This is a genomic window from Streptomyces sp. NPDC088747 (genome assembly GCF_044751025.1).
Taxonomy (GTDB): Bacteria; Actinomycetota; Actinomycetes; order Streptomycetales; family Streptomycetaceae; genus Streptomyces.
This window is the reverse complement of sequence record NZ_JBIVKZ010000004.1, coordinates 516,782-574,452: the sequence shown is the minus strand read 5'-3', so window position 1 is coordinate 574,452 and position 57,671 is coordinate 516,782. Positions and strand designations below refer to the sequence as shown.

General features: G+C 71.4%; 35 protein-coding genes and 1 pseudogene (2 of these 36 running past the window's edge). 23 read left to right on the top strand and 13 right to left on the bottom strand.

Translation table 11 applies throughout. From position 1 onward, the window contains the following. Nucleotides 1-17,454: the 5' portion of a non-ribosomal peptide synthase/polyketide synthase gene (locus tag ACIP79_RS13240; RefSeq protein WP_401222663.1), read on the bottom strand. The gene continues 4,608 nt to the left of window position 1, outside the view; the window shows 17,454 of its 22,062 coding nt (coding positions 1-17,454); it begins with the start codon at nt 17,452-17,454; its stop codon lies off the left edge, out of view. Between the two features lie 204 nt (nt 17,455-17,658). Here ACIP79_RS13240 and ACIP79_RS13235 point away from each other — a divergent pair, with 204 nt between their 5' ends. The 3 genes from ACIP79_RS13235 to ACIP79_RS13225 are packed head-to-tail and all read left to right on the top strand — an operon-like array spanning nt 17,659 to nt 20,705. Beyond that, nucleotides 17,659-18,684, top strand: a complete 1,026-nt coding sequence (locus ACIP79_RS13235; protein WP_401222661.1) for a FecCD family ABC transporter permease — start codon at nt 17,659-17,661, stop codon at nt 18,682-18,684. A gap of 2 nt (nt 18,685-18,686) precedes the next feature. Next, the gene (locus ACIP79_RS13230) at nt 18,687-19,778 is read left to right on the top strand and encodes a FecCD family ABC transporter permease (RefSeq protein WP_401222660.1); all 1,092 of its coding nucleotides are present in this window, start codon (nt 18,687-18,689) and stop codon (nt 19,776-19,778) included. 3 nt (nt 19,779-19,781) lie between these two features. Further along, on the top strand, nt 19,782-20,705 hold the full coding sequence (locus ACIP79_RS13225) for an ABC transporter ATP-binding protein (RefSeq protein WP_401222658.1): 924 nt from the start codon (nt 19,782-19,784) through the stop codon (nt 20,703-20,705). A 55-nt stretch (nt 20,706-20,760) separates the two neighbouring features. Here the strand turns inward: ACIP79_RS13225 and ACIP79_RS13220 are convergent, their stop codons facing one another. Next, nucleotides 20,761-21,708, bottom strand: a complete 948-nt coding sequence (locus tag ACIP79_RS13220; protein WP_401222656.1) for a methionyl-tRNA formyltransferase — start codon at nt 21,706-21,708, stop codon at nt 20,761-20,763. A gap of 53 nt (nt 21,709-21,761) precedes the next feature. Here ACIP79_RS13220 and ACIP79_RS13215 point away from each other — a divergent pair, with 53 nt between their 5' ends. Then, nucleotides 21,762-23,114 carry a lysine N(6)-hydroxylase/L-ornithine N(5)-oxygenase family protein gene (locus ACIP79_RS13215; RefSeq protein WP_401222654.1) on the top strand — a complete coding sequence of 451 codons (1,353 nt, stop codon included), beginning with the start codon at nt 21,762-21,764 and terminating at the stop codon, nt 23,112-23,114. Nucleotides 23,115-23,402: 288 nt separating this feature from the next. Beyond that, nucleotides 23,403-23,786 (top strand): winged helix-turn-helix transcriptional regulator, encoded by a 384-nt coding sequence (locus ACIP79_RS13210; RefSeq protein ID WP_401222653.1) that lies wholly within the window; start codon nt 23,403-23,405, stop codon nt 23,784-23,786. A gap of 126 nt (nt 23,787-23,912) precedes the next feature. Here the strand turns inward: ACIP79_RS13210 and ACIP79_RS13205 are convergent, their stop codons facing one another. Beyond that, nucleotides 23,913-24,599 (bottom strand): TetR family transcriptional regulator, encoded by a 687-nt coding sequence (locus tag ACIP79_RS13205; protein ID WP_401222651.1) that lies wholly within the window; start codon nt 24,597-24,599, stop codon nt 23,913-23,915. A 346-nt stretch (nt 24,600-24,945) separates the two neighbouring features. On the opposite strand from ACIP79_RS13205, the gene ACIP79_RS13200 reads away from it, so the two are divergent. After that, nucleotides 24,946-26,352: a lipase family protein gene (locus ACIP79_RS13200; protein ID WP_401222752.1), complete on the top strand. Its 1,407-nt coding sequence runs from the start codon at nt 24,946-24,948 to the stop codon at nt 26,350-26,352. 68 nt (nt 26,353-26,420) lie between these two features. On the opposite strand, the gene ACIP79_RS13195 is transcribed toward ACIP79_RS13200, so the two are convergent. The 3 genes from ACIP79_RS13195 to ACIP79_RS13185 are packed head-to-tail and all read right to left on the bottom strand — an operon-like array spanning nt 26,421 to nt 29,223. Continuing rightward, nucleotides 26,421-27,398 carry a ThuA domain-containing protein gene (locus ACIP79_RS13195; RefSeq protein ID WP_401222649.1) on the bottom strand — a complete coding sequence of 326 codons (978 nt, stop codon included), beginning with the start codon at nt 27,396-27,398 and terminating at the stop codon, nt 26,421-26,423. Between the two features lie 41 nt (nt 27,399-27,439). Then, nucleotides 27,440-27,766, bottom strand: a complete 327-nt coding sequence (locus ACIP79_RS13190) for a hypothetical protein (RefSeq protein ID WP_401222647.1) — start codon at nt 27,764-27,766, stop codon at nt 27,440-27,442. After that, nucleotides 27,763-29,223, bottom strand: coding sequence for a PQQ-binding-like beta-propeller repeat protein (locus ACIP79_RS13185; RefSeq protein WP_401222645.1), 1,461 nt, complete (start codon nt 29,221-29,223; stop codon nt 27,763-27,765). The genes ACIP79_RS13190 and ACIP79_RS13185 overlap by 4 nt, the downstream gene beginning before the upstream one ends. A 45-nt stretch (nt 29,224-29,268) precedes the next feature. Here ACIP79_RS13185 and ACIP79_RS13180 point away from each other — a divergent pair, with 45 nt between their 5' ends. The 6 genes and pseudogenes from ACIP79_RS13180 (at nt 29,269) to ACIP79_RS13155 (ending at nt 34,988) form a co-directional block, all read left to right on the top strand. Continuing rightward, nucleotides 29,269-29,820: an ABC transporter ATP-binding protein gene (locus ACIP79_RS13180; RefSeq protein ID WP_401222644.1), complete on the top strand. Its 552-nt coding sequence runs from the start codon at nt 29,269-29,271 to the stop codon at nt 29,818-29,820. Continuing rightward, complete coding sequence (locus ACIP79_RS13175; RefSeq protein ID WP_401222642.1) at nt 29,817-30,563, top strand: ABC transporter ATP-binding protein; 747 nt, start codon at nt 29,817-29,819, stop codon at nt 30,561-30,563. The genes ACIP79_RS13180 and ACIP79_RS13175 overlap by 4 nt, the downstream gene beginning before the upstream one ends. Next, nucleotides 30,560-31,235 (top strand): annotated as a pseudogene (locus ACIP79_RS13170) (shikimate dehydrogenase); the annotation flags it as partial. The gene ACIP79_RS13175 and the pseudogene ACIP79_RS13170, both read left to right, overlap by 4 nt. Then, on the top strand, nt 31,175-32,095 hold the full coding sequence (locus ACIP79_RS13165; protein WP_401222750.1) for a carboxylesterase family protein: 921 nt from the start codon (nt 31,175-31,177) through the stop codon (nt 32,093-32,095). The pseudogene ACIP79_RS13170 and the gene ACIP79_RS13165, both read left to right, overlap by 61 nt. A gap of 98 nt (nt 32,096-32,193) precedes the next feature. Then, nucleotides 32,194-32,784 (top strand): sugar O-acetyltransferase, encoded by a 591-nt coding sequence (locus ACIP79_RS13160; RefSeq protein ID WP_401222641.1) that lies wholly within the window; start codon nt 32,194-32,196, stop codon nt 32,782-32,784. Between the two features lie 203 nt (nt 32,785-32,987). Then, the gene (locus tag ACIP79_RS13155; RefSeq protein ID WP_401222639.1) at nt 32,988-34,988 is read left to right on the top strand and encodes an NAD-binding lipoprotein; all 2,001 of its coding nucleotides are present in this window, start codon (nt 32,988-32,990) and stop codon (nt 34,986-34,988) included. Between the two features lie 111 nt (nt 34,989-35,099). Here ACIP79_RS13155 and ACIP79_RS13150 read toward each other — a convergent pair whose 3' ends face one another. The 3 genes from ACIP79_RS13150 to ACIP79_RS13140 are packed head-to-tail and all read right to left on the bottom strand — an operon-like array spanning nt 35,100 to nt 40,038. Beyond that, on the bottom strand, nt 35,100-36,839 hold the full coding sequence (locus ACIP79_RS13150; RefSeq protein WP_401222637.1) for a beta-galactosidase family protein: 1,740 nt from the start codon (nt 36,837-36,839) through the stop codon (nt 35,100-35,102). A 35-nt stretch (nt 36,840-36,874) separates the two neighbouring features. Next, nucleotides 36,875-37,597: a heparin lyase I family protein gene (locus ACIP79_RS13145; protein WP_401222636.1), complete on the bottom strand. Its 723-nt coding sequence runs from the start codon at nt 37,595-37,597 to the stop codon at nt 36,875-36,877. After that, nucleotides 37,594-40,038 carry a polysaccharide lyase 8 family protein gene (locus tag ACIP79_RS13140; protein WP_401222635.1) on the bottom strand — a complete coding sequence of 815 codons (2,445 nt, stop codon included), beginning with the start codon at nt 40,036-40,038 and terminating at the stop codon, nt 37,594-37,596. The genes ACIP79_RS13145 and ACIP79_RS13140 overlap by 4 nt, the downstream gene beginning before the upstream one ends. Nucleotides 40,039-40,236: 198 nt before the next feature. Between ACIP79_RS13140 and ACIP79_RS13135 the strand changes: the two genes are divergently transcribed. From ACIP79_RS13135 to ACIP79_RS13115, 5 genes are all read left to right on the top strand, one after another. Then, nucleotides 40,237-41,346: a substrate-binding domain-containing protein gene (locus ACIP79_RS13135; protein ID WP_401222633.1), complete on the top strand. Its 1,110-nt coding sequence runs from the start codon at nt 40,237-40,239 to the stop codon at nt 41,344-41,346. Nucleotides 41,347-41,511: 165 nt separating this feature from the next. After that, nucleotides 41,512-42,828: an ABC transporter substrate-binding protein gene (locus tag ACIP79_RS13130; protein WP_401222631.1), complete on the top strand. Its 1,317-nt coding sequence runs from the start codon at nt 41,512-41,514 to the stop codon at nt 42,826-42,828. 309 nt (nt 42,829-43,137) lie between these two features. Then, a complete protein-coding gene (locus tag ACIP79_RS13125; protein WP_401222629.1) occupies nt 43,138-44,058 on the top strand; it encodes a carbohydrate ABC transporter permease in 921 nt (306 codons plus the stop codon). Further along, nucleotides 44,055-45,011 (top strand): carbohydrate ABC transporter permease, encoded by a 957-nt coding sequence (locus ACIP79_RS13120; RefSeq protein ID WP_401222626.1) that lies wholly within the window; start codon nt 44,055-44,057, stop codon nt 45,009-45,011. The genes ACIP79_RS13125 and ACIP79_RS13120 overlap by 4 nt, the downstream gene beginning before the upstream one ends. 116 nt (nt 45,012-45,127) lie before the next feature. After that, nucleotides 45,128-46,108, top strand: coding sequence for a hydroxyacid dehydrogenase (locus tag ACIP79_RS13115; protein WP_401222748.1), 981 nt, complete (start codon nt 45,128-45,130; stop codon nt 46,106-46,108). A 201-nt stretch (nt 46,109-46,309) separates the two neighbouring features. On the opposite strand, the gene ACIP79_RS13110 is transcribed toward ACIP79_RS13115, so the two are convergent. The 4 genes from ACIP79_RS13110 to ACIP79_RS13095 form a co-directional block, all read right to left on the bottom strand. Continuing rightward, complete coding sequence (locus ACIP79_RS13110; RefSeq protein ID WP_401222625.1) at nt 46,310-47,524, bottom strand: helix-turn-helix domain-containing protein; 1,215 nt, start codon at nt 47,522-47,524, stop codon at nt 46,310-46,312. A gap of 222 nt (nt 47,525-47,746) precedes the next feature. Further along, nucleotides 47,747-48,697, bottom strand: a complete 951-nt coding sequence (locus ACIP79_RS13105) for a hypothetical protein (RefSeq protein WP_401222623.1) — start codon at nt 48,695-48,697, stop codon at nt 47,747-47,749. A gap of 86 nt (nt 48,698-48,783) precedes the next feature. Beyond that, nucleotides 48,784-50,343 carry a DUF6801 domain-containing protein gene (locus ACIP79_RS13100; RefSeq protein WP_401222622.1) on the bottom strand — a complete coding sequence of 520 codons (1,560 nt, stop codon included), beginning with the start codon at nt 50,341-50,343 and terminating at the stop codon, nt 48,784-48,786. A gap of 117 nt (nt 50,344-50,460) precedes the next feature. Next, nucleotides 50,461-51,093, bottom strand: a complete 633-nt coding sequence (locus tag ACIP79_RS13095; RefSeq protein ID WP_401222620.1) for a hypothetical protein — start codon at nt 51,091-51,093, stop codon at nt 50,461-50,463. A 736-nt stretch (nt 51,094-51,829) separates the two neighbouring features. On the opposite strand from ACIP79_RS13095, the gene ACIP79_RS13090 reads away from it, so the two are divergent. The 6 genes in view from ACIP79_RS13090 to ACIP79_RS13065 are tightly spaced (at most 26 nt apart) and all read left to right on the top strand, a layout consistent with a single transcriptional unit that may run on beyond the window. Then, the gene (locus tag ACIP79_RS13090) at nt 51,830-52,840 is read left to right on the top strand and encodes an ABC transporter ATP-binding protein (protein ID WP_387178243.1); all 1,011 of its coding nucleotides are present in this window, start codon (nt 51,830-51,832) and stop codon (nt 52,838-52,840) included. A 26-nt stretch (nt 52,841-52,866) separates the two neighbouring features. Further along, a complete protein-coding gene (locus ACIP79_RS13085; protein ID WP_081224556.1) occupies nt 52,867-53,598 on the top strand; it encodes an ABC transporter permease in 732 nt (243 codons plus the stop codon). A gap of 6 nt (nt 53,599-53,604) precedes the next feature. Next, entirely contained in the window at nt 53,605-54,411 is an 807-nt protein-coding gene (locus ACIP79_RS13080) for an ABC transporter permease (protein ID WP_081224135.1), read from the top strand. Nucleotide 54,412: 1 nt separating this feature from the next. After that, nucleotides 54,413-55,723 (top strand): MCE family protein, encoded by a 1,311-nt coding sequence (locus tag ACIP79_RS13075; protein ID WP_401222618.1) that lies wholly within the window; start codon nt 54,413-54,415, stop codon nt 55,721-55,723. Then, nucleotides 55,720-56,775 (top strand): MCE family protein, encoded by a 1,056-nt coding sequence (locus tag ACIP79_RS13070; RefSeq protein ID WP_401222617.1) that lies wholly within the window; start codon nt 55,720-55,722, stop codon nt 56,773-56,775. The genes ACIP79_RS13075 and ACIP79_RS13070 overlap by 4 nt, the downstream gene beginning before the upstream one ends. Next, nucleotides 56,772-57,671 carry the 5' portion of an MCE family protein gene (locus ACIP79_RS13065; RefSeq protein WP_401222615.1) on the top strand. 192 nt of this gene lie beyond the right edge of the window, so 900 of the gene's 1,092 nt are visible here — the first part of the coding sequence; it begins with the start codon at nt 56,772-56,774; the stop codon falls past the right edge of the window. Before ACIP79_RS13070 ends, ACIP79_RS13065 begins: the two co-directional genes overlap by 4 nt.

Sequence of the window (57,671 nt, the reverse complement as noted above, 5' to 3'; positions counted from 1 at the left end):
GACGGCGGCGAGTCCGGCGGCCGACTTGTGGCGGAAGACGTCCCGGGGCGTGATCGTCAGGCCGGCCGCGCGGAGGCGGCCGACCAGTTGCATGGCGACGATGCTGTCGCCGCCGAGGGTGAAGAAGTCGTCGTCGGGGCCCACCCGTTCGAGTCCGAGGACGGTCGCGATCAGCTCGCAGAGCAGTTCCTCGCGCGGGGTGCGCGGCAGGGTGGCGGTGACCTCGGCGGCGAAGTCGGGCGCGGGCAGCGCCCGGCGGTCCAGCTTCCCGTTGGGGGTGAGCGGGAGGGTGTCCAGGGCCACGAAGGCGGCCGGGACCATGTGGTCCGGCAGGCGGGCGGCGGTGTGGGCGCGCAACTCCGCCGTGTCGGGGGTGCGGCCGGTGGCCGGGACCACGTACGCGACCAGGTGCTCGTCGCGTACCAGCACGGTGGCGTGGGCGACGGTGGCGTGCCCGGCGAGCACGGTCTCGATCTCGCCGGGTTCGATCCGGAAGCCGCGCAGTTTCACCTGGTCGTCGACACGCCCCAGGTACTCCAGCTCGCCGTCCCGCGTCCAGCGCGCGAGGTCACCGGTGCGGTACATTCGACTGCCCGCCGGACCGTACGGATCGGCCGTGAAGCGCTCCGCCGTCAGGTCCGGGCGGCCGAGGTAGCCGTGGGCCAGTTGGTCCCCGGCGAGGTACAGCTCACCCGCGACGCCCGGCGGCACCGGACGGAGGGCGGCGTCCAGGACGTAGGTCCTGGTGTTCCACACCGGGCGGCCGATCGGTACGACGGCCGCACCTGGCAGAACCTCGTGCGCGGTGACGTCCACGGACGCCTCGGTGGGCCCGTAGAGGTTGTGCAGCCTTGTGCCGCCCAGCAGTTGGTGGAAGCGCGCGGCCAGCGGAGCGGGCAGCGCCTCGCCGCTGCACATCACCTGCCGCAGGCTGGTGCGGTCGGCCGCCGCCGGTTCGGCCAGGTACGCGCGGAGCATCGACGGCACGAAGTGCGCCGTGGTGATCCCCCGGCGCCGGATCAGGTCGGCCAGGTACGCGGGGTCCTTGTGTCCCTCGGGCCGTGCCACCACCAGGGCTGCGCCCGTGATCAGCGGCCAGAAGAACTCCCACACCGACACGTCGAAACTCGACGGCGTCTTCTGCAACACCCGGTCCCCGGACGTCAGTCCGTACTCCGCCTGCATCCACGACAACCGGTTCACGATCCCGGCCTGCGGAACGACCACACCCTTCGGACGACCCGTCGACCCCGACGTGTAGATCACGTACGCCGGATCGCGCGGGTCGTACACGGCGGGCAGCGGGGTCCGGGGGGCGGGCGGCGGAGTCGTCGCGTCGTCGACGAGCAGGCGCGGCACGTCGGACTCCGGCAGGGCGGTCCGGCCGTCGGTCACCACACAGACAGGGCGGGCGTCGGCCAGCATGAACGCGAGCCGCTCCGCCGGATAGTCGGTGTCCAGCGGCAGATAGGCGCCGCCCGCGCGGTGCACGGCCAGCAGGGCGACGACCAGGGCCACCGAGCGGGGCAGCGCGACGGCGACGGTGTTCCCGGGCCGTACGCCGGCCGCGACCAGCGTGTGCGCGAGCCGCTCGACGCGCAGGTCGAGCTCCGCGTAGGTGAGGGAGGTGTCCTCGAAGACGAGGGCCGTTCCGGCCGGGGTACGAGCCGCCTGGGCGCGGAAGAGTTCGGGCAGGGTCAGGTCCGGCACCGGGTGGGCGGTGTCGTTCCAGTCGGTGAGGACGAGGGCGCGCTCGTCCTCGGCCAGCACGTCGAGCAGGGCGAGCGGCCGTTCCGGGGCGGCGGCCACCTGTTCGAGGAGGTGCACCAGACGGCGGGCCAGCAGTTCGGCGGTGCCGGGGTCGAACAGGTCGGCGCTGTACTCGATCCAGCCCTGGATGCCGTTGCCTTCGCCCTGTTCGACGAAGTCGAAGCTGAGGTCGAACTTGACGGTCTCCTGACCGACCGGTTCGGGCCGGGCGGTGAGTCCCGGCAGGACGGGCGTGGAGCCGGGCCCGGCGAGGTGGACGACCATCACCTGGAACAGCGGGTGCCGGGCGAGCGAACGCGCCGGGTTGACCGCTTCCACCAGCCGCTCGAAGGGCAGGTCCTGGTGCTCGTAGGCGGCCAGGTCGGTCTCGCGGACCCGGCGCAGCAGCTCGGCGAAGTCCGGGTCGCCGGACAGGTCGGTGCGCAGGACCAGCGAGTTGACGAAGAAGCCGACGAGGTCCTCGAGTCCCTCGTCGCTGCGGCCGGAGACGGGGGCGCCGAGCGGGATGTCGTCGCCCGCGCCCAGCCGGTGCAGCAGGGCGGCCACGGCGGCCTGGGCGACCATGAACATGCTGGCGCCCTCGGCGCGGGCCAGTGCGCGCAGGGCGCGTTCCAGCTCGGGCGGGACGGTGAAGCCGACGGTGCCGCCGCCGTGGCCGGACTCCGCGGGGCGCGGCCGGTCGGTGGGCAGGACCAGTTCCTCGGGCAGGCCGCGCAGGTGCTCGGTCCAGTACGCGAGCAGGTCCTCGCCGCTGTCGTCGAGCAGCTCGCGCTGCCAGAGGGTGTAGTCGGTGTAACTCACGGGCAGCGGGGCCCAGTCGGGGGCGCGGCCTGCCGCGCGCGCGGCGTAGGCGGTGCCCAGGTCGGCGAGCAGCGGCCGGTCGGACCACTCGTCGGTGGCGATGTGGTGCAGCAGGAGCAGCAGGACGTGTTCGTCGGGTCCCGTCTCGAACAGGGTGGCGCGCAGCGGGAGTTCGCGCTCCAGGTCGAAGCTGTGGGCGGCGGCCCCGGCGAGTTGCCCGTAGGGCGCGGTGACCAGCTCGACCCGGGCCTCGGCGGGCTCCAGGACCCGCTGGTAGGGGAGCCCGTCCTCGGCGGGGAAGACCGTGCGCAGGGTGGCGTGCCGGGCGACGAGGTCGTTGACCGCCGACTCCAGGGTGGCACGGTCGAGTTGCCCGGTCAGCCGCCAGGCGGCCGGGATGTTGTACGCCGGGTTCGGGCCGTCGACCTGGTGCAGCAGCCACAGTCGCTGCTGGGCGGAGGAGAGCGGCAGCCGTTCCGGGTGCTCCCGGGGGGCGGTGAGGGCCGGGCGGGTGGTGGCGCGGATCGCGTCCAGCCGGGTGGCGAGCCGGGCCACGGTCGGGGCGTCGAAGAGTTCGCGCAGGGACACCTCGGCGCCCAGGACCGTCCGGATCCGGCTGACGAGTCGCATCGCCAGCAGCGAGTGGCCGCCGAGGGCGAAGAAGTCGTCGTCGGGGCCGACCTTTTCGAGCCCGAGGACGGTGGCGAACACGTCACACAGCAGTTCCTCCACCGGCGTGCGAGGGACGGTCGCGGTCGTCGCGGCGGCGAAGTCGGGCGCGGGCAGGGCCCTGCGGTCCAGCTTGCCGTTGGGGGTGAGCGGGAGGGTGTCCAGGACGAGGAAAGCGGCCGGGACCATGTGGCCGGGCAGCGCCGCCGCCAGGTGCGCGCGCAGCTCCGCGGGTACGGGCGTACGGCCGGGCGCGGGGACCACGTAGGCCACCAGGTGCTCGTCTCGTACCAGGACGGTGGCATGGGCCACGGCCTCGTGGCGTGCCAGCACGCTCTCGATCTCGCCGGGTTCGATCCGGAAGCCGCGCAGTTTCACCTGGTCGTCGACGCGGCCCTGGTACTCCAACTCGCCGTCCCGCTTCCAGCGCGCGAGGTCACCGGTGCGGTACATGCGACTGCCCGCCGGACCGTACGGATCGGCCGTGAAGCGCTCCGCCGTCAGTCCAGGGCGACCCAGATAGCCCCGGGCCAGCTGCACACCGGCGAGGTACAGCTCACCCGCGACGCCCGGCGGCACCGGACGGAGAGCGGCGTCCAGGACGTACACGCGGGTGTTCCACACCGGGCGGCCGATCGGAACTACGCCCGCGCCGGGGCCCACCTCGCGGGCGGTGACGTCCACGGACGCCTCGGTCGGGCCGTACAGGTTGTGCAACCGCGTGCCGTCCAGCACCTCGTGGAAGCGCGCGGCCAGCGGCGCGGGCAGCGCCTCGCCGCTGCACATCACCTGCCGCAGGCCGTCGCAGCCGGCCGCGTCCGGCGAGTCGAGGAACGCCTGGAGCATCGACGGCACGAAGTGGACTGTCGTCACTCGTCGGCGCCGGATCAGCCCGGCCAGGTACACCGGGTCCTTGTGCCCCTCGGGCCGGGCGACGACCAGCGTGGCGCCCGTGATCAGCGGCCAGAAGAACTCCCACACCGACACGTCGAAACTCGACGGAGTCTTCTGCAACACCCGGTCCTCGCAGGTCAGTCCGTACTCCGCCTGCATCCACAACAACCGGTTCACGATCCCGGCCTGCGGAACGACCACACCCTTCGGACGACCCGTCGAACCCGACGTGTAGATTACGTACGCCGGATCGCGCGGGTCGTACGACGTGGGCAGCGGCGACCCGGGGCCGGCCGCGGCCGGGGTACCGTCCTCGTCCACCAGCAGGCGTGGCACGTCCGAATCCGGCACCGCGACGCCTACGTCCGTCACCAGGCACACCGGCCGGGCGTCGGCCAGCATGAACGCGAGCCGCTCCGCCGGATAGTCGGTGTCCAGGGGCAGGTAGGCGCCACCGGCCCGGTGCACGGCGAGCAGGGCGACGACCAGGGCCACCGAGCGGGGCAGCGCGACCGCGACAATGCTCTCCGGGCCGACGCCCGCCCCGGCCAGCATCCGCGCCAGCCGCTCCACACGCAGGTCGAGCTCCGCGTAGGTGAGAGTGGTGTCCTCGAAGACCAGGGCGGTCGCGGAGGGCGTGCGGGCGGCCTGGCTCCGGAACAGCGCCGGCAGTGTCTCGCCGGCCGCGCCGTGAGCGGTGGTGTCGTTCCAGTCCTCCAGGACCAGCCGCCGTTCGCGGGCGTCCAGGAGGTCGGGTTCCGTGACCGGCTTGGCGGGGTCGTCGGCGAACCGCTCCAGGAGGCGTACCAGACGCTCTGCGAGGTGCTCCGCCGTGCCGTGGTCGAACAGGTCGCCGGCATAGTGGAGGAGCAGTTCCAGCCGGCCCGCCTCCGTCTCGTCCACGAAGGTGAAGTGGAGGTCGGCCTTGGCCTTGCCGGTGTCCATGTCGAACCACTCGGTGGGCATGCCGAGCACGTCGGGGTCACCGCCCGGACGGCGGTGGTAACCCAGCATCACCTGGAAGAGCGGGTTGCGGCCGGCCAGCCGCGTGGGATTGACCGCCTCCACCACCCGGTCGAACGGCATGTCCTGGTGCTCGAAGGCCGTGAGCGCGGACTCCCGCACGCGGGCGAGCAGTTCGGTGAAGGAGGGCGCGCCGGACAGATCGGTCCTGAGGACGAGGGTGTTGACGAAGAAGCCGACCAGGTCGTCCAGGGCGGCGTCCATGCGTCCGGCGACGGGGATCCCGAGCGGGATGTCGTCGCCCGCGCCGAGCCGGTGCAGCATGGCCGCCGTGGCGGCCTGGAGCACCATGTACATGCTGGTGCCCGTTTCGCCGGACAGCGTTCGCAGGGCCGCGCTCAGCTCCGGGGGCACTTCGCGGCGAACGGTGGCACCGTGGCCGGTGGGCTCGGCGGGACGCGGCCGGTCCACCGGGAGGGTGAGTTCCTCGGGGGCTCCGCTCAGTGCCTCGGTCCAGTAACGGAGTTGGGCTTCTCCGACCTGGGCGAGGAGGACGTCCTGCCAGAGGGTGTAGTCGGCGTACTGGACCGGCAGCGGCGCCCAAGTGGGTGCCTCGCCCGCCGTCCGGGCCGCGTAGGCGGTGTTCAGGTCGGCGAGGAAGGGCCGGTCGGACCATTCGTCGGTGGTGATGTGGTGCAGGACGACGGCCACCACGTGGTCGGCGGGGTCGATCCTGAACACCTCGGCGCGCAGCGGCAGTTCGGCCGTCAGGTCGAAGGGGCGGCGCTGTGCCGCCTCCACGAGTGCGGGCAGGTCGCCCTCGCCGCAGTCGCTCAGGGTGAACGCCGGTTCCGCCTCTTCGGCGGCCAGAACGCGCTGGTAGGGCTCGCCCTCGTGCTCGTCGACGACCGTACGCAGCACCTCGTGCCGCCCGGCGACGTCGCGCAGCGCCTGCCGCAGCGCGGCCGGGTCGAACTCCCCCCGCAGCCGGAACACCAGCGGGAAGTTGTACGCCACGCCGCCGGTGTCGCCGCCCGCGATCCGCTCGACCAGCCACAGCCGCCGCTGGGCGGCCGAAAGCGGGATCCGCTCGGGCCGCTCCGCCACCTTCGTGACGGCCGGACGGGCGGGCCTGCCGACGTCCGCACGGCCGGCTAGGAGCGCGGGCGTCGGGGCCTCGAAGAGGTCACGGATGGCGAGTTCGGCGCCCAGTTCGGTGCGGGCCCGGCTGACCAGCCGGGTGGCGAGCAGTGAATGGCCGCCCAGGTCGAAGAAGTTGTCCTCGGCGCCGACCGAGGGCAGACCGAGCACCTCGGCGAACAGCCGGCACAGCACCTCCTCCTGAGGGGTGCGCGGGCCGCGCCCGCCGCCCAGCGCGACGGCCGGTTCGGCGTCGGGCAGGGCGCGGACGTCGAGCTTGCCGTTGTCGTTCATGGGCAGCCGGTCGAGGGTGACGAAGGCGGCCGGGACCATGTAGTCGGGCAGGTGCTGCTTGAGGTCCTCGCGCAGCCGCCGTACGAGGGCGCTCGCGTCGCGCGCGGCGGTCGGGTTGTTGGCGTACGGGGCCTCCGCGCCGCTGGGCAGGTAGAGGCCGGCGGTCACGCGGAGGTCGCCCGCGGCGAGGAACACGGCGTCGTACAGGCCCGGTTCGCGGGACCAGGTGGTCAGCACGCGGTAGCCGAGGCGGGCGCCCAGCTCGTGCAGGGTTTCGGGATCGACGGCGTCGGGGGTGAGCCGGCCGTCGGGGACGCCGGTGATCCGGAGCCGCTCGGGGCGCGCGGAGCCCAGCCGGTCGGCCAGGTCCAGGTCCGCGTTCCAGGGCACGGCCGGCTCGTCGCCGAGGGATACGTCCGGCGCTCCCCGGTAGAGCACGGCGTCGTAGCGGTGCCGGGTCAGCTCGTTGTGGTGGTGGCCGCGCTTGGTGCGGAGGTCCACGCCGTAGCCGAGGCCGGTGAAGTAGTCGGGGTCGAGGAGGAGTTCCTTCTCCAGGCGCAGGCTTCGCTCCACCGCCTGGCCGAGGTCGGCCTCGGGGGTCGAGCGGGCCTGCTGGATCTCGGTGTGGAAGGTGCGGGCGAGCCGCAGGTTGCGTACGTCACCGACGAAGAGCGCGCCGCCGGGCACCAGCAGGTCCATCGCGCCGTCGATGACGGAGGTCAGGTACTCGGCGCTCGGGAAGTACTGGATGACGGAGTTGATGACGATCGTGTCGAAGTAGCCGTCGGGCAGGCCGCTGAGGTCGTCGGCCGGCCGGCAGCGCAGCTCGACCTTGGCGGCGAGGGAGGGGTCGCGGCGCAGTTCCTCGCCGATCTTGCGGATGACGGGGGCGGCGAAGTCGGTCGCCCAGTAGGCCTCCGCGTCGGGGGCGAGGCGGGAGAGCAGCAGGCCCGAGCCGACGCCGATCTCCAGGACGCGGCGCGGCCGGAGTTCACGGATCCGCGCGACGGTGGCCTCGCGCCACTCGTGCATGTGGTCGAAGGGGATGGGCTGTCCGTCGTACGAGCTGTCCCAGCCGGCGTACTCCTCGGTGAAGACGGCGGTGCTGATCTCCTCGTACTCGTCGGAGTAGATCTCCTGCCACTCGCCGACCTGGGCGCGCTCCGCCGACTCCCTCTCCTCTTCGGTGAGTTGTGCCGGGACGACGTAGCCGACCAGTCGTTCCTCGCGCACGATCACGGCGGCCTGGGAGACCGCGGGAAGGCGGCTGAGCGCGGTCTCGATCTCGCCCAGCTCGACCCGGTAGCCACGGATCTTCACCTGGTCGTCGGTGCGGCCCAGGAAGTCGAGGTTGCCGTCCTCGCGGCGGCGGACCAGGTCTCCGGTGCGGTACATGCGCTCGCCGGGGTCGCCGAAGGGGTCGGCGACGAAGCGTTCGGCGGTCAGCGCGGGCCGGTTCAGGTAACCGCGGGCGAGTCCGATGCCGGCGATGTAGAGCTCGCCGGGCACGCCGTGCGGGACGGGGCGCAGCCAGGCGTCCAGGATGTGGGCGCGGGTGCCGCGGATCGGGCGGCCGACGGTCGGGGTGGCGCTGTCGTGGGTGCCGCCGCCGAGGGTGTTGATGGTGTACTCCGTCGGGCCGTACAGGTTGTAGCCGTAGGTGCCCTCGGTGTCGCGCAGCCGGGACCACACCGTCTCCGAGACGGCCTCGCCGCCGAGCAGTACAAGCGGCGGGACGTGTCCCTCCAGCAGGCCTTCCTCGATCAGGAGACGGGCGTAGGTCGGGGTGACGTTGACGACGTCGATGCGGTGCCGCTCGCAGTACGCCACCAGGGCCTGGGCGTCACGGCGCAACTCCTCGTCGCAGACGTGCACTTCGTGGCCCTCGACCAGCCAGAGCAGTTCCTCCCAGGACATGTCGAAGGCGAAGGAGACGGTGTGCGCGATGCGCAGCCTGCGTCCGCCGGCCGCCGCGATGGCCGGTTCGAAGATCTCCTTCTGGTGGTTGAGCTGCATGTTCGTCAGTCCCCGGTAGGGGGTGACGACGCCCTTGGGGCGGCCCGTGGAGCCGGAGGTGTAGATGACGTACGCCGGGTGTTCCAGGCTGAAGCTCGCCTCGACCGGATCGGCGGGCAGGGCGGCCAGTTCGTCCGCCACCGCCGCGTCGTCCAGCAGGACGCGGGTCAGGTCGCCGTCCAGGGTCGCCGACACGGCCCCGTTCGTCAGCAGGAGCAGCGGGCGGGCGTCGGCCAGCATGAGCGAGAGGCGGTCGGCCGGATAGTCCAGTTCCAGCGGCAGATAGGCGGCGCCGGTGCGCAGCACCGCGAAGAGCGCGACGACCATGTCGATGGAGCGCGGCAGCCCGAGGGCGACGACCCTCTCGGGGCCCGCGCCCCTGGCGAGCAGCAGCCGGGCCATGCGGTTGACGTCGGCGTCGAGTTCGGCGTACGTGAGGGTGCGGTCGCCGAAGACCAGGGCGACGGAGTCCGGGGTGCGGGCGGCCTGCGTGGCGAGCAGGTCGGCGACGGTCTCCTCGGGGTCGGGCACCCTGCTGTCGGCCCATTCCCGTTCGAACGCGGCGCGCTCGGCGGGCAGCAGCGGGTCGAGGCCGCCGACGGGGGCGCTCAGGTCGTGGGCGAGCCGTTCCAGGAGCAGCGTGAAGCGGTCGAGCAGGGCGCGGGCCTGCTCGGGACCGACGAGGTCGGGACGGTGGGAGAGGGTGACCCTGATCCGGGGTCCTGGGGTCACGACAAGGTTCACGGGGTAGTGGGTCGCGTCCACGTTGTCGACGGCGGTCGCGCCGTGCCGCTCGCGCAGCCGGTCCAGGCGCTTGCCGGTGTCGTTGTCGCGCAATACGAAAAGGGTGTCGAAGAGCCGCCGGTGTCCGGTCTCGGCCTGGAGGACGCCGAGGCCGAGGTACTCGTACGGCATCAGTTCCAGTCGCTCGCCCTGGATGCGCCGCAGCAGGTCCAGGACGGGTTCGGCCGGGTCGTACGCGATCCGGGCGGGCACGGTGTTGAGGAACATGCCGATGACGTGTCCGACGTCCGGGACCTCGCTGGGGCGGCCGGCGACTGTGGTCCCGAACACGATGTCGTCGCGGCCGGTCGCGGACGCCAGGGTCAGGCCCCAGGCGGCGTTGAGCTGGGTGTTGAGCGTCAGGCCGTGAGTACGGCCGCTCTCCACCAGCCGGTCGCCGAGCTCGGCGGGCAGCAACACGTCCAACTGCGCCGGGATGACCGGTTCCAGGCCCCGGTCGGCCGCGGCCGGGGCCAGCAGCGTGGGCTCGTCGAGGCCGCCGAGTGCGGCCCGCCAGGCGGCGGTGGCGGCACTGTCGTCCTGGGCGTCAAGCCAGGTCAGGTAGTCGCGGTAGGAGCCGGGGCGGGCCAGCGAACCGGCGTCGCCGCCGGACTCGTACAGCGCGAACAGCTGGTCGAGGAAGAGCCAGGCGGACCAGCCGTCCCACAGGATCAGGTGGCGCCCGATCACCAGCCGGTCGCCGCGCTCGGCGCCCAGGCGGACGAGCAGCAGCCGGAACAGCGGGGGCGCGGCGAGATCGAACCGGCGGCTGCGTTCGGCGTCCGTCAACTCCCGCAGGCGTACGTCCCGTTCGGCGAGCGGAAGCTCGGACAGGTCCGCCACTTCGAGCGGGATCTCCGGGTCGCCGACGATGAACTGCACGGGCTGGCGCAGCCCGTCGCTGGTGAACCCGGCCCGCAGGCTGGGGTTACGGACCAGCAGGGCGCGGGCGGCGGCGCGCAGCCGGTCGGCGTCCATCCGCTCGGCGAAGTCGAAGGTCTCGTGGACGGTGTAGACGTCCAGGGCGCCGTCGTCGTAGGTGGAATGGAAGAACAGGCCCTCCTGGAGCGGGGCCAGCGGCCAGATCTCCGCGACCTCGCCAGGGGCGAGCCGGTGGACGTGCGCGGTCTCCTCGTCGGTGAGGGCCGGCGCTGACCGGTCGGCCGCCTGTGCGGCCGGGGCGGCGACGGCCGAGGCGGCGACGGCGAGCGCGGCGGGTGTGCGGTGCTCGAACACATCGCGCGGGCTCACCGCCAGGCCCGCCGCGCGGGCCCGGCCCGCGACACCGATGGAGCGGATGCTGTCGCCGCCGAGGAGGAAGAAGTCGTCGTCCGGTCCCGCCTCCGCGAGTTCGAGGACGGCGGCGAAGATCTCCGTCAGCAGGCGCTCACGCTCACCGCTCGGGGCCCGCCGGGTCGCGGCGCGCTCGGCCTCGGGTGCGGGCAGCGCCGCGCGGTCCAGCTTGCCGCTGGGTGTGAGCGGCAGCGCGTCGAGGACGACGTACGCGTCCGGCACCAGCTGCGCGGGGAGGCTCTCCGCCATCGCGGCGCGCAGGGCGGCCGTGTCGATACCGGGGGCGTCGTCCGGACCGGTGGCCGGGACCGGGACGACGTAGGCGACGAGCCGCTGCTCGCGGACGGTCACCGCGGCCTGGGCTACGGCGGCTCGGCGGACGAGCGCCGCCTCGATCTCGCCGGGCTCGATGCGGTTGCCGCGCAGTTTGACCTGCCGGTCGGTGCGGCCCAGGTACTCGACCGTGCCGTCCACGCGCCGCCGCACCAGGTCGCCGGTGCGGTACATGCGCTCGCCGGGGCCTCCGTAGGGGTCGGCGACGAACCGTTCGGCGGTCGGGGCGGGCCTTCCGTGGTAGCCGCGGGCCAGTTGGACCCCGGTGAGGTACAACTCGCCCGGTACACCGGCCGGTACGGGTCGCAGGCATCCGTCCAGGATCCGCAGCCCGGTGTTCCAGACCGGGCGGCCGATGGGCACGGTCGTGCCGGGCTCGCCGTCGTGGAGGTGGTGGGTGACGTCCACGGCGGCCTCGGTCGGGCCGTACAGGTTGTGCAGGGGTACGCCGGTCAGCTCCTGCCAGCGTCCGGCCGCCTCGCCCGCCAGCGCCTCGCCGCTGCTGAACACGCGGCGCAGGCCGGCGGCCCACGTGGGGTCCGCCGTCACCTCGTCCGCGGCGAGGAACGCCTCCAGCATCGACGGCACGAAGTGCATGGTGGTGACGCGCTGTTCGCGCACGAGCCCCGCGAGATACGCGGGGTCGCGGTGGCCGTCCGGCTCGGCGAGGACGACGGCGGCACCCTCGCACAGGGCCCAGAAGAACTCCCAGACACTCACGTCGAAGCTGGACGGCGTCTTCTGGAGCACCCGGTCGTCCGGCGTGAGCCCGTACGCGCCCTGCATCCACGCGAGGCGGTTCACGATGGCCCGGTGGGTGACGACCACGCCCTTGGGGCGGCCGGTGGAGCCGGAGGTGTAGATCAGGTAGGCGGGATCGTCCGGTCCTGCGGCGGTCCGCGCGGGCTCCTGACCGGCCGTCGGGAAGGTGTCCCGTTCGTCCAGGGTGACCAGCGTCAGCCCATCGGTCCGGGGGACGCGGGCGGCGGCTTCGGCCGTCGTGACCACCATCGCCGCGCCCGAGTCGGCCAGCATGTACGCCACGCGCTCGGCCGGGTAGTCGAGGTCGAGCGGCAGGTAGGCGGCGCCTGACTTGAGTACGCCGAGCAGGGCGACCATCAGTTCGGCGGAGCGCGGCACGGCGACGGCGACGAAGCTTTCCGGACCGGCGCCCTGGGCACGCAGACGGCGGGCCAGGGCTTCGGCGCGGGCGTCCAGCTCGGCGTAGGTCAGGGCCTCGCCGCGGAAGACGACGGCGGTGGCCGCCGGGGTGCGGGCGGCCTGCGCCTCGAAGGCGGCGGCCAGGGTCGTCGCCGGGACGTCGCGGGTCTCTCCGGCGAGGTGGGCACCGGCCCGCTCCTGGGGGGAGAGAAGGTCGAGGGAGGCCACGGTGCGGCCGGGATCGTCGGCGAGGGCGTGCAGGACGAGGGTCAGCCGGTCGGCGAGGGCCCGCACGGCGTCGGCCCCCAGGCGCTGGGCGTGGTGCTTGAGCCGCAGGTCGAGGCGGCGGCCCGGCTTGACGATCAGGGCGAGCGGATAGTGGACCGCGTCGTGGAAGGTGTGACCGGTGATCCGGACCGTGCCCGTGGAGTCGGTGAGCCCCGGCTCGGACGGGTAGTTCTCGAAGACGAGGAGCGTGTCGAACAGTTCACCGCTGCCGGCGAGTCCCGCGACCCGCTGGATCTCGGCGAGGCCGAGGTGCTGGTGGTCGAGCAGGGCGCTCTGCTCGTCCTGGAGGCGGCCGAGCAACTCGGCCAGGGTGTCGGCGGGTTGCCAGCACAGCCGTGTCGGCAGCGTGTTGATGAAGAGGCCGACCATCGACTCGATGCCGTCCACGGCGGCGTCACGTCCGGAGACGGTGGTGCCGAACACGAAGTCCTGACGGTCCGTCAACCTGCCGAGGAGCAGGCCCCAGGCGCCCTGTACGACAGTGCCGAGGGTCACCCCGTGTTCCCGGGCGCGGGCCGCCAGCCGGGCGGTGACCCGTTCGGACAGCTCCACGCGGATCTGCGCGGGCTCGATCGGCGAACCGTCGGAGGGCGTCTCGACGAAACGGGTGGGCTCGTCGAGGCCCGCGAGCGCGGTACGCCACGCCTCACGGGCCGCGTCACGGTCTGCCGAGGCGAGCCGGTTCAGGTAGGCGCGGTAGGGGGCGACCGGCGGCAGAGCGGCGGCGGCACCCGCAGCCGCTTCCCCTCCGGTCCCGGCAGCGGCACCGGCACCGGACCCGGCACCGTACAAGCCCATCAGCTCGCGGTGCAGAACGGGCAACGACCAGCCGTCGGCGATGATGTGATGGAACGTCAGCACCAGTCGGCTGTGGTCGTCGCCGAGCCGTACCAGCGCGCAGCGCAGCAGCGGCGGCCGGGCCAGGTCGAAACGGCGGGCGCGTTCGTCGGCCGCGAGGGCGTCGGCGAGGCCGTGCCGGACGTCGGCGTCCTGCGCGGAGAGGTCCACCTCGCGCCAGGGCAGTTCCAGCCGGCCGGTGACGAGCTGCGCGGGCCGGCCGTCGGGGAGCTGCCGGAAGCAGGCACGCAGCGGGGCGTGCCGGTCCAACAGCCCCTGGGCGGCCCGGCGCAGGGCTTCGGCGTCGACCAGGCCGGTGAGTTCGACGACCTGCTGGACGACGTAGGCGTCGTGGTCGGAGCCGTCCACCAGCGCGTGGAAGAAGAAGCCCTCCTGGAGCGGACTGAGGGGCAGTACGTCCTCGACGGTGACCGGGTGATCGCCCTGGAGCGCGCCGAGTTCGTCGTCGGTCAGCCGCAGGAGAGGCGCCTCGTCGGCCTCCTCCCCCGATGACGTGTCCAGCGTCACGACCTGCGCGAGCTGGGCGACGGAGCGGTGCCTGAAGACGTCGCGGGGGGTGAGGCGCAGACCTGCGCGGCGGGCCAGGACGAGGAGTTGGATGGCGATGATGCTGTCGCCGCCCAGGGCGAAGAAGTCGTCGTCGACGGTGACCGACCGCAGGCCGAGCGCCTGCGCGTACAGCCCGCAGAGCAGTTCCTCGCGGGCGTCGCGCGGGGCGCGGCCCGAGCTGAGGGCGGCGTAGTCGGGCACGGGCAGCGCGGCGCCGTCCAGCTTTCCACTGGGGGTGACGGGCAGCCGGTCCAGGGGCACGAGCGCGCTCGGCACCATGTACTCGGGCAGCCACTCGGCGGCGTACAGGCGCAGGGTCCGCATGAGCGCGGTCGCGTCGCGGAATGGTGCCGGCCGGTTGGCGGGCGGGTGGACGCCGGGGTCTCCGGGGCGGTAGAGCGCGCCGAAGGGGACGTCGCCGAGGGCGAACACGGCGTCGAGGCTGCCGTCCGTGGCGGTGCCGTTCCAGGTCACGGCGGCCCGGTAGCCGTGTCGTGCGGCGAGCTCGTGCAGGGTCTCGGGGTCGGTCGCGTCCGCGGGGGGACGGCTGCTCCCGTCCAGTGCGCCGAGCGCGGCGAGGTCCTCCGCGAGCCGGGCGTTGGGCAGCCCGGTGACGCGGAGCAGCGCGGGCCGGTCGGCGGCGGCGAGCCGCGCGTCGAGCAGGGCGAGGGTGGTGGATCCGGCCCAGGCCAGTTCCTCGGCGGCGGCGGGCACCGGAGCCGCTACCTGGACGGCGGAGCTCCGTCCCTCCCCGAAGGCGGGGAGAATCGTTCCGCCATTTGTCGGCGAGCCACCGCGCACCGCATCGCCACCCGTCGGCGAGCCACCGCGCACCGCATCGCCACCTGTCGGCCGCAGCACCACGTCGTACCGGTATCGCGTCAGCTCGTTGTGATGTGTGCCGCGCTTGACCCGTATGTCGGCGGTGAAGCCGTCCAGGGAGGTGAAGTAGTCCGGGTCCAGCAGGAGTTCGCCTTCCCAGGACACCGACCGGTCCACCGCGGCGCGCAGGGCCTCCTTGTCGTCGGTGTCCGTGCGGCCGCTCTCCACGGCGGCCCGCAGCGTGCGCAGCAGCCGGAGGTTCCGCACGTCGCCGAGGAACACGGAGCCGCCCGGGGCGAGGAGTTCCTCGGCGTGGCGCAGTACGTCCGTCAGGTAGTCGGCGCTCGGGAAGTACTGGGCGACGGAGTTGATGACGATGGTGTCGAAGTATCCCGTGGGCAGCCCGGTGGTGTCGTGGGCGGGGCGGGCCAGGAGTTCGACCCGGTCGGCGAGGCCGGGGACGGTCCCGACCTGGGCTTCGAGGGCGCGGATCGCCTCCTCGGAGACGTCGGTGCCCCAGTAGGCCTCGCAGTCGGGGGCGATACGGGACAGCAGCAGGCCGCTTCCGACGCCGATCTCCAGGACGCGGCGCGGCCTGAGCGCGGTGATGCCGCTCACCGTGGCGTCGCGCCACTCCCGCATCTCGGCGAGCGGGATGGGCAGCCCGTCGTACATGCTGTTCCAGCCGGCGAAGTTCTCCTGGAACCCCTCGGATCCGGCTGCGGCGTAGAGGAGTTCGTGCAGGTCCTTCCATTCGGCGACCTCCGACTCGCCGTCCAGGGAGGGCACGATGTACGCGGCGAGCCGCCGGTCGCCGGGCCGGTCCTCGCGGACGACGACGGCGGCCTGGTCCACGGCGGGGTGGGAGCGCAGGACGGACTCGATCTCGCCCGGCTCGATCCGGAAGCCGCGGATCTTGACCTGGCTGTCGGCCCGCCCGAGGAACTCCAGGCGTCCGTCGGCCTTCCAGCGCACCAGGTCGCCGGTGCGGTACAAGCGTTCGCCGGGCCCTCCGAAGGGGTCCGCCACGAAACGTTCGGCGGTCAGCGCGGGCCGACCGAGGTAGCCGCGGGCCAGTCCGGCGCCTGCCAGATACAGCTCACCGGGGACCCCGGCGGGCACCGGCCGCAGCCGGCCGTCCAGCACGTACGCCCGGGTGCCGGGGTCGGGCACACCGATGGGCACGATGGTGCCGGCCGGGGTGTCGGGGTCGCACAGGCCGAGGGTGGAGTTGGTGGTCGCCTCGGTCGGCCCGTAGGCGTTGAACATCATGCGGCCGCGCGCGTACCGCCCGACCAGTTCGGGGGAGACGCGTTCGGTGCCCGCCAACAGCGTCGCCCCGGCGGGGAGTTGCACGTCGTCGGGCATGGCCGCCAGCAGCGCGGGCGGCAGGATCATGAACGTGATTCCGTTGGCGTTCGCGTAGTCGGCGAGCGGGGCGCCGGGCACCCGGCGTTCGGCGGGCACGACGACGAGCCGGCCGCCGGAGAGCAGGCCCAGGCACAGGTCCCAGAAGGCCACGTCGAAGCTGGGCGAGGAGAACTGGAGGACCCGGCTGTGCGGTCCGATCCCGAAGCGCTCGCTCTGGGTGGCGACGAGCTTGGCCACTCCCCCGTGGGACAGCACGACGCCCTTGGGGCGGCCGGTCGAACCCGAGGTGTAGATCACGTACGCGGCGTTCGCGACGGTCAACGACCGCGGCGCCTCGGGGTCGTTGACCGGCATGCCGGCCAACTCGGCCACCGTGGCCGGGTCGTCGAGGAGCAGCCGGTCGGGCCGGGTGTCCGAGGGCAGGTCGGCGGCCACCTCCGAGGTGGTGACCAGGCAGACCGGCGCGGCGTCGGCGAGCATGTACGCGATGCGGTCGGCCGGATAGTCGGTGTCGACGGGCAGATAGGCGGCGCCGGACTTGAGCACCGCGACCTCGGCGACGATCAATTCGGCCGAGCGCGGCACCGCGAGGGCGACCACCCTCTCCGGTCCCGCGCCCCGGGCGACGAGGGCGTGGGCCAGGCGGTTGGCTCGTTCGTCGAGTTCGGCGTAGGTGAGCCGGGTGTCCTCGAAGACCAGCGCCACCGCGTCCGGGCGGGTCCGCACCTGGTCGGCGAACATGGCGGGCCAGGTCGCGGCGGGCACGTCGTGCCCGGTGTCGTTCCACTCGACGAGAATCCGGTGCCGCTCCTCGTCGCCGAGCAGGGCCAGTTCACCGACCGGCGTTTCGGGACGGGCAAGGGCGTCCGTCAGCAGGGCCGCGTAGTGACCGAGCATCCGGTCGACGGTCGCCGCCTCGAAGAGATCGGTGCGGTAGGTCGCGCGGATCTCTCCCGCGCCGACGTGCAGGACCAGGTCGAGAGGTCCGCCGTCCCAGGGGTGGGGGTCACCGGCGGTGTCGCCGAAGCCGGTGTTGCAGAACCAGCCGCCTGCGCGGGTGGGTTCGGGATCGAGTTGGGCCACCAGCGCGGACACCGGCACCCGGTGGGCGGCGGCCTCCTCACGGGCGGCGGCGGTGCGTGCGGCGAGTTCCGCGAAGGTGATCCCGGCGTCGACGGCGATCCGCACGGGCAGCCCGGAGCAGGCCACCGCGAGATCGCCCTCGCGGGCGCCGTAGCGGTGCAACAGGGCCGCGTACGCGGCGAGCAGTGTGTTCTCGGGTGCCGGAGCGGCGAGGGTACGGGCGCGGGTCCGGGTCTGCCCGTCCGGGCGCTGCGGGTACGCGTGGTCGACGGGGAGAGCCGCTTCCTGCGGGAGCGGCAGCAGCCGTTCGCGCCAGAACTCCGTTGCCGTGTCCGTCAGTCCTTCGTAACCCGAGTTACCAGCCACAGGTGCCCGTGCCTCCTCAAGCATGCCGAAAACATGCGGAACCGACTCGACCGAGCCGCGACCGGTCGCCATATTAAGGTAAGGATTACCTAACCAGTAGTCCCCGACCTACCCTTCCCCGCTTCCCGCACGGGGAACCGGACAGCTCAGAGCGCTAGAGTTAAGGCCTGCCTAACCTAAGGACGTTGTTGTGGAGTCAGGCCGGTGACCCGGACGAAAAGGCTGCGGCCCCTCCTGCTCGTGGGCTCGATCGTCGCCGTACTCGCCCTGCTGTGCCTGCTGTCGATCGGTCTCGGCGCCCTGAGCCTCCCGCCGACGCAGGTCATACAGGCGCTTTTCGGCCACCCGCCGAGCCGGACGGTCGAGGACGTGATCTGGTCGGTACGCGTCCCACGCACCGCACTTGGTCTGGCCACCGGCGCCGCCCTCGGCCTCTCCGGCGCGCTGATGATGGCCCTGACCCGCAACCCGCTCGCCGACCCCGGGATCCTGGGCGTCAGCGCGGGCGCCTCCTTCGCCATCGTGATCGCCGTCGCCGTGCTCGGCGTCGGATCGTTCTACGGGTACGTGTGGTTCGCGTTCGCGGGAGCCCTCATCGCCAGCGTGGTGGTCTTCATGCTGGGCAGGATGGGGCGTTCCGGCGCCACCCCCGTCAAACTGGCGCTCGCCGGGGTCGCGGTGACCTCGCTGCTCTCGTCACTGACCAGCGCCGTCGTGCTCACCGACCCCGACGCCCTCAACCGCTACCGCTTCTGGTCGGCCGGCTCGCTCGCCACCCCCGACAGCGACGTGATCACCCGCATCCTGCCCTTCATCGCCGTGGGAGCGGTGCTCGCCATCGCCAGCGCGCCGGCCCTCAACAGCCTGGCCCTGGGCGACGACGTGGCCGCCTCGCTGGGGCGGCGGCTCGGTCTCGTACGGCTCCAGGGCGTCACCGCCGTCATGCTGCTGACCGGCGCGTCCGTCGCAGTCATCGGGCCGGTCGTCTTCCTCGGCCTCGTCGTCCCGCACCTCGCGCGGATCCTCGCCCAACGGGCCGGGCTCGGCCCCGACAACCGGTGGCTGCTGCCTCTCTCCGCGGCCCTGGCACCCTGCCTGCTGCTCACCGCCGACATCCTCGGACGCGTGGTGGACCGGCCCGTGGAGATCCACGCCGGGGTGCTCGTCGCCTTCGTCGGCGGCCCGTTCTTCATCGCCCTGGTCCGCCGACGCAAGCTCGCGGAGGTCTGAGCGTGTCCGCACCCGTACGCACCGACTCCGGCGCGCGCCGCCCCCGTACGCCCTGGGACCGCAGACCCTTCCGGCTCACCGCACCGCCCGTGTCCGGGGTACTGCGGCCGCGGTTGCTGCTCGTCTCCGTGGCCCTGACCGCCGGGGTGTTCCTGCTGTTCTGCTGGGGCGTCACGATCGGCGACTATCCGATCACCCTGCCCGAGGTGGTCAAGGCGCTGGCCGGTTCGGGCGATCCGGCGACGGTCCTCGTCGTGCAGGACCTGCGGCTGCCGCGCGCCCTGACCGGCCTGCTGGTCGGCATCGCCTTCGGGATCTCCGGGGCGCTGTTCCAGACCATCACCCGTAATCCGCTGGCCAGTCCGGACATGATCGGCCTGACGCAGGGCGCCGGTACGGCCGTTGTGGCGGGCATCGTGCTCGGCTGGGACGGCGGCCTCGGCACCCAGGGACTCGGTCTGCTCGGCGCACTGGCCACGGCTCTCGTCGTCTACGCGCTGGCCTGGAAGCACGGCGCCACCGGCTACCGCATCATCCTGGTCGGCATCGGCGTGTCCTGGATCTGCACCAGCGCCACCGACTTCCTGCTCGCGCGCGGTCAGCAGTTCGAGGCACAGGCCGCCGTCGGCTGGCTCGTCGGCAATCTCAACGGCCGTACGTGGCACCAGGTCTCCACGCTCGCCGTCGCCATGGCCGTTCTGGTACCCGTGGCCCTGGGATTCGGCCGCTGGATGCGCACCCTGCAACTCGGCGACGACGTGGCCACCGGACTCGGCACCCCCGTACAGCCGGTCCGGCTGGCCCTGATGCTGACCGGCGTGGGTCTGATCGCCTTCGGTACGGCGGCGGCGGGACCGGTCGCCTTCGTGGCGCTGGCCGCCCCGCAGATCGCGCAGCGGCTGGTCGGCGCCGCCTCGCCACCGCCGCTCGCCTCGGGTCTGACCGGCGCGCTGGTCGTCCTCGGCTCCGATCTCATCGCACGTGAAGCGATCTCCGGCACCGAGTTGCCGGTCGGTATCGTCACCGGCGTCCTCGGCGCGCCGGTGCTGCTCTGGCTGCTCATCCGCGCCAACCGCGCGGGCACAGGAGGCTGACCCATGACGACCACCACCCCTGGCCAGGCTCCCCGCCCCGACGCGGGCTCCGCGCCCGGCACGGGTTCCGCGCCCGGCACCGGCAAGGAGTCCGGTTCCCCGGTCGTCCCGTCCCCGGGGCCCGACCTGCAGGCGAGCGGTCTGCATCTGGCGTACGACAGCCGGCTGGTCGTCGAGGATCTCGACCTGGCTCTCCAGCCCGGCCGGATCACCGCCATCGTCGGTGCCAACGCCTGTGGCAAGTCAACCCTGTTGCGTGCGCTGGCCCGGCTGCTGACCCCTCGTGCGGGCTCGGTGCAGCTGGACGGCAAGGCGCTGCGCTCCATACCCGCCCGCGAACTGGCCCAGCAGCTCGGCATCCTGCCGCAGACGCCGGTGGCGCCGGAGGGGCTGACCGTCATCGACCTGGTGAGCAGGGGCCGTTCACCGCACCAGACCTGGTGGCGGCAGTGGTCCAAGGCCGACGAACTCGCCGTGCACAGCGCGTTGGAGTCGACCGGTCTGACCGACCTGGCCGACCGCACCGTGGACGAGTTGTCCGGCGGCCAGCGCCAGCGTGCCTGGATCGCCATGGCGGTCGCCCAGGGCACGCCCGTGCTGCTGCTGGACGAGCCCACCACGTACCTGGACCTCGCCCACCAGATCGACGTCCTGGACCTGATCACGGACCTCAACCGCCGCGAGAACCGGACGGTGGTGATGGTGCTGCACGACCTCAACCAAGCCTGCCGGTACGCCGATCACGTCATCGCCATGAAGTCCGGGCGCATCGTGGCCGAGGGCCCGCCGGCCGAGGTGATCACCGCCGCCACGGTCGAGGACGTCTTCTCGCTGCGCTGCCAGGTCACCACCGACCCGGTGAGCGGGACGCCGCTGGTGATCCCGATGGGCCGCCATCACGACACGGTCCCGTCGGACGCGGACTGACCCGGGCACGTCCCCGGGCCGGTCCGCCCCCGACAGGGCTTGCGAGCGGGGTCATTCAGGGGCGGGCGGTCAGATAGCCGCCCATGGTGCGGAAGTAGTCCTGCGCCGCGTGCTCGGTGCCGTCCTCGGTGCGCACCCGGCGTATCACCAGACCGCGGCTCTTGCCGCCGCGGGCGTCCGCACCGGCCACGACGACCACGCCGTCGCCCTCCCGGATGAAGATCCGGCCGGGCGTGCCGCCGTACCGCGCCTCGGAGACGGCCGCGGACACGATGCGGATCCGCTCGCCACGATGGTGGGTGAAGGCGCTGGGGTACGGGTCGGACTGGGCGCGCACCAGCCGTTCCAGGTCCTCCGCGGGCCAGGACCAGTCGATCCGGCTGTCCTCGATGGAGCGCTTGTGGAAGAAACTGGCGCGAGCACGGTCCTGCGGCTGCCAGCGGTCCTCGCCCGCGGCGATCAGGTCGAGCGACTCCCGCACGAGGGGGGTGATCAGGTCCACGGTCCGGTGGAACAGGTCGGTCGCGGTGTCAGCGGGGCCCACCGGTACCGAGCGCTGGATCAGCACGTCCCCGGCGTCGAGTTCGCCGTTCATCCGGTGCGCGGTGACGCCGACCCGCTCCTCGCCGTTGATGAGGGCCCAGATGATCGGCGAGAAGCCCGCGTAGGCGGGCAGCAGCGAGTCGTGGATGTTGAGCGTGCCGTGCGGCGGCAGGTCGAAGATCTCCGGAGGAAGCCAGGTCCGCCAGTTGTTGGCCACGATGATGTCCGGGGCCGCCTCCCGCAGGGCGTCGAGCAGTTCGGCGTCATCGGGACGGTTGCGCAGCAGCACCGGGACGCCGTGCTTGGCAGCCAGTTCGGCGACCGAGTCGTCCCAGATCTTCTCGTACGCGTGCTCGCTCCTGGGGTGGGTGACGACGAGGACGACCTCGTGGTCGGAGCCCAGAAGCGCCTGCAGCGTGCGGTGGCCCCAGGTCTGATAGCCGAACATGACGACCCGCATGCGGTTCTTCCCTTCAACGGCGTTATTGCAAGGTAAGCCTTACCTTATCTACTATGAGCCGCGCTGAGGGAGGCGATGCAACGGTGGAAAATCCGCACAGCGGGCCACATGTCATTCACGATGTCCTCGGAATAGGTTTCGGACCGTCAAACCTGGCACTGGCCATAGCCGTTGAGGAGCACAACGCACAACTTCCGCGGGACCAGCGTCTCAACGCCCGGTTCCTCGAACGACAACCACGCTTCGGATGGCATCGCGGCATGCTCATCGACGACGCGACCATGCAGGTGTCCTTCCTCAAAGACCTCGTCACGATGAGGAATCCGACCAGTGACTTCAGCTTCCTGTGCTATCTGCGGGAACGGGGCAGACTGGTGGACTTCCTCAATCAGAAGACGCTCTTCCCGCTCCGGGTCGAGTTCCACGACTACTTCGAGTGGGCCGCCGCCCGGGTGGGACACCTGGTCGACTACTCCTCGGAGGTGCTGTCCGTCGAGACGGTGCGTGACGAGGACGGCGAGATCTCCCACCTCGACGTCACCTGCCGTGACGCGGACGACCCGACCCGTACGGTGGTCCACCGGGCGCGCAACATCAGCGTGGCCGTCGGCCTCGAACCCCATCTGCCGCCGGGCACGGAGCTCTCCGAACGCGTCTGGCACAACAGCCAGTTGATCCCGCGAGTCGCCGAGGTACTGGCCTCGGGCGCCCCCGTACGCAGGGTGGTCGTCCTCGGTGCGGGCCAGAGCGCGGCCGAGGCGGTGGACTACCTCCACCGCTCCTTCCCCGACGCCGAGATCTGCGCGGTGTTCGCCAAGTACGGCTACACACCCGCGGACGACAGCCCCTTCGCCAACCGGATCTTCGACCCGGAGGCGGTCGACGTCTACTTCCGGGCGCCGTCCGAGGTGAAGCAGTCGCTGGTCGACTACCACCGCTCCACCAACTACTCGGTCGTCGACATGGATCTCATCGAGGCCCTGTACGCGACCGCGTACCGCGAGAAGGTGCAGGGCCGCGAGCGGTTGCGTTTCCTCAACGTCTCGCGCATCCGGCAGGTGGACGTCCTGGACGAACGGCTCGGTGTCACGGTGGAGTTCCTGCCGACCGGCGAGCGGGAGACCCTCGACGCGGACCTCCTGGTCCACGCCACCGGCTACCGCTCCCAGGACATCGGCACCCTGCTGGGCGACTCGTCCAAGTACTGCCTGCGGGACGACGGCGACGCCGTCCGGGTCGGCCGCGACCACCGCGTGGAGGTCGCGCCGGAGGTCACGGCGGGCATCTACCTCCAGGGCGGCACCGAGCACACCCATGGACTGACCTCGACCCTGCTGTCCACCACGGCCATCCGAGCGGGCGAAATCCACGACTCACTGATCGCGCGCCGGGGTCTCGTCCACTGACCTCGCCCTGGTCACAGACCTGACGAAACGTTTACGCCGTTCCCCGTGCAGCCGGACCGCACGGGGAACGGCGTAAACGTTTTCCCAGGCGCGCGCACCGCCCGTGACTCGCGCACCGCCCACGACTTTCATGCCGCCCGCCACACCACGGCGGATGTCACCTCCCTGGACCCCAGAACGCTCGACCGCGGCAGGCCGCCGAGCTCGACCTCGGCGCCCTTCGAAGTGGTGCGCTGCATACCCTCGACGCCAGGCAGCCGACAGGTACCTGTCGGTACCCTTCAGCTCGTGAGCCTTCGTCCCGGCACCGTCTTCCTCGCCGACTGCCCCGCCCGCCTGGCCATCGAGATCATCGCCGGCAAATGGGCCGTGGTCACGCTCTTCGCGCTGAGCGACGGCCCTCTGCGCCACGGTGAACTGGTCGACCTCATCGGAGGCGTCTCGCGCAAGGTACTGACGCAGACGCTGCGCCGCCTCCAGGACAACGGGCTCATCGAGCGCCGCGCGTACGCCGAGGCGCCACCACGCGTGGAGTACAGCCTGACCGAGCTCGGACGCACCCTGGAGGAGCCCATCCGGAGGCTCACCGACTGGGCGAGGACCAACGGTGAGGCGGTCGTCGCGTTCCACGAGGCAGCTGAGGAGAAGGGCGCACAGCGCGTATCTCCCTGACGGGTCGGTCGGTTGACCGAGTGTTTCCGTCCTCGCCCGCGCGGAGTTGTCACCCGACCCGCGGAGTTGTCACCCGACCCGCGCGGAGTTGTCACCCCGAAGAACCCCACCGGCCCCTGTCGGACCTCAGTAGGGCAGCCCCTCCGAGGCCGCCCGCAGGGCCGCGACGAGGCAGGTGACGATTTCGCCGCCCGAGGCCTCGGGGTCGTCCGCGTACCGCCGGGCGAACTCCTCCGCCGCCGCACGCAGGGCGCCGTTGATGGTGGCCGCGTGCACCCGCACCCGCAGGTCGTCCGCGTCGCCGCCGGACCGCTGGGCGAGGAGCTCGCCGAGGACGGGCAGCGCGTCGTCGTGGGCCTGGAGCCAGACGGCACGCAACGCCGGGTCGGTGGACGTCATGCGGATCAGGTCGAGGATCGCCGGGGTGGCGGGAGGCAGCTCGCCGTGCCGGCAGGAGTTCGTGAAGAAGTCCAGCAGGCTCGCCTCCGGAGGCCAGTGACGCAAGCGCTCCATGGCGAAGTCGAGCCCCACCGCGAGCAGGGGCAGTACGCAGCTCTCCTTGGTCGGGAAATAGCGCCACAGCGTGCGGGCGGAGATCCCCACGGCCCGCGCGATCTGCTCCCCCGTCGTACCGGTGACGCCCTGTGCGGCGAAGAGGCGGACAGCCTCCCGGGCGATGTCCAGACGGAGTGCCGCCTTGCGCCGCTGGGCGAGCGACGGCGCGGCGTCCACGCTCGTCAACTGCCCCGGTTCCACGGACGGCGCCTCGCGCACCCTCGCTCCACCACCCTCCGCCGCCGGCCACCGCAGCATAGCGAGCGGTTCGGAAATGACTCACGCAGACGTCTTGTCACTGAGTGACACCCAGACTTACCGTGAAGTAAGTAACCCGCGGGTAACCCCAACGCCCCGGGCCTCGTTTGGCATGCACGCGCCATGTTTTGCCTCGGGTGGAGCCCCCATGGGACCGGTGCGCCTCCAGGCAGGACACCTGACGGGCCACCACGGCGTCCGCGCCCTCGACGGTGCGCCGGTCCACGGCACGACCGGTACGTGCGCCCCACCCATGACCAGCACCGCCGCCACCGGACGGGCGATGGACGCCGCCCCGCCGATGGCCTCGACACGAACATCCGACCGACGAGCGAGGAACGAACCCATGAGCCGCAAGAGCACCCCTTCCACTCTCTCGGCGACGACCGCCCCGCATCCGGCGACTCCGGCCACCCGCCCCGCCTCCCCCACCGGACTCCGCCTGCTGGCGGGCGTCGTCGCCGGTGCCGTCTGCGTGGGCCTGTGCGCGAGCCAGGCCGCCGCGGACCCGACGCGGCCCGTCGTCTCGCGCGGGGTCACCATCCCGGTGTTCTACAACCCCCCGGCCGAACTGCCCGCCGCCAACGGCGCGTTGATCCGGACCGAGCCCCTGCCGCTAGGGCTGAGCATCCCCGGCCTCGACGGCCGTCCGATGCCGGGCACCGCGACCCGCCTGATGTACAGATCGACCGACTCCGCCGGGCTGCCCGTAGCCGTGACCGGCGCCTACATCGAGCCCTCGGCCGCCTGGAAGGGCACCGGACCGCGCCCCCTGGTCGCGCTGGCCTCGGGCACCGTGGGCCAGGGCGACCAGTGCGCGCCGTCCTTCACCCTCCAACACCCGCTGACCCTCAACGGCGAGACGGTGTCGGTGGGTTACGAGGCCCTGGCGATCTACCGGATCCTGGCCACCGGTGCCGCGGTCGTCGTCACCGACTACGTCGGCCTGGGCACCACCGACCGCCTGCACACGTACGTCAACCGGCTCGACCAGGCACACGCCCTGCTGGACGCCGCCCGAGCCGCCCGCTCCGTCCCCGGCGCTACGGTCACCGCGGCGTCCCGCACCGGCCTGTACGGCTACAGCCAGGGCGGTGGCGCCAGCGCGGCCGCCGCGGAACTCCAGCCCTCCTACGCCCCCGACGTCCCGCTGGCCGGAACCTACTCGGGCGCGCCCCCGGCCGACCTCACCTCGGTCATGAAGGGCATCGACGGCAGTGCGCTGGCCGGCGCGCTGGCCTGGTCGATCAGCGGGTTCGCGCAGGCCGACCCCGACCTGCGCGCGGTCGTCGACGCGAACATCAACGCCGCCGGGAAGGCCGCCCTGGCGGACGCGTCGACCATGTGCGTCGGCGACGCGCTGTTCGGCTACGGCTTCACCAAGAGCGAGAAGTGGACCAACGACGGCCGGTCCATCGGGGCCGTCATCGCCGCCGACCCCCGCGCGAAGGCCGCCCTGGACAAGCAGCGGATCGGCACCCTCAAACCCGCGGGCCCGGTGCGGCTGGCCACCGGCGTCCAGGACGACATCGTTCCCCACGCGCAGGCCCGGCAGTTGGCCGTCGACTGGTGCCGCAAGGGTGCCGACGTCACCTACGACGCCATCAACCTGCCCAATCTCGGCGACAAGATCCTCACCAACCATCTGGTGCCTCTCATCACCGACCAGGGCGACGCCATCTCGTGGCTGACCGACCGCCTCGCCGGCAAGTCGGCCTCCTCCAACTGCTGGACGATGCCGCTCCAGCCCTGACCCGGCACCTCGCGCACCGGGTTCGGCCGCGTCCGCCACCCCCACGGTGGGCGCGGCGGCACCCGTTCTCAGGGCGACGCGCAGAAGGGCCGGCTGCCCATCGCGGACTCGATCCCGCCGAGGACCAGCTTCTGGAACTGGGCCGCTCCCGGGAAGGAACCGTCGGTCGAGAAGTCCTTGGCGTCATGGCCCAGCGTGGTCAGCCAGGCGCGCCCCCCGTCGTAGTACTGGCACCAGGCGACCGGCTGATTCCTGCCGTGACCGGGGTGATGCTGGTTGCCGGTGACCCCCTCGGCGAGGGTCGAGGTGTCGACGGTGGCCAGGACGCGGACGTCGGAGGGGGCGGGGACGAGGTTGTACCACTCGTCGGTGAAGGTCCAGCGGGCCGGGAGGTCCTTGGTGGAGGCGTCGTGACGGTTCTGGGTGACGACCGTCCCGGGCTGGTTCGGACCGTGGTCGTAGAAGTTCGCGCCGCCCAGCAGACCCTCGTACCAGGGCCAGTTGTACTCCGTGCCGAAGGCGTTGTGGATGCCGCCGAAGCCCCCGCCGCCGCGGACGTACTGGCGCAGTGCGGTCTGACCGGCGTCGTCGAGGGTGTCCCTGCTGGTGGAGTAGAAGACGACCGCGTTGTAGTTGAAGAGCCGCGCCGGTGTGGCGAGTTGGGTGACGTCCTCGGTCCAGTCGACGGTGAAGCCGTTGTCCCTGCCCATCTTCACGAGAGCGTTCTGCACGACGTTGGCGTCCACGAGGGCCGGGTTGAGTCCCGTGCCGAGGTTCGCGTGGCGGGGACCGGCGGTGCGGGTGTAGAGGAGGACCCGGTAACCGTCCGTCGCCGGGGTGAAGTTGCCCCAGTCGTGGTAGCAGGCGCGGCTGGTGCCCCGGCAGACGCCGTAGTCGGGATCGCCGAGTTCGCGGGCTCCGCCGGACCTGTCGGCGCCGCTCGCGGACGCCTGCTGGTGGGCGCCCAGGAAGGCGGCCAGGGCGACGAGTGCGGTGGCGAGGACCGCGGCCAGTACGGACATGGTCGTACGGGGTTTCGCCGCCATGGTGATCCGTCCTCTCGCTTGGCTCACCGGCCTCACCGCCCTCACCGGACGACGATCTTGCCGGTGGACTGGGGGAAGGCCGGGTCGTTGTAGAAGTACTCGCCCGGCGGGCCGAAGGTGTACGTGTACGACTGGCCCGGCATCAGCAGGCCCGTGTCGAACTCCGCGTCGAAGAACGCCGCCGCGCCGTGCGCCAGTTGGTTGTCCGCCGGGTTGGAGAAGGTGACGGTGGTGCCGGCCGGCACGGTGAGGTGCTGGGGTGACATCGCGTTCTGGGCGACCGAGTTCTCGACCGCTCCAGGGGCCCCGGCGGCGGCGTTCCAGATCCGGCCCAGGGTGACGGTGTTGTTCGCCGCCGCGCCGGTCACGGCCGCGGTGCGGATCTGGTTGCGCGCGCGGGTGGGGTGGGTGCGGGCACCTGGGCGACGGTGCCGCCCAGCTTGAACGCCCACAGGTGGTCGCCTCGCGGGATGTCGGGGAAGGGCAGGCCGTTCCCGCCGGCGAGCACGGCGACGTACTGTTCGCCGTCGATCTCGTAGCTGACCGGGATGGTATTGACCCCGGCGTCGCACTGCCAGGTCCACAGGGTGGTGCCGTCGGTGTCGTCCATCGCTTCGAGCACTCCGTCGGGGCGCCCCTGGAAGAGGAGCCGGCCCGCGGTGGTGAGGATGCTGTTGCCGTGGGCGAGGGACCAGTCGCCCTCCTTGCGCCAGGCGACCGTGTTGGTGCGCGGGTCCATCGCGACCAGGCCGCCGCCGAACAACTCGCCCAGCGGACGGGCGGTGTTGACGCGCCCTCCGCGGGTGTTGGAGTAGGAGGAGTCGACCAGGCCGTAGCCGATGTAGACGTAGCCGGTCTTCGGGCTGAAGGACGGGAAGGCCCAGTCCCCGCCGCCGCCCGCGCCCGGGAAGAGGATGGTGGCCCGGTCCCAGAAGACCGAGTACAGCCCGCCGACCGGGTAGAACGGCACCGGCCTGGTCGTGCTGTCCAGGCGGGGGAAGGGGTCCGTGAAGGGTTCGCCGCCCGGGAACGGCTGGGTGGGCGCGGTCTTCTGGGCCGTGTGCTGGGGGACCTCCCGTTCCTCCAGCCCGTGGACGGCCTCTCCGGTGCGCCGGTCGAGGATGTAGAACCAGCAGGTCTTCGACCCGTAGACGACGACCTTGCGCCTCCTGCCGTCGATGAGGAGGTCGGCGAGGACGGGCGCCATGACGTTGTCGGCGTCCCAGATGTCGTGGTGCACGGACTGGAAGTGCCAGCGCTGCTTCCCGGTCTTGGCGTCGATGGCCACGATCGAGTTGGCGAAGAGGTTGTCACCGGCCCGGGACGAACCGTCCGTCCGGGGATAGGGGTTGCCGAACGTCCAGTAGACCAGGCCCAGTTCGGGGTCGACGGCGGGGTGGATCCAGGGCACGGCGCCGCCGGTCTTCCAGGAGTCGCCGTCCCAGGTGTCGTGTCCGAACTCGCCGGGTCCCGGCGGTCCCCAGAAGGTCCATACGACGGCGCCCGTCCTCGCGTCGAGCGCGTAGCCGCGGCCCCGCGCCCCGGCCGTGGACCCCTCGGTGCCGACGTAGATCATGCCGTCGAAGTGGACGACCGCGCCCGCGAGTCCGCCGCTGTTGCCGCCGCACTGCCCGCTGTCGTTGTCGCAGCCGTCGTCGCCGCCGTTGTCCTCGACGATCAGCGATTTCCGCCAGACGACGGCACCGGTCCGGCGGTCAAGGGCGTAGACGATGTTGGCGCCCGAGATGGTGAAGACCTTGCCCTCGGCGACGGCCACCCCGCGCGCCGCACCACCACCACGGCCCGCCCCTACGCGCTGTCCCACCTCGGGATCGCCCGGACGTTCCAGAACCTGCGCCTGTTCGACCTGTTGACGGTCCGGGAGAACATCCTCGTCGCCCTCGACCGCACCCGCACGCACGCCATCTGGCGCTACGCGCTCTGGCAGCCGGGAGTCATCGCTCAGGAACGACAACTGCGCCAGGAGGCACAGGAGTTGCTGGACCGGTTCGGGCTGGCCGACTACGCGGGGGCGGCGCCCGGATCGCTCCCCTACGGCATCCAGCGCCGGATCGAGATCGCCCGCGCCATGGCCTCCCGCCCCCGTCTGCTGCTCCTGGACGAACCGGCCGCGGGACTGAACGGCGAGGAGATGCAACAACTCGCCCGCATCGTCCGCCCGATCCGCGACAGCGGCACGACGGTGGTCCTCATCGAGCACAACATGGGCCTGGTCATGTCCCTGTGCGAGCGGGTCACGGTGCTCTCCGGCGGCGCGGTCATCGCCGAGGGCACCCCGGCCGAGGTGGTGGCGACCCCCGAGGTGATCGAGGCGTACCTCGGCGACTCCGTACTGGCGGACGTACCCCCGGCCGCACCGGTGGGGGACGCGGCCCCGACCCGTAAGGAGACCACCCGATGAAAGCGCTGTTCGCCCCCGCCCGCACCGAGTCCGGCGGCACGCTCGCCGTCGAGGAACTCTCCGTCCACTTCGGCGGGGTCTGCGCCGTCCGCTCCATCAGCTTCAGCGTGGCCCCGGGTGACTCGGTCGGTGTCATCGGCGCCAACGGAGCGGGCAAGACCTCCACGCTCAAGGCCCTGACGGGCCTGGTGCCCCGCAGCGGCGGCCGTGTCACGCTGGGCGAGCGGGACCTCACCATGGTGCGGGCCCGGGACATGGTGCGGCACGGCATCGGCTACGTCCCGGAGGGCCGCCATGTCTTTCCCGGCCTGCCCGTGGAGAAGAACCTGCTGCTCGGCGCGTACGCGCGGCGCTGGGACGCCGAGACCAGGGCAACCCTGGAGGAGGTGTACGAACTCTTCCCCGTGCTGCGGGAGATGAGCGGCCGGCTGGCGGGGGCACTGTCCGGCGGGCAGCAGCAGATGCTGGCGATCGGCCGCGCCCTGATGACCAGACCGCGCGTCCTTCTCCTCGACGAACCCTCGATGGGCCTGTCCCCCATCCTCGTCGGCTTCATCCTCGACAACCTGCGACGGCTGCGGGAGGAGGGGCTGAGCCTGCTCCTCGTGGAGCAGAACGCCAAACTCACCTTCGGCGCGACCAGCCACTGCCTGGTCATGGAGAACGGCGGCGTGGCGATGACGGGTACGTCCGAGGAACTCAGCCGGGACGCACGGGTCCGCCAGATCTATCTGGGCCTGTGAACGGGGGCCAGGCGGCGCCCCGGCGGGCGGCCTGGGACTCGTACCTCATCGGCCTGATCGGCTCCGGCATCGGCACCTCGCTCAGTCCGGGGCTGCACGAGCGGGAGGCGGACCGGCAGGGGCTGCGCTACCTCTACCGCCTGATCGACATCGACGGCCTCGGTGGAGCGCCCGGCACGCTCGGCGAACTGGTCGGCTCCGCACGGCAGATGGGGTTCCGCGGCTTCAACATCACCCCCCTGTAAGCAACTCGTCATCGAGCACCTCGACGAACTCTCCCCGCAGGCCGAGGCGGTGGGAGCGGTCAACACGGTAGTCTTCGAGGGCCGGGGCGCGAGCGGTCGCGCGGTGGGCCACAACACCGACGTCACCGGCTTCGCCGCCTCTTTCGACCGGGAGCTGCCGGACGCCCGGCTGGAACGGGTCGTGCAGCTCGGCGCCGGAGGAGCGGGAGCGGCCGTCGCGCACGCGCTGCTCGCCCGGGGCGCCCAACGCCTGGCGATTCTCGACCCGTTGACGGACCGGGCGGTGGCACTCGCCGCGTCCCTGAACCGGCGTTTCGGGGACGGCCGGGCGTCAGCCGCCGACACGGCCGGCCTCCCGGCGCTGACATCACGGGCCGACGGACTCGTCCACGCCTCCCCCACCGGGATGGCGGCCCATCCCGGGCTAAGCAGGGCCCCGCCTACGGCGCGACGAAGGGCGCGACCACGCTCAGGCAACTGCACGCCCTGCCCTGGCAGGACCTCACGGACGGCGCCTCGCTCAAGGACGAGTCGATCGACACGAAGTCCGTGGCGAAACCACCGCTGTTCCGGCCGGTCGTCGACGGCTGGGTGCTGCCGGCCGGCTATCGGGCGACCTACGACGCCCGCGCCCAGAACAACGTCTGGTACCTGGCCGGCAACAATCTCGACGAGAGCGGGGCCGTGCCCGAGACCGCCTTCGAGTACTGGCGCCGGACGGGTTACCCGGACCGCCCCGGCGCACCCCCCGTCCACGTCACCCTGGACGACCACGTCGGCGCCGCGCGGCGGAAGTTCGGCACGATGGCCGACGAGTTCCTGCGGCTCTACCCCGCGACCACGGACGACGAGGCCGCCCTGGCGAGCAATGACGCGGTCCGCGACAACTCCCGGGTCTCGACGTACCTGTGGGGCACCGAGTGGACGAAGGGCGCCGACCGGCCGGTCTACACGTACTTCTGGACGCACCGCCCGCCGGGCCCCGACCACGACATCCGCGGCGCCTACCACGGCTCCGAGATCGTCTACTTCTTCGGCAACCTCCACCCGGCCGCCCAGGGGTGGACCGACCAGGACCGCGAGATCGCCGACCCCATGTCCTCCTACCTGGCGAACTACATCACCGACGGCGACCCGAACGGCCCTGGTCTGCCCAACTGGCCCGCCTACAGCCCCGGTTCGCCGACCGTGATGGAGGTCGGCGAGCACTACGGGCCGACGCGGGTGGCGTCCCGGCGCAAACTCGGCTTCTGGCGGCGGTACTTCGAGACCCAGGAAGCCTGGTAGGACTCCCGCATGCGGAGACGACGGCTGACGGATGAAGCACGGGGAGGGCCCGACTCCATACGCTCGGTGGACACACCACGAGAGGGAGCGACCGGCACGTGATTTCTGAAGGCCTGCGGGCGCGCATGCTGGGCGGCGCGATGTACAACGACCTGCTCGACGAGCTCGTCCGGGCGAGGGAACGGACGGTGCTGCTCACCGACGAGTACAACGGGAGCTTCGGGCAGCCCGTGGCGGAGCGGATGAGTATCCTGCGGCGCCTGCTCGGGCGGACCGGTACGGCGGCGCATTTCGAGCCCACGCTCCGGTGCGAGTTCGGCTCCAACATCACGCTGGGCGAGAACTTCTACGCCAACTTCGACTGCGTCCTGCTCGACGGCGGCGCCATCACCATCGGCGACAACGTCCTGTTCGGACCCAGGGTGTCGGTCTACACCAGCAACCACGCTCTCGACCCCGCCGAGCGGGTGGCCGGCGGCTGCTACGCACGTCCGGTCTCGGTCGGCGACAACACGTGGATCGGCGGCGGCGTCACCATCAACCCCGGAGTCTCCGTCGGCCGTGACGTCGTCATCGGGGCGGGCAGCGTCGTCACCAGGTCCGTACCCGACGGCGTGATGGCCGCCGGAGTCCCGGCCCGCGTGATCCGGCCGATCACCGACGCGGACAGGACCGGATACCTCCCCTGACACCGCCCCACGCCACCTCGCCATGACCGGGGCACTTGCCCGAAAGAATGAATCAGCCCCGGAATCCCGCGTGTCCGCGTTCCGCAGGCCGCACTGTGCGGGGACGGGCCGGCCACCGCCATGCCCGTACGCACGCCGGACCGCGGTCCGGGGCGGGACGGCTCACCGCGGCGAGCGCGGTACAGGCGAGGAGCGGGGTGGGAGTGGAACGGCTGAAGGGGCGAGTGCCGGTCTCGTTGCGGGACCGGGCGCGCTATCGGTTCGACCGTACGCTGGCCCGCAGTACCGGCACCCTGATGGGCTGGCTGGTGGTCACCTGCCTTGCCGTCGTCGTGCCGGTGAGCGCGCTGATGGTGTGGACGGACCCCGGCTCCCCGCGGTCGCTGTCGGGCCGGCTGACCGCGGTGTGGCGGACCAGCGGGGAGACGCTGCGTCTGGGGTCGCTGACCGGCACCCCGCTGCGCATGCTGCTGTCGGCCCTGCTCGGGCTGGTCGCCCTGCTCTGCGTGTCGACCCTGATCGGGGTGATCACCACCGGTCTGGAGAAGCGCCTGGCGGTGCTGAGCCGTGGGCGGTCGACGGTGCTGGAGCAGGGCCATGCCGTCGTTCTCGGCTGGTCGGACCAGGTGTGCACGGTGGTGGGCGAGTTGGTCGCCGCCCAGGCCCCGCACCGGCCGTGGGCCGTCGTCCTGCTGGCGGACCGCGACAAGGCCGAGATGGAACAGACGCTGGCCACCCGGGTGGGTCCGACGGGCCGGACCCGGATCATCTGCCGCAGCGGCCCGGCGAGCGACCCCGCCGTACTCGCGCTGGTCAGCCCGAGGACGGCGAGCACCGTACTGGTGCTGCCCTCCGGGGAACCGACGGCGGACGCCGAGGTGCTGCGCACCCTGCTGGCGCTGCGGGCGGTCCTCGGTGAGGGCGCGGACGGGCCGCCGGTGCTGGCCGCGGTACGGGACGACCGGTACCGGGCGCCGGCCCAGTTGGCCACCGGTCCACGCGGCACGGTCCTGGAGACCGACACGGTCACGGCCCGGCTGATCGCGCAGTGCGTCGGCCGTCCCGGCCTGTCGCTCGTCCTGCGCGACCTGCTCGACTTCGCCGGTGACGAGTTCCACCTCGCCGACGCCGGCGCGTTCGAGGCGGGTACCTTCGGCGCGGCCCTGCTGGGCCATGCCACCTCCTGCGTGGTCGGACTGCTCACCCCGCAGGGCCGCACGCTGCTGAGCCCGTCGGCGGACACTCTCGTCGCGCCGGGGAGCCGTCTGATCGTCCTCACCCGCGACGAGGACGCGGTAGGGCCCGAGGACTGCCAGCACCTGGTGGACCCGTCGGCGATCGTCACGGCCCAGCCGCCGCCGGACGACCCCGCGCGCCTCCTGCTGCTCGGCTGGAACAGGCGCGCGCCCCTCGTCGTCGACCAGTTACGGCGTACGGCCCGGCCGGGATCGGTCCTCGACGTGGTGACGGACAGGGCCGTACCGGCACCGGCACGGGAGACGGACCCCGTGACCGCGCCCGCCGCCCGGCTGACCGTGCGGTTCCGTTCCGCCGACCTGTCGCGGCCCGAGAGCCTGCTCGGGCTCGAACTCGCCCCCTACGACGGGATGATCGTCCTCGGCCCCGATCCGGGCGAGGGTCCTGAGCGCCCCGACGACCGGACGCTGGTCACCCTGCTGGCCCTGCGGCTGCTGGAGGAGCGCACCGGACGGGAACTGCGCGTGGTCACCGAACTCACCGACGACCGCAACCGGCCGCTGGCGCCCCTCGATCCCGGCTCCGACGTCATCGTCAGCGGTGAACTGACCGGACTGCTCATGGCGCAGATCGCGCAGAACCGGCATCTGGCCACCGTTTTCGACGAGTTGTTCTCCGCGGAGGGCAGCACGATCTGTCTCCGGCCCGCGGGGCGTTACGTCCGTCCGGGCGTCGAGGCGACCTTCGCCACCGTCGTGGCCGCCGCCCGTGACCTCGGCGAGTGCGCCATCGGCTACCGCGATCACGACCGGCGGACGACGCCTCCGGGCTACGGGGTCCGGCTCAACCCCGACAAGGGTGAGCGACGCCGGTGGGGCGCCGAGGACCAGGTGGTCGTCGTGGCAGGCGAACCACCGGAGTCGAGGGAGCACGCCGACGCCGCCACCGTCGCCGCGTGGCATCCGGACGAGGACCAGCCGGGGCGGGCGGCCGACACCAGGTCGTAGCCGCAGGAGAGCACCGGGGCACACATCCCGAGGTTTCCCGGCAGGACAGCCGGTTGCCGCCCACCGGGGCGGGCACGGCCCGGCCGCACGGCCGCCTCGGTGAGGCACCCCTCACGTCAGGTGCGCGTCGGTGCCCTCCGTCCGTTCCGTCTCCAGCACCCACAGGTCGTTGGCGCCGGCCCGGAGGACGTGCCCGGGGACGTACAGGGAGGTCTGTGGGCCGGCCGACCAGTAGCGGCCCAGGCAGAAGCCGTTGATCCAGGCGTATCCCCGGCCCCAGCCGGGAAGCTCCAGCGACGCGTCACCGGGAACCTGCACATCGAGGGTGCCCCGGTACAGACCGGGTTCGCCCCGCTCCGGTGCGCGAAAGGGCAGTCCGGTGACGGCCTCGGTGTCGTCGAAGGAGTCCAGCCGCAGGCCGCGAGCCGTCACCCCGTGCAGATACTGCCGTTCGTGCAGGATCCCGCCGGTCAGCCCCTTCGGCTCGCCCAGCAGGGGCCCGTAGTTGACACGGCCCAGCGACTCCACCCACACCTCCACGTCGGCGGGTCCGGGGACGGCCGCGCCCACGTCCGTGACCACGCCGTCGACGAGCATCCGCACCGCGTCCCGCGCTCCGGGAAGGGTCAGCGGCAGCGGGGGGCGGGGCCCGGGGACGCTCGTGCGGTAGCGCACCAGCCCCCGGTCGACGTCCAGTTCCTCGAACGTGGGCGCGTGGCCGAAGGTCCGCTCCGGTCCGCCGAGCGCGTCCGTCACCTCGTCCAGCGGCAGCCAGGAGCCGAGTTCGGCCGTGGTCGGCGAGGCGAGGACCGGCGGCGCGGCCGGCAGCGCCGGGGGCGGGGTCGCCGCGTAGTCGGCCAGGACCTCACGGAAGCGCCAGAACTTCTCCGTGGGCCCGCCTTTTTCGTCGATCGGGGCGTCGTAGTCGTAGGAGGTGATGGTGGGTTGGAAGGCACCGTCGTGAAGGTCACCGGTCCGGTTGGCGCCCGCCCAGCCGCCGAAGCTGGTGCCGCCGTGAGCCATGTAGACGTTCACCGACGCGCCGTTCTCCAGGACGGCACGCAGTTGGGCCGCGGCGTCACCGGCGTCGCGCCGCGTGGTCCCGTCGCCCCAGTGGGCGAACCAGCCGCACCAGAACTCCATGCACATCAGCGGTCCGGTGGGCTGGTGCCGCCGCAGGGTACGGAAGGCCTCGCCCGCGTCCGAGCCGAAGTTCACGGTCGCCAGTACACCGGGCAGCGATCCGCCGGTGAGCATGTGGTCCTCCGGCCCGTCGGAGGTGAACAACGGGACCGTCACTCCGATGTCCCGCAGCAGCGCGGCCAGTTCGCGCAGGTACTCCTGGTCGGAACCGTAACTGCCGTACTCGTTCTCGACCTGCACCATCAGGACCGGCCCGCCTCGGTCCACCTGGCGTTGTACGACCTGGGGCAGCAGCCGGGCGAACCAGCACCGCACCGGCTCCAGGTACGCGGCGTCCCGGGTGCGCAGCCGCTTGCCCACCGCACCGGTCAGCCAGTGCGGCAGGCCTCCGTTCTCCCATTCGGCGCAGATGTACGGTCCGGGGCGGACGACGGCCCACATGCCCGCCGCGCGCACCGCGTCCAGGAACCTGCCCAGCGCCTCGGGGTCCCGGTAGCGGCCGGGGAAGGGCTCGTGGAGGTTCCAGGGCACGTACGTCTCGACGCAGTTGAGGCCCATCGCCCGCAGCATGCCCAGCCGGTGTGCCCACTGCTCCTCGTGGACGCGGAAGTAGTGCAGGGCGCCCGACAGCAGCCGCACGGGCCGGCCGTCCAGCTCGAAGCCGGTGTCGGTCACGGTGAAGGCGGTGCCCGCGCGCGGTTCGGTCATCGACGGTCATCTCTTCTCTGGTCGTTCAAGGTGGTTCAGCTGACGTCCGCGTAGGAGGTGCCCACGCGCAGCCGGTCGATCCGGTTGACGACCGCGTTCTGCGGGGTGTCCCGGTCGTAGACGCCCCACTTGGGTTCGTTGGCACTGTCCCAGGTCCGTGCCGGGTGTCGGGTGGCGCCGTCGGTGAAGGTCTGCCGGGCACCGTCGGCGTAGAGCTCGACCCAACCGGACGACGCGGATGCGGAGGTGTGGATGCCGAGGGCGTAGCGGTGCCACTCGCCGGCCGCGACCGGAGCCGACCAGATCAGGTTCCACGTGGCGTCCGTCCCGACCTGGAAGAGGCGCACGGAGCCGTCCTTGACGGTCATGATGAGGGGGTAGTTCTGCTGGGCGTTGGGATAGGACTTCCACTGCCACACCACGAAGTCCCCGCTGGCGGAGGACAGTTGTGACTCCCAGCCCAGCCAGTAGGTGGTGTCGGGCGCGAACGCGTAGCGCGTTCCGTCGACCGTGACGCCCCGGTTCTCGCAGCGGATGAGCCCGCTGGGCTTGGTGTAGCGGAAGATCGTGCCGTGGCCGTCCGGGTTGGCGGCGGTGACCAGGCTGCCGGGCGAGTCGCACTCCACGCTGCCGAAGACGGCGATGCCCTGGCCCGCGTCGCCGTCCCAGATCGTCGCGGCGTGGGCCGGTGTGGCGGGTGACGTGAGCCAGGCCAGGGCCGCGACCAGGGCGGCGCGGCGCCGCGTCCGGGCCCTCACGCGGTCCTCACCGTGACCTTCTGGGTGGCGCCCGCCTCGGCGGTGAGGTCACCGAACGTCAGTTTGAGGTTGCGGCCCGGTGCCGCCTCCTCGACCGTGCCGGGCCTGGCGGTGACCGCGCTGACCCGGTGCTCCCAGGTGACGGTGAGTCCGGTGAGCGTGCGCGTCGGGTCGGACACGCACACCACGGCGCTGCCGTCGCCGACGTGCCGGATCAACACCGAGCAGGGGGCGCTCACGGTGATGCCGCCGGCCGTTCCCGCGGCCCAGAAGTTGACGGCGGTGAGACCGAGGGAGGGGACCTTGACACCCTGTGCCTGCGAGCTGTTGACGAGGGTGCGGAGCAGGCCGCGGGCGCTCGCGGCGCGGGCCGCGGTGCGAGCGACTCCGGCGCCGGGCAACAGGACGTAGGCGTAGCCGTCCTCCACCGGATCGGTGCCGTGTTCGACGTACAGGGTGAGGTAGCGGTCGCTGAAGGACCGCGTCGAGGATCCGGTCCTGATGTCGCTCCACCGGCCGGTGCGCTCCTCGCGCAGTGCGGTGACCCTGCCGCCCTCGGGGAAGACGTAGCCGCCGTGTCCGGCGATGTGCGCCCACCCGGGGTCGGTCAGGGTCTCCGTCCAGCCGAGCGCGCCGGGCTTGCGGCGGCCGTCCACGGTCAGGGCGTGTGTACCGGCGGCGCCCAGGCGGCGGTTGTCGACGACCGTGTCGACCGGCTCGCCGTCGGCGGCGGTGATGCCCGCCCCCAGGCAGACGACGCCCTCGTCGAGGAAGAACCAGGACTTGCGGGCCTCCAGAGTCGAGGACAGCCCCTTTAGGTGCTGGCCGATGGCGGCGTAGGTGCCGTCGGTGGTGCCGCCGACCCACTTCACGGCGGGGCGTTCGGCGCCCCACTGGCCGCCCTCGCCGTCGGCGAGCCGCTTGCGCGAGGCGGTGATGCCGGGCAGCCGGTTGGGATCGACCGTGGCCCAGAAGGTCTCGGAGTACTGCTCGTTGGCGTAGTCGTCCCCCCACCAGGAGAGCCAGCCGGCGCCGGTGTGGTAGCCGCGCAGGTTCTCCCCGTTGCCCCACTCGTAGTGGGCGATGCGGTCGGACGCCATGGACAGGCAGGCCGCCCAGTCCCTGCGGCGGTGCACGGCGCGGTCCTGGGAGGGGAAGAGGCGGTGCTCGACCGGCTCGGGCAGCGGCTTGACCGTGCTGTCGTCCACGACGTTCTGGAGCTGGGCGAGCTTGTAGACGCCGAGCATCGGGTCGGTGTGCGGCGGGCTGAAGCGGTCCCGTCGGATCCAGCCCTTGGCGAGGGCGCGCCAGCGGGCGTTCTGCTCACTGCTCGCCGCCAGGCCGAGGGCCAGGATCGAGGCGATGACCGAATGGCCGCGCAGATGATCGTCGTTGGCGCCGCTGGGGTCGTCCGGCGGCAGACCCCGGGAGATCGCCCGCCCCGAGACGGCGTCCATGCACAGCCCGTTGAAGAGGAACGGCGCCCAGGCTCGCTCCACGGCGTCGAAGTAGTTCTCCCTGGCCGGGTCGGTGATCTCCCACGGGGAGCCCGCGAGCAGCGCGAACAGCAGGCTGAGGCCGGTGAAGAGGTCCGCGCCGTAGGAGCCGGCGTAGGGCACCCAGGTGTGCTGCACGAAGGAGCCGTCCCGGTAGAGGCCGTCGCCCGAGGTGACGTACGGGAAGACGGGCGACAGTGCCTCGGCGGCCACGGTGAGCCGGTGCGCGTCCTCCCCGACCAGGCCGCTCAGGGCGATGGTGCGGCACAGGTCCACGCGGTTGGCGCCGGTGGAGGTGCCCGTGTACGAGGCCACCGCGCTGTCCGGTACGAAGGCACCGACGGCGGCGGTGATCGTGGCGGTCAGTTCGGCGTCGAGGTGGTCGTGCAGGATGACCGCCGCGTCCAGCAGCGCCTGCGGGCCGCCGATCTGCCAGTTGTACCAGTTGCCGTAGCGAGCCTGGCCCGCGTGGTAGACGTCGGTGACCACGTGCCGGATGCCGGAGACGACGTCCTGGGCGAAGGCGGTGTCGCCGGTGAGACCGGTGCCGGGCTGGGCGTATGCCTCGGCCATGGAACGCAGTCGCTGAAGGGTCAGCTGTATCTGCGCGGAGTAGGTGTAGGAGGCCGTGTCGGTGTCGGGCTCCGGGTCGAGCCAGACCATCTCTGGCCACAGCGAGCCCGGTACGGGCCGCATGCCGGTGCGCCAGGCGGCCGCGTTCGTGCCGAGCACGGCGAGTTTCGAGGCGAACGGTTCGGCGGTGGGGCTGAAACCGGAGCCGAGGATCAGACCGCGCCAGGTGGCACGCAGCTGCTCGAACTCGGCGGGCGCGGCCTGCGCGGTGCCGGCCAGGACGGTCGCCGAGGCGGTACCGACGAATCCGAACGCGGCCGCGGCGCCGCCTGTCGCCTTGACGAAGCCGCGGCGGGACCAGGAATTCGGCATGGTGTCTCCAAGGACGGAGGGCAGTGGGAGAGAACGGGGAGCCGGGAGAGGGAGGGCCGCCCCTCGCCGCCGAGCGTGCACGGTGGGTGGGTTTCTAGCACGACATGAACGATCCGATCAATACGTAAGGTCCGAAAGAATCGGTCACTGGAGTACGGTGGGACGCGCACAACAGGGGGACCACCAGGAGGAAGACGGATGCGGTCGCATGTCAATCAGCGCCACGAACGGGTGCTGGAGATCGTGCGCAGGCGCGGCGGTCTGCGGGTCATGGAGCTTGCGGAGGAACTCGGCGTCTCCGCCGTCACCGTGCGGCGCGATGTCGAGGCACTGGCCGAACAGGGGCGGCTGACCAGGCTGCACGGCTCGGTCTCGTGGCCGGGTCCGGCCGGTCGCGGGACGGCGGCCCCAGCTCCCGGCGAGAGCCCGGCGAGTCCGGCCGACACACCCGCCGGGGCCGTCCTCGGCATGGTGGTGCCCAGCATGGAGCACTACTTCGCCGAGCTGGTCAGGGGCGCCCAGGACGCCATCGCGGCCCGTGGGGGCCGGCTGGTGCTGGGGATCGCGCACTGGCGTTCCGAGGAGGACACCGCGCAGATCGGCCGGATGCTCGACACAGGGGTCGACGGCCTGCTGATCCAGCCCAGTTGGGAGCGCGGGGTGCCGAGCCCCGAGCAGGAGGAACAGTTGCTGGCACTCGGGGTCCCGGCGGTCCTGGTGGACCGGCGCGTCCCCGTCGGCGGCCGGCTGGCCGGCCTGGACAGCGCCCGCTCCGACCACGTGCTCGGCGCCGCCGCGGCGGTGCACCACCTCGCGGAACTCGGACACCGCCGGATCGCGCTGCTCGCCCAGGACAACCCGACGTCGCCGCAGGTCCGCGAGGGGTACGAGGCCGCGGTCGAGGCCCTCGGCCTGTCCGTGCTGCCGACCGTGACCGTGTCGCCCGAGGGTCCGCGGAGCGTGGACGACGCCGCCCGAGAGCTGTTCCGGTCGGTGAAGGAAGGGCAGGTCACCGCCTCGATCGTGCACAACGACCAGACTGCGATCGGCGTGGTCCAACGGCTGCGCCAGCACGGACTCGCCGTCCCGGAGGACGTGTCGCTGGTGGCGTACGAGGACGAGATGGCGGCGCTGGCCGATGTGCCGCTCACCGCGGTGGCACCGCCCCGGCGGGCCGTGGGCGAGGCAGCCGTGGAGTTGATGCTGGCCCGGCTCGGCGGGGGCGCCGACTCGGTCGCTCCCACCCGGCATGTCTCGCTGGTCCCACGATTGACGGTTCGGGCGTCGTGTGCGGCTCCGCACCGCTGACCCGACCGGGCGTTCCCAAGGTGAAGATCAAGATGATTGATCTGATCGAGTTGTTCATTCGCTCTTGACGCGCGATCGTTCTGGCCGAAAGATGACCGCAATCGTCTCGTGCACCGAGGCGCCTTGCTCCGTTCGTCTTGCTTCGCTCATCAAGGAGCCCGTGCCATGAAGCCCGCCCGCCGCACACCCCGCCTCGCCCTGACGGCGTCCCTCGGCTGTCTCGCCCTCCTCGCCACCGCCTGCGGCGGCGGGGACGGCGGCACGTCCGGGACGTCGGACGGCAAGCCGGTCACCCTGACCATGTGGTCCTGGATGGTCGGCAGCAAGGACGTGGTCGACGAGTTCAACGCCACCCACAAGGACATCCAGGTCGAGTACACCGAGATCACCGGGGGTACCGACGGCTACTCCAAGATCGACAGCGCCATCGAGGCCGGCAACGCGCCCGACGTCGTGGGCATGGAGTACGCGATGCTCCCCGAGTTCGCCAGTCAGGGGAACCTGGAGGACCTCACGGAGCAGTCCGGCGAGTTGGTCGAGAGCTTCCCGGAGAGCCTGCGGTCCCTGGTCACCCCCGGCGGCCGCACCTGGGGCGTCCCCTTCGACGTCACCCCCCAACTGCTCTACTACCGCACCGACCTGTTCGAGAAGGCCGGTGTGAAGGTACCGACCACCTGGGCCGAGTTCGAGAAGGCCGCCGAGAAGATCAAGGCCGCGGACAAGAACGTCCGCATCCTCAACGCCCCCAAGGGAGGCGACATACCGTTCGTCAACGGGCTGGCCTGGCAGGCAGGTTCCGAGGGCTTCGGCGTCAAGGGCGATGCCTGGACCGTGCGCGTCGACGACGAGCCCGCCCGCAAGGTGGCGAGCTTCTGGGACGGCCTGGTCCGCGACGACCTGGTGCTGAACCATCCCGCCTGGAGCGAGGAGGAGAGCACCGCCCGCAAGAAGGGCCAGGTCGCGGCCTTCGTCGGCGCCCCCTGGAGCGGGGCCGGACTCATCTCCCAGACACCCGAGCAGAAGGGCGAGTGGGCCGTCGCGCCGCTGCCCACCTGGGACGGCCGGGCGGCCACCGGCACCTGGGGCGGCACCTCCTTCGCCGTGCCCAAGGGAAGCGAACACACCGACGCCGCGGCCGAGTTCATCGAGTGGCTCACCACCGACCCCGCTGCCATGAAGGCCCGCCTCGCCAACGCCGAGGCGCCCAGCAGCGTCCTGCCCGCCGACCCCGGACTCCAGAAGGTCGCGGCACAGGAGTTCGCCGCCGCCTCCGGCAACTACTTCGCGAACGACCTGTACGAGATCGCCGCTGCCCAGGTGGACACCATCGTCACGGGCTGGACCTGGGGCCCGGTCCAGGGCTCGGTGAACGAGGCGTTCGAGAGCGCCGTGGCCAAGGGCGGCTGGACCGGCGGTTTCGCGGCGGCGCAGCGTGCCGCGGTCGACGCGCTCGAGGACCGGGGTCTGAAGACCTCCGGCTGAGCGGTCGGCTCGTACGGCTCCTACGACTCGCACACCGGCAGGGCGTCTGCGGCACCGCACGGGACCGTACGCACGACGCGTGCGCCTTGACCACCGTCCCGCACGGTGTACTCCGCGTGCGCCAGGACCGCCGTCCTCCCCACCGCGTGTTCGACCTGCACCGGGCTTCCCAGGGGTTTCCCGCGGGCGCCCTGCCCGGGGCCGGGTGTGCACCCCGCCCGCCAATGGGCGCCCTTCCCCCTCCCTCGTACCCCCCGTACCACTGCTCCGGCACCGCCGCCCCGGTGCGGCGACCGGTCAGGAGATTCCATGAAAGTCCCGGCTCCAGCTCCCGTCCGTCCCACGGCGGGGCGCGCCCAACGGCGTGCCGCCGCGGCCTACATCGTCCCGTTCTACCTTCTCTTCGCCCTCGTCATGATCGCCCCGCTCGGCTACGCGGTCTGGTCGAGCCTGTTCAAGGAGGAGTCCTCCGGACTCGGCTTCGGCGGCACCGAGAGTGTCTTCGTCGGGCTCGGCAACTACGCCGACGCCCTGGCCGACCCGGGCCTGCGCGCCGCCTTCGGCCACGTCGCCGGCTACGTGGCCCTGTACATCCCCCTCATGACCTGCGCGGCCCTGCTGCTCGCCCTGCTGCTCGACTCGGCCGCCGCACGGGCCAAGCGGCTGTTCCAACTGGCCCTGTTCCTGCCCTACACGGTGCCCACGGTGATCGCGGCGATCATCTGGGTCTACCTCTACTCCCCCAGCCTCAGCCCGGTCATGGACTGGTTCGGCGCGCTGGGCGTCGGCGTCGACTTCTTCTCCGCCTCGATGGCACTGCCCTCGGTGGTGAACATCGTGACCTGGCACTACGTCGGCTACAACATGGTGTTCCTCTACGCGGCGCTCCAGGCGATCCCCCGGGAGACGCTCGAGGCGGCCACGATGGACGGCGCGGGCGCGATCCGTACCGCGCTCCAGATCAAGGTGCCGCACATCCGGTCCGCCCTCGTTCTCAGCCTGCTGTTCACCTGCGTCGGCGCGATCCAGCTGTTCAACGAGCCGTACATGCTCACCACGCAGTCCGAGGCCGTCAACCGCGACTGGTCACCCGTGATGTTCGTGCACAAGGCCGCCTTCGTCGACCACCGGCCCGGCCTCGCCTCGGCCGCGGCCATCCTGATCGCCCTGGTGGCCGGAGTCCTGTCCTACGCAGTCACCAAGCTCGGCAACCGCTGGAAGGCAGCATGAGCACGCACACCAACACCGAGCGCCCCGTCCGGCGTACGCCTGCGCCCGCGGGCGATCCCGGGTCACGGTCGCGGACCGGGCCACCCGTCACCCCCGCCTCCACCGGGCGCCGCCCGCGCGGCTCCTGGACCTCGAAGGCCGTCGTCAACGGGCTCCTCGTCCTCTTCTCGTGCTACACCCTGATGCCCCTGACCTGGCTGCTGGTGGCCGCCACGAAGGACCGCGGCGACCTCGTCGGTACGGGCGGTTTCACCTTCGCCGACTTCAACCTCTTCACCAACCTCGGTGACCTGTTCTCCTACGGCGACGGCATCTACGTGCGCTGGCTGGTCAACAGCGTCCTGTACTTCGGCCTCGGCTGCCTGGCATCCGCCTTCGTCAGCACGGCCGTCGGATACGCCTTCGACAAGTACGACTTCCCCCACAAGGAGAAGCTGTTCGGCCTCGTGCTGCTCGGCGTCCTCGTGCCCGGCGCGGTCCTCGTGCTTCCGCAGTACCTGCTGGCGAGCAAGGCGGGCCTGGACAATACCTACTGGGCCGTGCTCGTCCCTCTGCTGGTCAACCCCTTCGGCGTCTACCTCGCCCGGGTGTTCTCGGAGAGCTACATCCCCGACGAGGTCGTCGAGGCAGCCCGCATGGACGGCGCCGGCGAGTGGCGCGTCTTCCGCTCGGTGGGCCTGCCGATGATCGCGCCCGGTTTCGTCACCCTGTTCCTGTTCACCTTCACCTCCAGCTGGAACAACTTCGTCCTGCCGCTGTACATGCTGAGCGACGAGAAGCTCTACCCCGTCACCCTCGGACTGGCCATCTGGAGCAAGTCCTCCCAGCAGAACCCGGAGTTCTACATGCTCACGATCGTGGGGGCGCTGATCTCCGTACTGCCGCTGATCGTCGCCTTCGTCTGCCTCCAGCGTTTCTGGCGCTCCGGGCTCACCGCGGGCGCGGTGAAGTGACGATGACCGCACCCGACGACACGGCACCGGGCGCGGCCCGGACCGTTCCCGGCGCCCCGGCCCGGACCGCTCCCGCCGCCCCCGCCGTCAGCCGGCGTCCTCCGACCGTCGCCGCCATGTCGCGGGAGACCTGGGACGCACTGCGTGCCGAGGGCGCCGTCGAGCGGCTCCGGGAGGCGGCGGAGCTCGATCCGGACCTGCTGGTCACCGATTTCGCGGATCCCGGCGCCGCCATGGCCCTCGCCCGCGCCGAAGTGCTGCTCACGCACTGGGGCTGCCCGCCGTTGACGCACACGGTCCTGGCGGCGATGCCGCGGCTGCGGGCCGTGGTCCACGCCGCCGGTTCCGTGAAGCACCATGTGACCGCCGCGGTGTGGGAACGCGGGATCGCCGTCTCCACCGCCGCCGCGGCGAACGCGCTGCCGGTCGCCGAGTACACGCTGGCGGCGATCCTCCTGTCCGGCAAGCGTGTCCTGGACAGCGCCCGCGTCTATCGGGAGCGGCGCGCCCGTTATCCGCTGCTGCCGTACTTCGCCGGCCACGGCAACTACCGCCGCGTGGTGGGCATCGTCGGCGCCTCGCGCACCGGGCGCCGGGTGATCGAACTGCTCCGCCCGCTGGACTTCACCGTCCTGGTCCACGACCCGTACCTGGACGACGCGGGCGCCGCCCGGCTCGGAGCACGGTCGGTCGGCCTCGACGAACTCGCCCGCCGCAGCCACGTCGTGTCCATCCACGCCCCTCAACTGCCCGAGACGCACCACATGTTCGACGCCGGAAGGCTCGCCCTGCTGCCCGACGGGGCCACCCTCATCAACACCGCCCGGGGCTCCCTCGTCGACACGGAAGCCCTCGTCGCCCAACTGACGTCCGGCCGCATCCACGCCGTCCTCGACGTCACCGAACCCGACGTGCCCCCGGCCGACTCACCGCTGTACCGCCTGCCGAACGTGCTCCTCACCCCGCACATCGCGGGCTCGCTCGGCAGCGAACTCGGCCGCATGGCCGACTGTGCCGCGGCCGAGATCGCCCGCTACGCCCGAGGCGCGCCCTTCGCCCACGCGGTACGCCCCCAGGACCTGGCCCGAACCGCCTGACGCCGCCTCCGGGGACGCCCTGCCGCAGGCTGAACGGAATGCCGCCCACGACTGTCCACACGGCATGGGGACCAAAACGGATCACCGCACCGCCGTCCGCCGGTGCGGCGCTGTCTCAGCTGCTCCCCGTACCGGATCGCCGTGCGCAGCCGTGGTGCGCGACCACTCCGCGTGCCGCGGCCTCATCCGGCGCGGACGGCGTCACGACCCGGTGCCCGTGTCGTCCTGCAGATGCAGTGAGCGCAGAGCCGCTTCGAGTGCGAAGCGGTGATCCGGGTCCGTGAGGCGATCGCCGAGGCGGGCGTCGAGGCCGCGTAGGCGGTAGCGGACGGTCTGGGCGTGGACCCCGAGCATGTCACCGACCTGTTCGGCCGGGGCGCGGGTCGAGATGTGGACCCGGAGCGTTTCCACCAGCCGCTCGCGTCGGCTGGCCGGCAGGCCTGCCAGGGGGGCCAGTTCGCGGGCGGCGACCTGATGCACCAACGGCGGGTCCGACAGCAGCCACAGAGTGGTGAGGTGGTCCTCGCAGCGGACGACGGGGGCGTCCGGGACGATGCCGTCGTCGATGAGCTGGAGGACGCGACGCGACCAGCGCAGGGAGTCGGCCGCCTGCGCTGTCGGCAGTGTCAGACCGGTGACGGCGCGGGTGCCGTTCAGTGCCTGGCCGAGCATGGCCTGTCGTTCGGAGGTCAGCGGTCCCGGTACCAGGAGGTGGGGGTGGGGAGCGTCGAGTTCGGTGAGCACGTCGTCGGCGAGGTCCGCCTCGATGCTGTCGGGCGCGGGTGAGCGGAGAGCGATCAGTGTGCACTCGGCCGGCAGAGGCCAGGCCGCGGCCTCGCACAGGTCCGTGACCGTGGGCTGGGGCAGCGGGGACGCGCCCAGGATCAGATGCAGCAACTGCCTTCGCAGCATGGTCACTTCGGAGGTGCCTCGGGCCTGCACCTCGCTGTAGCCCTCGCGGGACACCTCCGCCAGCTCCTCCACGTAGGCGAAGAGGGCGTCGGCGAAGGCGAGGATGAGGGTGGGCGAGAGGCTGTACTGGCGGCCCACCGAGTGCGCGCGCCGTAGGGCGATGCGGGCTCCCAGTCGGAAGGCACCCTGCAGGGACTCCAGGTCGCGTCCCTCGTACGCCTCCACGCGACCGAACCGGCGCAGCAGTGTGTCGCGGAGCGTGGAGGGTTTGTCGGGTTCTGCGACGCGGTCGACGAAGGCGGTGATGGCCTGTTCGACACCCTGCCGGATGGTGTCGGCATCCGGTCCGTCGAGGAGGCGGCCGTATACGGGATAGGCACGGGTGACCTCGGTCCGGATCTCCTTGACGAGACTGGGTAACTCCGGTCTCATCAAGGCGGCGAACCCGATGGGCAGCGGATCGAGCGGCTCACCGACTTCCGGTGTACGCGCGGGTGAAGGCATCCGTGGTCCCTCGCTCTTCTTGTGCCCGGGGGAGGTCACCGGCACGGACACCGAGGTCCCGAACGAGCGGGTTCGGCGTCCGGTCCGGACGTCGGACGCATGACGTCCTTGGCAGCTGAAAGTAATTCAACTTCTCCAGTGCGTACACACTTTGGGCACAGTTTGGTCTGCGGAGGCGACTGTGTACTGCCGGGGCGGCTGAGAACAGTCGCCTTGCAGCGCCTACTTGACGGCGCTGTGCCAGTTCTTCGAGAGTTCCTTGCCGGCGTCCGGTGCGACGGTTCCCGGAGCGCCCAGCCCGGCCAGGGAGGTGGATGTGCTGTTGAGTGTCAGGCTGTTGTTGCCGGCGGCGGAAGGCAGACCTGTCTTCAGGTTCACCGCGGCGTCGATCAGGCCGAACAGTCCGAGTCCGCAACCGCTGGCACCGGGAACCGCGAAGGTGCTGTCCCTCTGCGTGGCACCCATGAGGTTGACGCGGCTCATCGCACCCTCGTCGTTCAGGTTGCCGGCCCCGTCGAAGAAGGTGAGCCCGAAGTCGGGGTAGTTGACGTTGCTCGGGCGGAGCACCACCGGCTTGGACGCCGTGCCGATGTAGCACTTGCTGCCCAGAAGGGGGTTCTCCAGGTGGATGCGGACCGGGATGGAGACGATGGGCAGGTCGGTCAGGGCGCCGGCGCTCTGGTCGAAGTTCGAGGGCGTGCCGACGGATTCGACGGTTGCCGTGATCTTGTTGAGGCTCGCGTTGGTGATCTGGTTGCAGATGGCCGTGATCGCCGGCACGTTGCTCGGGCACATCAGGCCGATCAGACCGCCCGGCACGGTGGCGGAGTCGGCGATGAGCGCACCCCCGGGAGGCGCCACCACGGTGCTGCTGCCGTCGGAGTTCTGGATGACACCTATCTGCAGGTCGGTCCGGCCCGTGGTCACCGTGGTGTTGCCCAGTTTGATCGAACCGCTGGCGGAGGAGGACGCCACGCACTGCGGGGTCCGCTCCAGGCCGTCGGCGGCGACCATGGCGGGGGCGTCGACCGGACACCGGGTGAACGGAGCCCACTCGCCGTTCAGCTGGGCGGTGGCCGCGGTGGCCGTGCCCATCGAGGCGAAGGCGCCGACAGCGGTGGTCAGCGCGGTGGCGACGGTGGCGGATCTGGCCGAAAAGCGCAGGCGGGTCATGAGGTGCCTTTCGTGACGGAAGGGGAGGTGCGGGAGGTGCGGGGGCTGTCGAACGGTTCGGGTGCGTTTCAGCGTTCGGGTACGTGTCAGCGTTCGGGTACGGGGACCTTGAGGGGCTGGCGGTCCTCGGTGCATTCGTCGGGGTTGGGCACCTCGGCGGCGGCGTAGCAGGTCTGGCCCTGCATCTGCTTGATGTAGTTGCCGGTGCCGGACACGGCGGCGGTGAACAGGCGGTCCAGGTTCTCGCCCGCGTTGTCGCAGCCGTGGAAGGCGGGGATGGTGACCTCGCCGGTCAGTGGTCCGCCGGAGAGCAGTTGGTAGCCGGTCGCCGGCTCGCCGGAGTTCTGTTCTCCCCTGCCATGCAGGACGAGGTGGTCGCCGGGAAACTTGGCGCTGTCGGGCTCGGGCGACTTCAGCGGGCCGTTCGTGCGGCATGTGGGGCCGACGTTCAGCGGGGTGCCGTCGACCTCGAGTCTGGTCACCCGCAGGACGAGAGGCACCCGGACGTAGGTGTCGGTGCTGGTGAACACGAAGTCGGTGGCGCCCAGTGAGTCGACTGTCAGGGGGCCCGCCTGCTCCAGCACCATCGTCGCCTCGGCGGGCATGAAGCCGAAGGTCAGCAACGTCGCCGTGAACGGCATGCTCTCCTTGCGGCCGTTGTTGTAGAGGTCGCCGGTGGAGTGCTGGCGGATGACGCCGCCGCTCCAGTCCGGGTAGGGCTCGAACTCGGGCGACCCCTGTTCGAGCATGGTGCAGAACGGCGGGATGAGTGCCGCGGCGTTCTGCTTGCGCACGTTGGCGTACCCGGCGACATAGCTGTTGAGGGACATCGGACCGACCGGATAGCCCGCGTCGTACCTGCACGGCGGTGCCGCCGGGCGGGCGTCGGCCTGAACGGACGGCCGGCCCGCGACCTTCGGGGCACGCTCGTCCTGGCTGCCACCCGTCGTCTCGTCCTGCCGGCCCGGCGTGCCGGACGGGGAGGCGGAGGGCGAGGCGGTCGGTGAGCCGTCCGGTCCTTCCGTGCCCGTGCCGACCGTGACGGTGGCCAGCAGAGCGGGCGCGTCCTTGTCGGGCTTGCACTCCAGGGTGAGTGACCGCGGGTCGGTGTCGGGCGTCGCCGCGGTCAGCGCCAGGTCCACGCCGAGAACCCCGGCGGTGAAGGTCAGGTCACCGTCGTCCTGACCGGTGACGGTGGGGACGTCCCCCGTGGTCTTCAGCGTCAGCGGTCCGGCCGACGGGACGGGTTGTGGGTTCGCGGAGCCGCGCCAGAGGGCCTGTGCGGTGGAGTCGCCCTGCGCCACGTCCACCGTGAGCCGGGTGCCGGCCGTGACGGCGGTCGTCTCCTTCCCGGTGAGCTCGCGCACCGCTTCCTCGGACATTTCGAAGGATGTCTCGACGTCGGCCGCCTTGATGGCCTGTCCCACATCGACGCGGTCGGGCAACGACGCGGAGACACGCACCGTCGCGTCCACGTCTCCGGACGGCCCGGTGCAGGCGTAGGGCAGCGCGACGTCGACCCTCTGGTCGACGGCGACGACGACTCCGGCGGGCACCATGGCGGCGAGGACGACGAACGCGGCGATCGCGGCGTTGCGGCCACGGGTGCTCCGCCGAGTGGCGCCCACCGTCAGGTGCGGTCTCATCGTATGGCTCCGCTCGTTCGGATCAGGGGTGTGCGGTGGTACGGGGTAGGGCGCGCTCTGACGACCCGGATGCGCCCGACCGGTGGTCCGGCCGGGCGCATCCGGGCACGGGTCGACCTACGGGTTGGAGCCCACGATGGTCGGGATGGTGGTCGTGCCCCTGACCTTCACGGCGTAGTTGCCCTTGAAGGTGGGCTTGGTCGAGGTGGTGACGACCGTGCCGCAGCCGGTCGCCGTGGTGACCGTCAGCTCACCGGAGACGCTGTTGACCGCGAGGATGCCGGTCGAGTTGGTGTAGGTGGCGGACGCCTTGCCGACGACCTTGAACACGCAGGCGCCGACGGTGATGGTCGCGTTCACGTTGCCGACGTAGCCCTTGGTCACGCCGGTCCCGGCGGTGTAGTCCTGGGCGACGACGGTCCACGGGGTGGTGGCCACGGTCGTCACGTTGCCGAGGACGCTGGTGCAGGGCGCGCCGCTGGTGCCGAAGTTGATGGCGGAGATGCTGGCGACCGTCGCCGGGTTGCCGGTGGCGCTCGCCATCGTGCCGGAGGCGGAGGACGTCGTACACGTCATCGGTATGTTCGCCGTCAGCACGATGTTGCCGCTGTTGGTGGCCGTGAAGCTGGCCGGCGTCGGGTTGACGGTCCAGACGGTGGACGGCACGGCCGACGACGGACCGATGGCCAGGCCGAAGGCAGCAGCAGCCGTACCCGCGATGACCGCGGTTCTCTTGAGGGACTTCTTCATAACTCTCGGACGCTCCTTGTGGATTGACCGGAAGAGGGTGCACATCGCCCGCCGGTGATTTACGGGCTGCTGGCTCCCGCGGCTCTGGATTCCTCGACCGCGCTTCGACGTTACTTGCGAGAAACATAGCTGAACAATGGCGCAGCCCATGATTCTTTTGGCTCTTTTCCGGACTGTTTCCCAGGTGAGCGGTCCGCCGTCGGCCTTAGTCATCCGATGCCAAATCCCGGCAGCATCCTAATCGTTGGCGTAGGGGTCCCGCATGACATCACCACAAGCCGCTCCCGGTGCGGCGGAACCCGTGGATTGCGCACCGAGTGACAATGTTTCGGCCGCTCTTTGTCTCCTGGCACACACAAAGGGTTTGGCCGAAGCCCGCCGTTCCAAAAACTCGGCGACTGGTATTGCCCGGCCAGGTTACTGGGCCGTAATGTTCCGGTGCGCAGCTGCGGTCCAGGTCGGCGCCCCTGCCGGCCGGACTCACCACAGGCGGTTTCGGTCTCACCCTCCTTCGAGGCCGGATCCCCGGTCAGCAGGGCCTCTTACAGCCGACCCCCCGGAGGTACGAGGCCCTGCTATCTCCGCGGAGACAAGATCCGATCCGGCTTTTGTCTCCGCGGTGACAAAGTCGGGGAGCGCCCCCGAGAGCGGGTTCCCTACCCATTGTCAACGAACGACAGAACCACCTAGCGTGCGCCACACGGTGCACACGCGAACCGCGCCTGCTGGAGGTGAAATGGGCATCGAAGTCGTGGTCGAGGGACTGACCAAGTCTTTCGGCCGGCAGAACATCTGGCAGGACGTGACGCTGACTTTGCCGGCAGGAGAAGTCAGCGTCATGCTCGGTCCGTCCGGCACTGGAAAGACTGTTTTCCTGAAGTCGCTCATAGGGCTGCTCAAACCCGATAGGGGACGTGTCCTCATCGACGGAGTGGACATGGCGAACAGTCGGGAACACGAGATATACGAGACCCGGAAAATGTTCGGGCTCATGTTCCAGGACGGCGCTCTGTTCGGCTCCATGTCGTTGTTCGACAACATCGCCTTTCCGCTGCGCGAACACACGCGTAAGAAGGAGTCGGAGATCCGCCGCATCGTCATGGAGCGGATCGAGGTTGTCGGCCTGCTGGGTGCCGAGGGCAAGCTGCCCGGCGAGATCAGCGGTGGCATGCGCAAGCGCGCGGGGCTCGCCCGTGCGCTGGTGCTCGACCCGCAGATCATCCTGTGCGACGAGCCGGACTCCGGCCTGGACCCGGTCCGTACCGCCTATCTGTCACAGCTGCTCATCGACCTGAACGCGCAGATCGACGCGACGATGCTGATCGTCACCCACAACCTCGACATCGCCGCGACCGTGCCCGACAACATGGGGATGCTCTTCCGGCGCGAGCTGGTCACGTTCGGCCCTCGCGAGGTGCTGCTGACCAGCGAGGAGCCGGTGGTGGCGCAGTTCCTGCGCGGTCGCCGCGAGGGCCCGATCGGCATGTCCGAGGAGAAGGACGCCGCGACGCTGGCCGCCGAGGCCGCCGCGACCCGGCGCCCGGAGCAACCCCGCGAGATCGTGCCCCAGTTGGAGCCCTCTCCCGGTCTCCCCCAGCGACGTGCCGTTGCCCGTCGGCGCGAGCGGGTGCTCGGCATGCTGGACCGGCTGCCACCGGCCGCCCGGTCCGCAATCGAGCGCACCTACGCGACGAACGGCTCCAACGCCTCCACCGTCCCGATCCCCGTCTCGGGGGGCGGCGCGTGAACGCTGCGCTGCGCCAGACCGGACTGATGTTCGCGCTGGCCGCCGAAGTGTGCCGGGCCGCGTTCCGACGCCCGTTCCAGTTCCGGGAGTTCGTCGAGCAGTTCTGGTTCGTCGCGAGCGTGACCATCCTCCCCTCCGCACTGGTCGCCATCCCGTTCGGTGCCGTGATCGCCCTCCAGGTCGGCTCGCTGACCGAGCAGCTCGGCGCCCAGTCCTTCACCGGCGGCGCCAGTGTGCTGGCCGTCGTCCAGCAGGCCAGTCCGCTGATCGTCGCCCTGCTCATCGCCGGCGCGGGCGGCTCCGCGATCTGCGCCGACCTGGGTTCCCGCAAGATCCGCGAGGAGCTCGACGCGATGGAGGTGATGGGTGTCTCGCCCGTCCAGCGTCTGGTCGTTCCCCGTGTGCTCGCCACCATGGGTGTCGCCGTGCTGCTCAACGGACTGGTCTCGGTGGTCGGCACGCTCGGCGGCTACTTCTTCAACATCGTCCTCCAGGACGGCACACCCGGCGCCTATCTCTCCAGCTTCTCCGCGCTGGCCCAGCTGCCCGACCTGTACATCAGCGAACTCAAGGCCCTCATCTTCGGATTCATCGCCGGCATCGTCGCCGCACAGCGGGGCCTGAACCCGCGCGGCGGGCCGAAGGGCGTCGGCGACGCCGTGAACCAGTCGGTGGTCATCACCTTCATGCTGCTCTTCTTCGTGAACATGGTGCTGACGGGCCTGTACCTGCAGATCGTCCCTCCGAAGGGAGGCTGAGCGCCCGTGGCCTCCCCGCTCGTCTGGCTCGACCGCTCCGGCGACCAACTCATCTTCTACGCCAAGACCTTGTTGTGGATCCCGCGCACCCTGCGCCGGTACCTCAAGGAGGTGCTCCGCCTGCTCGCCGAGGTCGCCTTCGGCTCCGGCGGACTCGGTGTCATCGGCGGCACCGTCGGCGTGATGGTCGCTATGACCGCGTTCACCGGCACCGTCGTCGGCCTCCAGGGCTACGCCGCCCTGGACCAGATCGGCACCGCGGCGTTCACCGGTTTCGTCTCCGCGTACTTCAACACCCGTGAGATCGCGCCCCTGGTGGCGGGGCTCGCCCTGTCCGCCACGGTCGGCGCGGGCTTCACGGCGCAGCTCGGCGCGATGCGCATCAACGAGGAGGTCGACGCGCTGGAGGGCATGGGCATCCGCTCCAAGCCCTACCTGGTCAGCACCCGTGTCATCGCCGGGGTGATCGCCATCATCCCGTTGTACGCCGTCGGGCTGCTCACCTCCTACCTGGCCTCCCGGTACGTCACCGTGCTCTTCAACGGACAGTCCCGGGGCACGTACGACCACTACTTCAACCTGTTCCTCTCCCCCACGGACGTCCTGCTGTCGGTGCTGAAGGTGCTGCTGTTCAGCGTGATGGTGATCCTCGCGCACTGCTACTACGGCTACCGGGCCGCCGGCGGCCCCGCGGGAGTCGGTGTCGCCGTCGGACGGTCGGTGCGCCACGCCATCGTGCTGATCAGCGTGACCGACTTCTTCCTGTCGCTGGCGCTGTGGGGCGCCACCACAACCGTGAAGGTGGCGGGCTGAGATGAGCGCGGTTCTGCTCCCCGAGGAGCGACGCCAGACCCCTCCGCCGCCGCCCGAGCGGCGCCGAGGAAGCTCGTCCACCTTGGTACGGCGTTCGGCCGGTCTGGCCTTCCCGGTGGTGACCGCCCTGCTGATCTACGGCACGATCGCCGTCTACGACAAGAAGTTCGTGGACTCCGACCCGATCACGGTGGAGACCGGCAGCGTCGGCAACGAGATGCACCGGGGCGCCGAGGTGAAGCTGCGCGGCGTGGTCGTGGGCGAGGTCCGCGAGATCAGCTCCGCCGGGAACGGCGCCCGGCTCAGCATCTCTCTGCGGCCCGGCGTCCTGCACGACATCCCCTCGGACGTGCGCGCGCAGATGCTGCCGACCACCCTGTTCGGCGAACGCTACGTCGCCCTCGTACCGCCCGCCGCGCCCTCCTCGACGTCACTGGCCAAGGGCGCCGTCATCCGGCAGGACCGCTCGGCCAACGCCGTCGAGCTCCAGCAGGTGCTCGACGACGTCCTGCCGATGCTCACCGCGGTCCGGCCGGCCGAGCTGTCGCAGACCCTGTCGGCCGTCTCCCAGGCGCTGGAGGGACGCGGCGAGAAGCTCGGCGCCACGCTGAGCAAGCTCGACCGGCATCTGGCCCGGTTCAATCCCCAACTTCCCACCCTCAACAGGGATCTCAAGGAACTCGTGAAAGTGAGCCACGTGTACGCCGACGCGGCGCCCGACATCCTCACGGCGCTCACCGACTTCACCACCACCAGCGGGACGCTCGCCGAGAAGGAGGGCGACCTGTCGCGGACCTTCGGCGCGACGACGCGCACCGCCGAGGACGTGACCGGTTTCCTGCGGCAGAACAAGGACAACATCATCCGGCTCTCCGCGACGTCCCGCCCCACACTGCGGCTGCTGGCCGAGTACTCCTCGGAGTTCCCCTGCACGCTGCGCACGCTCGCCGAGTTCGTCCCCGCGATGGACAAGGCACTCGGCAAGGGAACCGACCGGCCGGGGCTGCACGTGGACGTGACCACCGACACCAGCCGCGGCGCCTACACCGCGGGCGACGACACGCCGGTCTACAACTCCGGTGGCGGTCCCAAGTGCTACCCGGTGCCGTATCTGGGCACGGGTGCCCGCCCCGCGACCACGGTGTCCGCCGGCGTCGAGCAGGATCTCGGTCCGGCCAACTCCCCGCAGGAGAACGCGCTGGTGAACGAGTTGATCGCGCCCGCCGCCGGGAAGCGGGCCGACGAGTTGCCCGACTGGAGCAGCCTGCTGGTCGGTCCCGCGCTGCGCGGGACGGAGGTGACACTGAGGTGACCCCCTCCGACGCGCACATCCGGCGCCGCCCCCTGACCGGGCCGCTGCTGAAGTCGCTGATCTTCATCGTGGTCACCGCGCTGGCCACCACGATCCTCGGGTACAGCGTCGCCGGTACCGGGGTCGGCTCCTCGGGCCGTACGTACCGGGCGCTGTTCAGCGACGTCACCGGACTCATCGACGGCGACAGCGTCCGTATCTCCGGCGTCAAGGTCGGCGAGGTCACCGGCGTGCGCGTCGTCGACCGCCGCACCGCGCAGGTCACGTTCACGGTGAACGAGGACCGGACGATGCCCCGCTCGACGACAGCGGCGGTGAAGTACCTCAACATGGTCGGCCAGCGGTATCTGTCGCTCGACCGCGGCACGGGCGGCCTGTCCGGGACTCTCGCGGCGAACTCGACGATCCCGCTGGACCGCACCACGCCCGCGCTCGACCTGACCCTGCTCTTCAACGGGTTCAAGCCGCTGTTCGAGGGGCTGTCCCCGAAGGACGTCAACGAACTGGCCGGCTCCATCGTCCAGGTGCTCCAGGGCGAGGGCGGCACGGTCGACAGCCTGATGCGGCACATCGGCTCCCTCAGCGGCACCGTCGCCGCCAAGGACAAGGTGATCGGCTCGGTCGTCACCAACCTGAACACCGTCCTGAAGACCCTCAACGACCGCGAGGACTCCTTCGACGACCTCGTCGTGACCCTCGAAGAGCTCGTCTCCGGCTTCAACGACGACCGCAAGCCGCTGGGCGAGGCCGTCACCGCCGTGGGATCGCTGACCACGGTCACCGCCGATCTGCTGGAGGACGGCCGCGCACCCCTCAAGGAGGACATCGCGCAACTCGGGCGGCTCTCCGACAACCTCGGCGACGGCACCCCGCAGATCGAGAACTTCCTCGACCGCACCCCGGCCAAGCTGACGACGCTGTCCCGGCTGGCGTCGTACGGGTCCTGGTTCAACCTCTACCTGTGCGAGGCGAAGGTGACCGGCGTGCGGACCTCCGACGGCTCGAAGCCGCCCACCGGGATCCCCGTCACCGAGTCGAGGTGCGGCTCATGACGGCGTCCGTGCACGGCCGCCGGCCCGCCCGACGCGCGCCCCGGTTCAAGCCCGTGAAGGAACGCGACCCGGTGGCCGTGGCTCTCGTCGGGCTCTCCGCTCTGACCGTCGTCGGCCTCCTGGCCTACAACGTGCAGGCACTGCCGTTCATCGGCTCCGGCACCACGTACAGCGCCGACTTCAGCGAGGCGGCCGGTCTCAGGGACGGTGACGAGGTGCGGATCGCCGGCGTGAAGGTCGGCGAGGTCACCGGCGTCTCGCTCGACGGCCCGAAGGTGAAGGTGACCTTCGCGGTGAAGGACGCCTGGATCGGGGACCGCACGACCGCCGCCATCGCCATCAAGACTCTGCTGGGCGACAAGTACGTGGCCCTCGACCCGCTCGGCGGGGTCCGCCAGAGTCCCGGCGTGCGGATTCCGCTGTCCCGCACCACCTCCCCGTACGACGTCACCCAGGCGTTCCAGGATCTCGGCGGGACCATCGACGACATCGACACGAAGCAGCTCGCGGCGAGTTTCGAGACGATCTCGGAGACGTTCGCCGACTCACCCTCGCACGTCCGCACGGCCGCGACCGGTCTCTCGGCGCTGTCGAAGACGGTGTCCAAGCGGGACCAGAAGCTGGCGGACCTGCTCAAGGGGACCAGCAAGTTCACGAAGACGCTCAAGGACCAGAAGTCGAGCTTCGAGACGCTCATCGACGACGGCGGCCCGCTGCTGGGCGAACTCACCGACCGGCGCGACGCCATCAAGGCGCTGCTGACCGGCAGCCGCAAGCTCGGCAGGGAGTTGAGCGGTCTCGTCGGGGACAACGACAAGCAACTGGGCCCCACCCTCAAGGCGCTGAGCCGGGTGACCGGAGTGCTGGAGGCCAACAACGAGCAGCTCGACAGGACG

Coding starts and splice junctions, on each gene's coding strand:
- ACIP79_RS13095 (WP_401222620.1), bottom strand. CDS start 51,093: ATGAAGAAGTCCCTCAAGAGAACCGCGGTCATCGCGGGTACGGCTGCT.
- ACIP79_RS13215 (WP_401222654.1), top strand. CDS start 21,762: ATGAGCCGCGCTGAGGGAGGCGATGCAACGGTGGAAAATCCGCACAGC.
- ACIP79_RS13090 (WP_387178243.1), top strand. CDS start 51,830: ATGGGCATCGAAGTCGTGGTCGAGGGACTGACCAAGTCTTTCGGCCGG.
- ACIP79_RS13125 (WP_401222629.1), top strand. CDS start 43,138: ATGAAAGTCCCGGCTCCAGCTCCCGTCCGTCCCACGGCGGGGCGCGCC.
- ACIP79_RS13105 (WP_401222623.1), bottom strand. CDS start 48,697: ATGACCCGCCTGCGCTTTTCGGCCAGATCCGCCACCGTCGCCACCGCG.
- ACIP79_RS13100 (WP_401222622.1), bottom strand. CDS start 50,343: ATGAGACCGCACCTGACGGTGGGCGCCACTCGGCGGAGCACCCGTGGC.
- ACIP79_RS13220 (WP_401222656.1), bottom strand. CDS start 21,708: ATGCGGGTCGTCATGTTCGGCTATCAGACCTGGGGCCACCGCACGCTG.
- ACIP79_RS13175 (WP_401222642.1), top strand. CDS start 29,817: ATGAAAGCGCTGTTCGCCCCCGCCCGCACCGAGTCCGGCGGCACGCTC.
- ACIP79_RS13135 (WP_401222633.1), top strand. CDS start 40,237: ATGCGGTCGCATGTCAATCAGCGCCACGAACGGGTGCTGGAGATCGTG.
- ACIP79_RS13120 (WP_401222626.1), top strand. CDS start 44,055: ATGAGCACGCACACCAACACCGAGCGCCCCGTCCGGCGTACGCCTGCG.
- ACIP79_RS13205 (WP_401222651.1), bottom strand. CDS start 24,599: ATGCTGCGGTGGCCGGCGGCGGAGGGTGGTGGAGCGAGGGTGCGCGAG.
- ACIP79_RS13110 (WP_401222625.1), bottom strand. CDS start 47,524: ATGCCTTCACCCGCGCGTACACCGGAAGTCGGTGAGCCGCTCGATCCG.
- ACIP79_RS13075 (WP_401222618.1), top strand. CDS start 54,413: ATGAGCGCGGTTCTGCTCCCCGAGGAGCGACGCCAGACCCCTCCGCCG.
- ACIP79_RS13085 (WP_081224556.1), top strand. CDS start 52,867: ATGTTCGCGCTGGCCGCCGAAGTGTGCCGGGCCGCGTTCCGACGCCCG.
- ACIP79_RS13225 (WP_401222658.1), top strand. CDS start 19,782: ATGACGACCACCACCCCTGGCCAGGCTCCCCGCCCCGACGCGGGCTCC.
- ACIP79_RS13150 (WP_401222637.1), bottom strand. CDS start 36,839: ATGACCGAACCGCGCGCGGGCACCGCCTTCACCGTGACCGACACCGGC.
- ACIP79_RS13130 (WP_401222631.1), top strand. CDS start 41,512: ATGAAGCCCGCCCGCCGCACACCCCGCCTCGCCCTGACGGCGTCCCTC.
- ACIP79_RS13195 (WP_401222649.1), bottom strand. CDS start 27,398: ATGGCGGCGAAACCCCGTACGACCATGTCCGTACTGGCCGCGGTCCTC.
- ACIP79_RS13115 (WP_401222748.1), top strand. CDS start 45,128: ATGTCGCGGGAGACCTGGGACGCACTGCGTGCCGAGGGCGCCGTCGAG.
- ACIP79_RS13140 (WP_401222635.1), bottom strand. CDS start 40,038: ATGCCGAATTCCTGGTCCCGCCGCGGCTTCGTCAAGGCGACAGGCGGC.
- ACIP79_RS13200 (WP_401222752.1), top strand. CDS start 24,946: ATGAGCCGCAAGAGCACCCCTTCCACTCTCTCGGCGACGACCGCCCCG.